Below are 55,698 nucleotides of genomic sequence, written 5' to 3'. Positions count from 1 at the left end.
GGCCTGACCGGCCACTTCCCGATGGCAGCCGGCGCCCCCGTCCAGCACCCGGGACGGCCGCCCGAGCAGGTGCACCAGCCCGGTGCCGACCCCGGAACCAGCCCTGGCGGCCCGCGTCCGCGCCCCGGCCACGGCCCCGTGGCCGTCCTGCTGATCGGCGCCGCGGGAGCCGGGAAGACCACCATCGCCCGCCACTGGGCCGACCACCGCGGTGTCCCCACCGCGCACATCAGCCTGGACGACGTGCGCGAATGGGTCCGCTCCGGCTTCGCCGACCCCCAGTCGGGCTGGAACGACCACTCCGAGGCGCAGTACCGCCTCGCCCGCCGCACCTGCGGCTTCGCCGCCCGCAACTTCCTGGCGAACGGCATCTCCTGCATCATCGACGACGCCGTCTTCCCCGACCGGCCGGTGGTCGGCCTCGGCGGCTGGAAGCGCCACGTCGGCCCCGGCCTGCTGCCCGTCGTACTGCTCCCCGGCCTCGACGTCGTGCTCGCCCGCAACGCGCAGCGCACCGGCAACCGGCGGCTGACCGACGAGGAGGTCGCCCGCATCCACGGCCGGATGGCCGGCTGGTACGGGTCCGGGCTGCCGATCATCGACAACTCGCACCTGGACGTGCCCGCGGCGGCCGCCGCCCTCGACAGCGTGGTCACCCGCAGCCTGCAGGGCCCGCCCGCCTGGTAGCCCGTCCGGCGGCCCGGCTCGACAGGCCGAGCGGCGGGACCCGACGTACGCTCACCACATGTCCGAGGTGCACGCTGCCCGCAGGGAACGGTTGCGGGACCGATGCGCGGCGTCCGGAGCGGCGGCGGCGCTGGTCTCCCGCCCCGCGAACGTCCGCTACCTGACCGGCTGCGCCCCGCCCGGCACGGTGCTGCTGATCACCCCGGGCCCCGAGGACGTCCTGGTGCACGGCCGCCACCCCTCCGGGGACCTCGCCGAGGGACGCCTTCCCGACGACGTGCGCGCGGTCGTGCTGCCGTCCCCCGACGCCGACCCCGCGGTCGCCGCCGCGGGCCTGGCCGCCGAGCGCAAGGCCGATGCAGTGGCCGTGGAGGAGCACCACCTCACCGTCGCCCGGCACCGCGCGATGGGCGCGGCCGCACCAGGCGTCCGCCTCACCGACCTCGGGACGGCCGTGGAACAGCTCCGGCTGGTCAAGGACGAGCAGGAGATCTCCGCCCTGCGCATCGCCGCAGAGATCGCCGACCAGGCCCTCAGCGAGCTCCTGGAGTCGATCCTGGTGGGGCGCACCGAGCGGCATCTGGCACTGGAGCTGGAACGGCGCCTCATCGACCACGGCGCCGACGGCCCCGCCTTCCCGACCTGCGTCGGCACCGGGCCGCATTCGGGTGCCTCGCGCCATCTGCCCACCGACCGGCGGGTCGAGGAGGGCGACTTCCTGACCGTGCGGCTGGGCGCCTGCTACCGCGGCTACCGCTGCGAGGTCGGCCGTACCTTCGTGATCGGCACGTCCCCCGCCGACTGGCAGATCGAGCTGTACGACCTCGTCTTCGCCGCCCAGCGGGCCGGCCGGGAGGCACTGCTGCCAGGCGCGGCGTGCCGCGACGTGGACCATGCCGCACGGCACGTCCTGGAGTCCGGCGGGTACGGCGACGCCCTGGGGGAGAGCACGGGACACGGGGTCGGTCTGGAGATCGGCGAGGACCCTCGGTTGTCGCCTGCTGCCATGGGTAAACTGGACGCTTGCGTGCCGGTCACCGTCGAACCGGGGGTCCACCTCCCGGGCCGCGGCGGTGTCCGGATCGACGACACACTCGTCGTGCGTCCCCCGACGGACGGCGGGCCCGAGCTACTCACCATCACGACCAAGGAGCTGCTCGCCCTGTAGCGGGCGGGCACCTGTTTGGTCCCCGAAGCAGCAGTGCAGGAGATTCCGCAACCGTGGCCACCACGAACGACCTCAAGAACGGCCTCGTGCTCAAGCTCGACGGCGGCCAGCTCTGGTCCGTAGTCGAGTTCCAGCACGTCAAGCCCGGCAAGGGCCCCGCCTTCGTCCGTACGAAGCTCAAGAACGTGCTCTCCGGCAAGGTCGTCGACAAGACCTTCAACGCCGGCGTGAAGGTCGAGACGGCCAACGTCGACAAGCGCGGGATGCAGTTCTCCTACAAGGACGGCGAGAGCTTCGTGTTCATGGACATGGACACGTACGACCAGATCTACATCACCCCCGAGGTCGTCGGCGACGCCGCCCACTTCCTCCTGGAGGGCTTCGAGGCCGTCGTCGCCATGTACGAGGGCGCGCCCCTGTACATCGAGCTGCCGGCCGCGGTCGAGCTGGTCATCGAGTACACCGAGCCGGGCGTCCAGGGCGACCGCTCCACCGGCGGCACCAAGCCGGCCAAGCTGGAGACCGGTTACGAGATCGGCGTGCCGCTCTTCATCACCACCGGTGAGAAGATCAAGGTCGACACCCGCACGGGTGACTATCTCGGCCGGGTGACCAGCTAACCGTGGCCGCTCGCAACAAGGCCCGTAAGCGCGCCTTCCAGATCCTCTTCGAGGCGGAGCAGCGGGGCGTCAACCCCAAGACCGCCATGGCGGACTGGATCAGGCTCGCCCGCACCGACGACCGGCAGCCGCCGGTCAGCGAATACACCATGAAACTCGTCGAGGGTTACGCCGAACGGGCGAAGCGGATCGACGAACTGCTCTCGAAGCACGCTGTGGGCTGGAGCCTCGACCGGATGCCGGTCGTCGACCGCAACATCCTGCGGCTCGGCGCCTACGAGCTGATCTGGGAGGACGACGTCCCCGACGCCGTCGCCCTGGACGAGGCCGTGCAGCTGGCCAAGGAGTTCTCCACGGACGACTCGCCGTCGTTCGTGAACGGCCTGCTGGCCCGCCTGAAGGAGCTCAAGCCGAGCCTGCGCGAGGATCTGCCGCAGAACGAGGACTGAGCCTCCCCGAGCGACCCACGGGCCCGGAACGCCATCGCGTTCCGGGCCCGTCGCGTGCCGCCGGCCGGGTTCTTCCGGGCCCGGGAACGCAAGCGCCCCCGTGCGGTGTCCGAAAGGCCACCGCACAGGGGCGTGAACGTTTCTGCTTCCCGAGGGTGTCAGCCCTCCTCGTGCTGCACCGCGCGCCGCGCGTCCGCGTCGAGGACGCCCCAGCCGATGAGCTGCTCGGTCAGGACCGAGGGCGACTGGTCGTAGATGACGGCGAGGGTGCGCAGGTCGTCCTGGCGGATCGACAGCACCTTGCCGTTGTAGTCACCTCGCTGGCTCTGGATCGTCGCGGCGTACCTCTGCAGCGGGCCGGCCTTGTCGGACGGCACCTGGCCGAGGCGCTCGAGATCGAGGACGAGCTTCGGCGGCGGCTCGGCGGCACCACCGGGCGCGGAACCGGGCAGGAGCTCCTGGACCGGCACGCCGTAGAAGTCGGCGAGCTCGGCAAGCCGCTGCACCGTGACCGCGCGGTCCCCACGCTCGTACGAGCCGACCACGACGGCCTTCCAGCGCCCCTGGGACTTCTCCTCGACGCCGTGGAGGGAGAGTCCCTGCTGTGTGCGGATGGCGCGGAGCTTCGCTCCGAGCTGTTTGGCGTAATCGCTGGACATAACGCTCCCCGGACGGAAACTCAGTAACTCACTGTGAGGTTACGCAGCGTAATTGGAATCCGTCAAGCCGAATGGTCCACACCGGTCCCCCGGACGAGCGAGGTCATCGGCGCGTCACCCGCGACGGAGCAGGTCAGCGGGGCTGGTACGGTGGTCCTGTACGTTTTGGCGTCCTTTAAGACCCGTCCCGTGAGGCGGGGAAGGGGGTCCATTTTTCATGGCCGCACACAATGAAGCCTCAACGGTGCCGTCCCGGCCCGTGCTGGAGGCGCAGGACATCGAGCGGGTGCTGACCCGCATCGCCCACGAGATCGTCGAACGCGCCAAGGGCGCCGACGACGTGGTGCTTCTCGGCATTCCGACCCGCGGCGTCCACCTGGCCCGCAGACTCGCCGACAAGCTCGACGGCATCACCGGCGGCAAGGTCCCGGTCGGCTCGCTCGACATCACCATGTACCGCGACGACCTGCGGCTCGGCCCGGCCCGCGCGCTCGCCCGCACCGAGATCCCGGCCGACGGCGTGGACCGCCGCCTGGTCGTCCTCGTGGACGACGTGCTCTTCTCCGGCCGCACCATCCGCGCCGCCCTCGACGCGCTGAACGACATCGGCCGCCCGCGCGCGGTGCAGCTGGCCGTCCTGGTCGACCGCGGCCACCGCGAGCTGCCCATCCGTGCCGACTACGTCGGCAAGAACATCCCCACCTCGCTGCGCGAGACCGTCAAGGTCCACCTGACCGAGGAGGACGGGCGCGACTGCGTCCTGCTCGGCGTACGCGACGGCTCCCCGGCGGACGAGTAGCGCGGTTCCGCCCCGTCTCCCGGGGCACAGCCATGCCCGCCCGTCCCCCGGCACGAGCCGTCCGGGAGACGCCGCGTGCCGCCCCTCTGCCCGCCCCCGCACGCATCCTCCGGAGTGACCGATGAAGCGCCACCTGATCTCGGCGGCCGACCTCACCCGCGACGACGCCCTCCTCGTGCTCGACACCGCCGAGGAGATGGCCCGCGTGGCCGACCGCCCCATCAAGAAGCTCCCCACCCTGCGCGGCCGCACGGTCGTGAACCTCTTCTTCGAGGACTCGACCCGCACCCGCATCTCCTTCGAGGCCGCCGCCAAGCGACTGTCGGCCGACGTCATCAACTTCTCCGCCAAGGGGTCCTCGGTCTCCAAGGGCGAGTCGCTGAAGGACACTGCCCTCACCCTGGAGGCGATGGGCGCCGACGCCGTCGTCATCCGCCACCACATGTCCGGCGCCCCGCACCGCCTCGCGTACTCCGACTGGATCGGCGGCAGCGTGGTCAACGCCGGCGACGGCACCCACGAGCACCCCACCCAGGCGCTGCTGGACGCCTTCACCATGCGCCGCCATCTGTCCGGCCCCGGCCGCGACCTGGCGGGCCGGCGCGTCACCGTGGTGGGCGATGTGCTGCACAGCCGTGTGGCCCGCTCCAATGTGCTGCTGCTGAACACCCTGGGCGCCGAGGTCACCCTCGTGGCGCCGCCCACCCTGCTGCCGATCGGCGTCGAGAACTGGCCCTGCGAGGTCTCGTACGACCTGGACGCGGTGCTCGCCAAGACCGACGCCGTGATGATGCTGCGCGTCCAGCGCGAGCGCATGAACGCGGCCTTCTTCCCGACCGAGCGCGAGTACTCCCGCCGCTACGGCCTCGACGGCATCCGGATGGCCGCCCTGCCGGAGCACGCCGTCGTCATGCACCCCGGCCCGATGAACCGCGGCATGGAGATCACCGCCGACGTCGCGGACTCGCCGCGCTGCACCGCCGTCGAGCAGGTCAGGAACGGCGTCAGCATCCGCATGGCCGTCCTGTACCTGCTGCTCGGCGGCGCCGAGCCCGCCGTCTCCGCCCCCGCCCGCACCGAGGAGAGCAAGTGACCATGAGCGCGACCCCGAAGACGCTGATCCGCGGCGCGAGGATCCTGGGCGGCGACCCGCAGGACGTCCTCATCGACGGCGAGACCATCGCCGAGATCGGCACCGGGCTGACCGCCCCCGCGGGTGCCGCCGTCGTCGAGGCCGAGAGCATGGTCCTGCTGCCGGGGCTGGTCGACCTCCACACCCATCTGCGCGAGCCCGGCCGCGAGGACTCCGAGACCGTCCTCACCGGCACCAAGGCGGCGGCCGTCGGCGGCTACACCGCCGTGCACGCGATGGCGAACACCTTCCCGGTGGCCGACACCGCCGGCGTCGTCGAGCAGGTCTGGCGGCTCGGCCGCGAGCACGGCTACTGCGACGTCCAGCCCGTCGGTGCCGTCACCGTGGGCCTGGAGGGGAAGAAGCTCGCCGAGCTCGGCGCGATGGCCGACTCCGTGGCCGGTGTCCGGGTGTTCTCCGACGACGGCAAGTGCGTGGACGACGCGGTCATGATGCGCCGCGCCCTGGAGTACGTGAAGGCCTTCGACGGCGTCGTCGCCCAGCACGCGCAGGAGCCGCGGCTGACCGAGGGCGCCCAGATGAACGAGGGCGTCGTCTCCGGCGAGCTGGGGCTGACCGGCTGGCCGGCCGTCGCCGAGGAGTCGATCATCGCCCGCGACGTGCTGCTCGCCGCCCACGTCGGTTCCCGCGTGCACATCTGCCACCTGTCCACGGCCGGCTCGGTGGAGATCGTCCGCTGGGCCAAGTCCAAGGGCTGGGACGTCACCGCCGAGGTCACCCCGCACCACCTGCTGCTCACCGACGAGCTGGTGCGCACCTACAACCCCGTCTACAAGGTCAACCCGCCGCTGCGCACCGAGGCCGACGTCATGGCCCTGCGCGAGGCGCTGGCCGACGGCACCATCGACTGCGTGGCCACCGACCACGCCCCCCACCCGCACGAGGACAAGGACTGCGAGTGGGGCGCGGCGGCCATGGGCATGATCGGCCTGGAGACCGCGCTGTCGGTCGTCCAGCACGCCATGGTCGACACCGGGCTGCTCGACTGGGCCGGCGTCGCCGACCGCATGTCCTTCCGCCCGGCAGCCATCGGGCGGCTGTCCGGCCACGGACGACCCGTCTCGGCAGGCGAGCCCGCCAACCTCACGCTGGTCGTTCCGGCATACCGTGGTGTGGTGAATCCCGCGGGCTTCGCCTCCCGCAGCCGGAACACGCCCTACGAGGGGCTGGAGCTGCCGGGCCAGGTGTTCGCCACTTTCCTGCGGGGCAAGGCGACGGTCATGGACGGGAAGCTCTCGTGACACCTCTGGTACTCATCGCGGCGGAGGGCAAGCACTCCGCCCAGGTCACCGACTGGTCCTCCCGTATCGGCTGGGTCGTCGGCCTGCTGCTGTTCATCGCGCTCGTCTACTGGCTGATGCGCCAGGGCTGGAAGTGGCGCGGCACGCTCCAGGGCGACGTCCCCGCCCTCCCCACCGCCCCCGAGGAGCAGGGCGAGCCGCGGCCGGTCCTGCTGACCATGGACGGCCGCTACCACGGCAGCACCACCGCGGGGCAGTGGCTGGACCGCATCGTCGCCCATGGGCTGGGCGTGCGCAGCCGCGCCGAGCTCACCCTGACCGACCGCGGCGTCGACGTCGTCCGCACCGGTGCGCCGGACTTCTTCATCCCGGCCGGTGCACTGCGCGGTGCCCGCCTCGACAAGGGCATCGCGGGCAAGGTCCTCACCGAGGGCGGCCTGCTGGTGATCACCTGGGCGCACGGCGACCGGGAGATCGACTCCGGCTTCCGCTCCGACCGCTCCGCCGAGCACATCGCGTGGGTCGAGGCACTGAACACCCTTACGCACGACCAGGAAGGCGCACGATGACGACCTCCGCCCAGCGGCCCGCCAGGGTCCCTGCCGTACTCGTCCTGGAGGACGGCCGCACCTTCCGCGGCCGTGCCTACGGGGCCGTGGGGGAGACCTTCGGCGAGGCCGTCTTCTCCACCGGCATGACCGGCTACCAGGAGACGCTGACCGACCCCTCGTACCACCGCCAGGTGGTCGTGATGACCGCCCCGCACGTGGGCAACACCGGGGTCAACGACGAGGACCCGGAGTCCTCCCGTATCTGGGTGGCCGGATATGTCGTCCGCGACCCCGCCCGGGTGTCCTCCAACTGGCGCTCGCGGCGCACCCTGGACGAGGAACTGACCCGCCAGGGAGTCGTCGGCATCAGCGGCATCGACACCCGCGCCCTCACCCGCCACCTGCGCGAGCGCGGCGCCATGCGCGTCGGCATCTTCTCCGGCGACAAGGCGCACGCCGACGAGGCCGCACTCCTGGCCGAGGTGCAGGCCGCCCCGCAGATGACGGGCGCCGACCTGTCCGCGGAGGTCGCCACCAAGGAGCCGTACGTCGTCCCGGCCGTCGGTGAGAAGAAGTTCACCGTCGTCGCCCTGGACCTCGGCATCAAGGGCATGACGCCGCAGCGCATGGCCGAGCGCGGCATCGAGGTGCACGTCCTGCCCGCGGGCGCCTCCCTGGAGGAGATCTACGCGGCCGGTCCCGACGGTGTCTTCCTCTCCAACGGCCCCGGTGACCCGGCCACCGCCGACCTGACCGTCATCCAGGGCGTCCTGGAGCGGAGGACCCCGCTGTTCGGCATCTGCTTCGGCAACCAACTGCTCGGCCGGGCCGTCGGGTTCGGCACGTACAAGCTCAAGTACGGCCACCGCGGCATCAACCAGCCGGTGCAGGACCGTTCCACCGGCAAGGTCGAGGTCACCGCGCACAACCACGGATTCGCCGTGGACGCGCCGCTCGACCAGGTCACCGACACCCCGTACGGGCGGGTCGAGGTCTCCCACGTCTGCCTCAACGACAACGTGGTCGAGGGCCTGCGGTTGCTCGACACCCCCGCCTTCAGCGTCCAGTACCACCCCGAGGCCGCCGCAGGTCCGCACGACGCCGCGTACCTGTTCGACCGCTTCGTGAAGCTCATGGAGGGCCAGCGTGCCTAAGCGCACCGATATCCAGTCCGTCCTGGTCATCGGCTCCGGCCCGATCGTCATCGGCCAGGCAGCCGAGTTCGACTACTCCGGCACCCAGGCGTGCCGCGTCCTGCGCGCCGAGGGCCTGCGGGTGATCCTGGTCAACTCCAACCCGGCCACGATCATGACCGACCCGGAGATCGCCGACGCCACCTATGTGGAGCCGATCACCCCGGAGTTCGTCGAGAAGATCATCGCCAAGGAGCGCCCGGACGCGCTGCTGCCCACCCTGGGCGGCCAGACCGCGCTCAACACCGCGATCTCGCTCCACACGGCGGGCGTCCTCGACAAGTACGGCGTCGAGCTGATCGGCGCCAATGTCGAGGCCATCAACAAGGGCGAGGACCGCGACCTGTTCAAGGACGTCGTCCGGGCCGTCAACGCCAAGATCGGCCACGGCGAGTCCGCCCGCTCGGTCATCTGCCACACCATGGACGAGGTGATCGCCGGCGTCGGCACCCTCGGCGGCTACCCGGTCGTCGTCCGCCCCTCCTTCACCATGGGCGGCGCCGGCTCCGGCTTCGCCCACGACGAGGAGGAGCTGCGCCGCATCGCCGGCCAGGGACTGACGCTCTCCCCGACGACCGAGGTGCTCCTGGAGGAGTCCATCCTCGGCTGGAAGGAGTACGAGCTGGAGCTGATGCGCGACAAGAACGACAACGTCGTGGTCGTCTGCTCCATCGAGAACTTCGACCCCATGGGCGTGCACACCGGCGACTCCATCACGGTCGCGCCCGCGATGACGCTGACCGACCGCGAGTACCAGACCCTGCGCGACATCGGCATCGCCGTGATCCGCGAGGTCGGCGTGGACACCGGCGGCTGCAACATCCAGTTCGCGGTCGATCCCGAGGACGGCCGGGTCATCGTCATCGAGATGAACCCCCGCGTCTCCCGCTCCTCCGCGCTCGCCTCCAAGGCGACCGGTTTCCCGATCGCCAAGATCGCCGCCAAGCTGGCCGTCGGCTACACCCTCGACGAGATCCCCAACGACATCACCGAGCAGACGCCGGCGTCCTTCGAGCCGACGCTCGACTACGTCGTCGTCAAGGTGCCGCGCTTCGCCTTCGAGAAGTTCCCGGCCGCCGACTCCACCCTCACCACCACCATGAAGTCGGTCGGCGAGGCGATGGCGATCGGCCGCAACTTCCCCGAGGCGCTGCAGAAGGCGCTGCGCTCGCTGGAGAAGACGGGCAGCCAGTTCGCCTTCACCGGCGAACCGGGCGACAAGGGCGAGCTGCTGCTCACCGCTGGGCGTCCCACCGACGGCCGGATCAACACCGTCATGCAGGCGATCCGGGCCGGCGCCACGCCGGAGGAGGTCTTCGACGCGACGAGGATCGACCCCTGGTTCGTCGACCAGCTCTTCCTGATCAAGGAGATCGCCGACGAGCTGGCCGCCGCGGGCAAGCTCGACCCCGAGCTGCTGGCCGAGGCCAAGCGCTACGGCTTCTCCGACGCCCAGATCGCCGCGGTCCGCGGACTGCGCGAGGACGTCGTCCGCGAGGTCCGGCACGCGCTCGGCGTCCGCCCGGTCTACAAGACGGTCGACACCTGCGCCGCCGAGTTCGCCGCCCGCACCCCGTACTTCTACTCGTCCTACGACGAGGAGACCGAGGTCGCGCCGCGCGAGAAGCCCGCCGTGATCATCCTCGGCTCCGGACCGAACCGCATCGGCCAGGGCATCGAGTTCGACTACTCCTGTGTGCACGCCTCCTTCGCGCTGCACGACGCGGGCTACGAGACCGTCATGGTCAACTGCAATCCCGAGACCGTCTCCACCGACTACGACACCTCCGACCGGCTCTACTTCGAGCCGCTCACGCTGGAGGACGTCCTGGAGATCGTCCACGCCGAGCAGCAGGCGGGCCCCGTGGCGGGCGTCGTCGTCCAGCTCGGCGGCCAGACCCCGCTCGGCCTCGCGCAGGCCCTGAAGGACAACGGCGTGCCCGTCGTCGGCACCTCGCCCGAGGCCATCCACCTCGCCGAGGACCGGGGCGCCTTCGGCCGCGTCCTGGCGAAGGCCGGCCTGCCCGCCCCCAAACACGGCACGGCCACCACCTTCGAGGAGGCCAAGGCCATCGCCGACGAGATCGGCTACCCGGTCCTGGTGCGCCCCTCGTACGTGCTCGGCGGCCGCGGCATGGAGATCGTCTACGACGAGACCCGCCTCGCCTCCTACATCGCCGAGTCCACCGAGATCGGCCCGGACCGCCCCGTCCTGGTCGACCGCTTCCTCGACGACGCCATCGAGATCGACGTCGACGCGCTCTACGACGGCCACGAGCTCTACCTCGGCGGCGTCATGGAGCACATCGAGGAGGCCGGCATCCACTCCGGCGACTCCGCCTGCGCCCTGCCCCCGATCACGCTGGGCGGCCACGACATCAAGCGGCTGCGCGCCTCCACCGAGGCCATCGCCAAGGGCGTCGGCGTCCAGGGCCTGATCAACATCCAGTTCGCCCTGGCCGGGGACATCCTGTACGTGCTGGAGGCCAACCCGCGCGCCTCGCGCACCGTGCCCTTCACCTCCAAGGCGACCGCGGTGCCGCTGGCCAAGGCCGCCGCCCGCATCTCGCTCGGCGCCACCGTCGCCGAACTGCGCGCGGAGGGCCTGCTGCCGGCCCACGGCGACGGCGGCACCCTGCCGCTCGACGCGCCGATCTCCGTCAAGGAGGCCGTGCTGCCATGGAGCCGCTTCCGTGACGTGCACGGCCGTGGTGTGGACACCGTCCTCGGCCCGGAGATGCGCTCCACCGGTGAGGTCATGGGCATCGACTCGGTCTTCGGCACGGCGTACGCCAAGTCGCAGGCCGGTGCCTACGGCGCGCTGCCGACCAAGGGCCGCGCCTTCGTCTCGGTGGCCAACCGCGACAAGCGCGCGCTGATCTTCCCGGCCCGGGCCCTGGTGGAGCACGGCTTCGAGCTGCTGGCCACCTCCGGTACCGCCGAGGTGCTCAAGCGCAACGGCATCGAGGCCACCGTCGTGCGCAAGAAGAGCGAGGGCACCGGCCCGAACGGCGAGCCGACCGTGGTCGACCTCATCCACGACGGCGCGATCGACCTCATCGTCAACACCCCGTTCGGCACCGGCGGCCGCCTCGACGGGTACGACATCCGTACCGCCGCCGTGGCCCGCGGCGTCCCGTGCCTGACCACCGTGCAGGCGCTCGCCGCCGCGGTGCAGGGGCTGGACGCCCTGGCCCGCGGCGACGTCGGGGTCCGTTCCCTTCAGGAGCACGCGGAACGCCTCATCGCCGCCCGCGAGGCGTAGGGGGCACGAGAGGGGGACACCGGCGCGGTGTCCCCCTCGTCACGAGCCCGCCCGCCCTTCGTCCGCCGTGGAGGCACCATGTACGCGCTCCTGTTCCGCCTGATCTTCAAACGCCTCGACCCCGAGCAGGCCCACCACCTCGCCTTCGGCTGGATCCGCCGCGCCGCCCGCGTCCCCGTGCTGCGCACCTTCGTCGCCGCGCTCCTCGCGCCCCGGTACCGGGAGCTGCGCACCGAGGCCCTCGGCCGCCGGATGCACGGTCCCTTCGGGCTGGCCGCCGGCTTCGACAAGAACGCGGTCGGCATCGACGGGCTGACCATGCTCGGCTTCGACCACGTCGAGATCGGCACCGTCACCGCCCAGCCGCAGCCCGGCAACCCGCGGCAGCGGTTGTTCCGGCTGATCGAGGACCGGGCGCTGATCAACCGCATGGGCTTCAACAACGAGGGCTCCGCGGCGGTGGCCGAGCGCCTGGCGGCCCGCACGGCGGTCTTCCCGACGACCGTCGGCGTCAACATCGGCAAGACCAAGGTCGTCCCCGAGGACGAGGCGGTCGCGGACTACGTGACCTCCACCGAGCGACTGGCCCGCCACGCCGACTACCTCGTCGTCAACGTCTCGTCGCCCAACACCCCCGGACTGCGGAACCTTCAGGCCGTCGACCACCTGCGGCCGCTGCTCACCGCCGTGCGGGAGGCCGCCGACCGCGCCGTGCCCGGCCGACGGGTGCCGCTGCTCGTGAAGATCGCGCCCGACCTCGCCGACGAGGACGTGGACGCCGTCGCCGACCTCGCCCTCGAGCTCGGCCTGGACGGCATCATCGCCACCAACACCACCATCGCCCGTGACGGCCTCGGCCTGCGCTCCGACCCCGCACTGGTCAAGGAGACCGGCGGGCTGTCCGGCGCCCCGCTGAAGGCGCGCTCCCTTGAAGTGCTGCGCCGCCTGTACGCCCGGGTCGGCGACCGGATCACGCTGGTGGGGGTCGGCGGCGTCGAGACCGCCGACGACGTCTGGCAGCGCATCCTCGCCGGGGCGACCCTGGTGCAGGGCTACAGCGCCTTCGTCTACCAGGGCCCCTTCTGGTGCCGCACGGTCCACCGCGGCCTGGCGACCCGCCTGAAGGACAGCCCGTACGCCACACTCGCCGACGCCGTCGGCGCCGACACCCGGAAGGCAGCCGCCCCGTGATGAGCCCCGAGCCCTTCGGCGCACGCCTGCGCCGCGCCATGGACACCCGCGGCCCGCTGTGCGTCGGGATCGACCCGCACTCCTCCCTGCTCACCGGCTGGGGTCTGGACGACGACATCGCGGGCCTGGAGCGCTTCACCCGCACCGTCGTGGAGGCCCTCGCCGACCGCGTGGCGGTACTGAAGCCGCAGAGCGCCTTCTTCGAGCGCTTCGGCTCGCGCGGCATCGCCGTCCTGGAGCGGGCGGTCGCCGACGCCCGCGCCGCGGGCGCCCTGGTGGTGATGGACGCCAAGCGCGGCGACATCGGCTCCACCATGGGCGCGTACGCCGCCACCTACCTCGACCCGGCGTCCCCGCTCTTCTCCGACGCCGTCACCGTCAGCCCCTACCTCGGCTTCGGCTCCCTGCGCCCGGCCCTGGACGCGGCGCGCGCGAGCGGCAGCGGCGTCTTCGTGCTGGCGCTGACCTCCAATCCGGAGGGCGCGGAGGTCCAGCGGTCAACCGCGCCGGACGGCAGGTCGCTCGCACAGGTGATGCTGGACCACATCGCCGCCGAGAACGCGGGTGCCGCGCCCCTCGGCTCGGTCGGCGCGGTCGTCGGGGCCACCTTGGAGCGGGCCGGCGTGGATCTGGCTGTGAACGGCCCCCTCCTCGCCCCCGGAATCGGCGCCCAGGGGGCCACGGCCAAGGACCTCCCAAGGGTGTTCGGGGACGCGGTACGCAACGTCGTACCCAGCGTGAGCCGGGGCGTTCTGCGGCACGGGCCGTCGGTCTCCGCACTGCGTGAAGCGGCCCGGCAGGAGGCCGTTCAGCTCGCCGAAGCCGTCAAGTAGGAGTCAAGACGTCCGGAAACCTGCTCAGATTTGTCCGGAAAGTCCTGGTCGATTGACGCTGACCAGGACTTTTCTTCTTGTTTGCGCTGACTGTGAGCGTTCGGGCCGCTAGTCTCCGACGAGAGCGCGCAAGGTGCGCGTTTCACGTTGCCCCTGCAGGTGGGGGGCAGCTAGGTTCCACACCGATCCGTATCCGACAGTTCTACTTCCGAGGTGACGTAGGCGTGGCTCTTCCGCCCCTTACCCCTGAACAGCGCGCTGCCGCGCTCGAGAAGGCCGCCGCGGCTCGCCGGGAGCGCGCCGAGGTCAAGAATCGGCTCAAGCACTCCGGCGCCTCGCTGCACGAGGTCATCAAGCAGGGCCAGGAGAACGACGTCATCGGCAAGATGAAGGTCTCCGCCCTCCTGGAGTCCCTGCCGGGCGTGGGCAAGGTCCGCGCCAAGCAGATCATGGAGCGGCTCGGCATCTCCGAGAGCCGCCGGGTCCGTGGGCTCGGCTCCAACCAGATCGCATCCCTGGAGCGCGAGTTCGGCAGTCCTGCTGTCTGACGTTCCCAGCACCCTCCGGGAACCGGGATAATCGCTCCATGAGTGAACGTCCGCGGCTGACCGTGCTCTCCGGCCCCTCGGGGGTCGGCAAGAGCACGGTCGTCGCTCATATGCGCACAGTCCACCCCGAGGTCTGGCTCTCGGTCTCGGCCACCACCCGCAGGCCGCGGCCCGGGGAGGAGCACGGGGTGCACTACTTCTTCGTCGACAGTGACGAGTTCGACAAGCTCGTCGCCAACGGCGAACTGCTGGAGTGGGCCGAATTCGCCGGCAACCGGTACGGCACCCCGCGTCAGGCCGTCCTGGAGCGGCTGGACGCCGGCGAGCCGGTCCTGCTGGAGATCGACCTGCAGGGCGCGCGCCAGGTCCGGGAGTCGATGTCCGACGCCCAGCTGATCTTCCTCGCGCCGCCGAGCTGGGACGAACTGGTCCGCCGGCTCACCGGCCGCGGCACCGAGCCGCCGGAGGTCATCGAGCGCCGTCTCGAGGCCGCCCGGGTCGAGCTGGCGGCCGAGACGGAGTTCGACACCACCCTGGTCAACACGTCCGTCGAGGACGTGGCGCGCGAGCTGCTAGCCTTGATGACAGTAGACTGATCTTTTGTGGCCTTTTCCGGACACGACCCGGGAGCCGAGCACACCACGGCCCGCGGACCCGCCCGGAGCACAGTTGGTCGTCGATGTTGATCCAGGTTCATCCAGTCCATCCAATCGGAAGGTAGAGCGTGTCCTCTTCCATCACCACGCCCGAGGGCATCATCAACCCGCCGATCGACGAGCTGCTCGAGGCCACTGACTCGAAGTACAGCCTCGTGATCTACGCGGCCAAGCGCGCGCGTCAGATCAACGCGTACTACTCGCAGCTGGGCGAAGGCCTGCTGGAGTACGTCGGCCCCCTCGTGGACACCCACGTGCACGAGAAGCCGCTGTCGATCGCACTGCGCGAGATCAACGCGGGTCTGCTGACCTCCGAGGCCATCGAGGGCCCGGCCCAGTAGCACGACCCACGCATGCATCAGGGGGCCCGGCGGCCGAGCTGCCGGGCCCGTGGTGTGTCATGGGCAGGTACGCACACGGTCCACACAGCGCGGGAGAGACGATGGGCAAGCCACAGGTCGTCCTGGGTGTGAGCGGCGGGATCGCCGCCTACAAGGCGTGTGAGGTGCTGCGCCGGTTCACCGAGTCCGGCCACGAGGTACGGGTCGTGCCCACCGCCTCCGCGCTGCACTTCGTCGGCGAGGCCACCTGGTCCGCGCTGTCCGGCAACCCCGTCTCGACGGAGGTCTGGGAGTCCGTCCACGAGGTGCCGCACGTGCGCATCGGGCAGGGCGCCGACCTGGTCGTGGTCGCCCCCGCCACCGCCGACGTACTGGCCAAGGCCGCCCACGGTCTCGCCGACGACCTGCTGACGAACACGCTGCTGACCGCGCGCTGCCCGGTGGTGTTCGTGCCCGCCATGCACACCGAGATGTGGGAGCACGCGGCCACCCAGGAGAACGTGGCCACGCTCCGCCGCCGCGGCGCGATCGTGATCGAGCCCGCGGTCGGCCGGCTCACCGGCGTCGACACCGGCAAGGGCCGGCTGCCCGACCCGGCCGAGATCTTCGAGGTCTGCCGCCGGGTGCTGCTGCGCGGCCCCCGGGCGACGGAGGCCGACCTGGCCGGACGTCACGTCGTGGTCAGCGCCGGTGGCACCCGTGAGCCGCTGGACCCCGTCCGCTACCTGGGCAACCGCTCCTCCGGCAAGCAGGGCTACGCCCTGGCCCGCACGGCCGTCGCGCGGGGGGCCCGGGTCACCCTGGTCGCCGCGAACACCGCGCTCGCCGACCCGGCCGGCGTCGACGTGGTCCGGGTGGGCACCGCCGTGCAGCTGCGCGAGGCGGTCCTGAAGGCCGCCGCCGATGCCGACGCGGTGGTGATGGCCGCGGCCGTCGCCGACTTCCGTCCGGCGCACTACGCCGAGGGCAAGATCAAGAAGAAGGACGGCGAGGAGCCCGCGCCCGTCGAGCTGGTGCGCAACCCCGACGTCCTCGCCGAGCTCTCCGCCGAACGGCCCAACGCCGCACAGGTCGTCGTGGGCTTCGCCGCCGAGACCGACGACGTGCTGGCCAACGGCCGCGCCAAGCTCGCCCGCAAGGGGTGCGACCTGCTGGTCGTCAACGAGGTCGGCGACCACAAGGCGTTCGGGACCGAGGAGAACGAGGCCGTGATCATCGGCGCCGACGGCAGTGAGACCCCGGTGCCGCACGGCCCCAAGGAGGCTCTGGCCGAGCAGGTCTGGGATCTGGTCGTCCGGCGTCTTGCCTGACCGGCGTGCCCGTCGGGGCACGACACTGCGTGTCGCGCGAGCGCGCTACTGGCGTTCGCGCCCGGGGTGATGGACAGTGATGCAGGTCACGGCGTTCCCAACGTTCGAGATGCCGTGTCCATCTGCGCGTCACCAACGATAAACTGACCCCTGGCCTGCCGGGCGCAGCCCCGCGCGAGCCACCAACGATCAGCCAGCAGCCGCTGCAACCCCAGGGAGCGATGTGTCCCGCCGCCTGTTCACTTCGGAGTCCGTGACCGAGGGTCACCCCGACAAGATCGCTGACCAGATCAGCGACACGATCCTCGACGCACTGCTCAAGGAGGACCCCACCTCCCGCGTCGCCGTCGAGACGTTGATCACCACCGGCCTGGTGCACGTCGCCGGAGAGGTCACCACCAAGGGTTACGCCGACATCGCGACCCTGGTGCGCAACAAGATCCTCGACATCGGCTACGACTCCTCGAAGAAGGGCTTCGACGGCGCCTCCTGCGGCGTCTCGGTGTCCATCGGCGCGCAGTCCCCGGACATCGCGCAGGGTGTCGACACGGCGTACGAGAGCCGGGTCGAGGGCGATGAGGACGAGCTGGACAAGCAGGGCGCGGGCGACCAGGGCCTGATGTTCGGCTACGCGTGCGACGAGACCCCCGAGCTGATGCCGCTCCCGATCACGCTCGCGCACCGGCTCTCCCGGCGGCTGACCGAGGTCCGCAAGAACGGGACCATCCCGTACCTGCGTCCCGACGGCAAGACCCAGGTCACCATCGAGTACAACGGCGACAAGGCCGTGCGCCTGGACACCGTCGTCGTCTCCTCGCAGCACGCGAGCGACATCGACCTGGACTCGCTGCTCGCGCCCGACATCCGCGAGTTCGTCGTGGAGCCGGAGCTCAAGGCGCTCCTGGACGACGGCATCAAGATCGACACCGAGGGCTACCGCCTGCTGGTCAACCCGACCGGGCGCTTCGAGATCGGCGGCCCGATGGGCGACGCCGGCCTCACCGGTCGCAAGATCATCATCGACACCTACGGCGGCATGGCCCGCCACGGCGGTGGCGCCTTCTCCGGCAAGGACCCGTCCAAGGTCGACCGTTCGGCCGCCTACGCGATGCGCTGGGTCGCCAAGAACGTCGTCGCCGCCGGGCTGGCCTCGCGCTGCGAGGTCCAGGTCGCGTACGCGATCGGCAAGGCCGAGCCGGTCGGCCTCTTCGTCGAGACCTTCGGCACCCACACCGTGGAGCCCGAGCGGATCGAGCAGGCCATCAGCCAGGTCTTCGACCTGCGCCCGGCCGCGATCATCCGCGACCTCGACCTGCTCCGCCCGATCTACGCCCAGACCGCGGCGTACGGGCACTTCGGCCGCGCCCTCCCCGACTTCACCTGGGAGCGCACCGACCGCGTCGAGGCGCTGCGCGAGACGGTCGGTCTGTAGGACCGCATCGCACAGGACATCGGGGACGGCCCTGGACCGCACGGTCCGGGGCCGTCCCCCGTTTTCGTCCTCGTCGCTCCTCCCGCCTGCCGCCCGACCGCCGCCCGGGCGGCAGGGGCGCCGCGCTGTCCGAGCCGTCTGGTAACACTGAGGCTGTGAGCAGCGAGGACCACGACGAGACACCCCCGGCGGACGGGCCGCAGGGGGGAGAGCAGCTCGCGCTCATCCGGGAGACGGTGCGCAAGGCCAAGGAGCCCCGGGCCAAGCCGCGTACCTGGCGGGGGGCCGCGCTCGCCGACGGGCTGCCGGTCGCCCGGGTCCTGGTCGACAAGGGGCTGCTCCACCTCGACCAGTACTTCGACTACGCCGTGCCCGCCGCGATGGACGCCGAGGCCCGGCCGGGCGTCCGGGTGCGGGTCCGCTTCGGCGCGCGCGTGGTGAAGGGCCGCCGTGAGGGCGGTGAGCTGCACGACGGCTTCATCGTGGACCGGCTGGCCGAGAGCGACTACCGGGGGCCGCTCGCGCCGCTCGCCCAGGTGCTGTCGCCGGAGGAGGTGCTGACCCCCGAGCTGCTGCGTCTGTGCCGGTCGGTCGCCGACCGCTACGCCGGAGCCCTCGCCGACGTCGTCCAGCTCGCGGTGCCGCCGCGGCGGGCGAAGGCCGAGGCCGAACCGGTCCGCGAGCCGCTGCCCGCCCCCGCCCCGGTGGACCCCGGGACGTGGCGGCGGTACGCCACCGGCCCCGCCTTCCTGCAGGCCCTCGCCCGCGGCGACACCCCGCGTGCGGTGTGGACGGCCCTGCCGGGACCGACCTGGCCCGAGGAGGTCGCCCGCGCCATGGCGGCGACACTGGCCTCCGGGCGCGGAGCGCTCGCGGTCGTCCCCGACGGCCGTGCCGCCGCCCGGATCGACAGCGCGCTGACCGCGCTGCTCGGGGACGGGCACCATGTGCTGCTCACCGCGGACGCCGGGCCCGAGGAGCGCTACCGCCGCTGGCTCGCGGTGAGCCGGGGGAGCGTCCGCGCCGTCGTGGGCACCCGGGCCGCCATGTTCGCCCCGGTGGCGGACCTCGGCCTGACCGTGCTGTGGGACGACGGCGACTCCAGCCACGCCGAACCGCACGCGCCGCAGCCGCACGCCCGCGACGTGCTGCTGCTGCGAGCCGCCGAGGAAGGGGCCGGATTCCTGCTGGGCGGCCTCACCTGCACCGTCGAGGGCGCCCAACTGGTCGACAGCCAGTGGGCGTTGCCCATCACGGCCCCTCGGGACCGGGTCCGGGCCGCCGCCCCGCTGGTGCGCACCGTCGTCGAGGGCGACGAGGCGCGGGACGCCGCGGCGCGCGCCGCCCGCCTGCCGAGCGTGGCGTGGCAGGTCACCCGCGAGGCCCTCCAGCGCGGGCCGGTGCTCGTCCAGGTGCCCCGGCGCGGCTATGTGCCCCGGCTGGCCTGCGAGCGCTGCCGGGAACCCGCGCGCTGCGCGCAGTGCGCCGGGCCGCTCCAGCTCGGCGACGGCGACAGCGCCCCGCACTGCGGCTGGTGCGGACGGCCCGAAGCGGCCTGGCACTGCAAGGAGTGCGGCGGCTTCCGGCTGCGCGCCCAGGTGGTCGGCGTCCGCCGCACCGCCGACGAACTCGGCCGTGCCTTCGCCAAGGTGCCCGTACGCACCTCGGGCCGTGACGGGGTGCTGGCCTCGGTACCGGAGACGCCCGCGCTGGTGATCTCCACGCCCGGCGCCGAGCCGGTCGCCGACGGCGGTTACGCGGCCGCGCTGCTCCTGGACGGCTGGGCCCTGCTCAACCGCCCTGACCTGCGCGCGGGGGAGGAGACCCTGCGCCGCTGGGCCCACGCCGCCGCCCTGGTGCGCCCGGCCGGCGAGGGCGGCACCGTCGTGGTCATGGCGGAGCCCACGCTCCGTCCGGTGCAGGCCCTCGTGCGCTGGGATCCGGTCGGGCATGCCGTGCGGGAGCTGTCGGAACGCGCCGAACTCGGCTTCCCGCCGGTCTCCCGGATGGCCTCGGTGAGCGGGCGCCCCGCTGCCGTGGCCGACCTGCTGGAGACCGTCCGCCTTCCGGAGGGCACCGACATCCTGGGGCCCGTGCCGTTGCCGGTCGTCGACCCCGCGCGTCCGCGCCGCAGCGGGGACACCCCACCCGGCGAGCGGTGGGATCGCGTGCTGCTGCGCGTACGTCCGGGGAACGGGGCGGCGCTCGCCGCCGCGCTCAAGGCCGCGCAGACCGCGCGCATCGCCCGCAAGGAGGCCGATCCGGTGCGGGTGCGCATCGACCCGCCCGACATCGGCTGAGGCCCGAGGTGTGAGCCCGCAGACGCGTCCGCCCCGGCGTCCGGCCTGTGGTGGCGCGGTGGGCGGCGGGGCGGGAGGGCGTCTGAGGGGTGGGTCGGGAGGGGTCAGCCGGTGCGGGGAGCGGGGACCGCGCCGGGAAGTCCCTCCTCGCGGGGCACGGCGGTGGGCATGGCCCGGGCCGCTGGGACGGTGGGCGCGGGGACCGCCGCGACGGCGGGTGCGGGGGAGGCGGGCGCGGGCTCGCCGTGTGCCTCCACCGAGGTGGCGGTGGCCGCACGACGGGTGCCGTAGCGACGGTGGACGGCCTGCTTGGTGACGCCCAGCGCGGAGCCGACGGCGTCCCAGGAGAAGCCCAGGGAGCGGTCGAACTCCACGGCCGCGGTCACCAGGGTCTCGACGCTGTCCCGCAGTTCCTGGGCGAGCCGTACGGTGGGGGCGGGCGCCCGGCCGTAGACGACGAATCCGGCGGACGGGCCGCTGCGCCGGGGACGGTAGACATTGCCCAGCTGGGTGGTGAGGGTGCGCAGCGCGTCGACCTGTCGGCGGACCCGCTCGATGTCCCGCACCAGCAGGTGAAGGCTCGCCCTGGCCTGGGCGTCGTGAGTTGCGTGTTCGGGCATCAACTGGCCTCTCGAGCCGGCTCGTGTCGGTCAATCTCCTTTGACATCAACGCGCCAGCCGCCCGGGGAGTCACGCAGCGGGGGCGCATCCCGCTCGCCAGGGGGCGCGTGAAGCCGTGCGCGCCCCCGCCTCGTCGGCCCATAGACTGGTGCGGTTGTCCACCCGTCGTCCACCACGGAGACCGCCGCGTGTCCATCCAGCCGATCCGCCTCTTCGGCGACCCCGTGCTGCGCATGAAGGCGCAGCCGGTGACCGTGTTCGACAAAGAACTGCGCACCCTCGTCAAGGACCTCGAGGAGACCATGCGCGACGCCCCGGGCGCGGGCCTGGCGGCCCCTCAGATCGGTGTGTCGCTGCGGGTGTTCACCTACCACGTCGACGGCGAGGTCGGCCACCTCGTCAACCCCGACCTGCGCCTGACCGACGAGGAACAGGACGGCCCCGAGGGCTGCCTCTCGCTGCCCGGCCTGCGTTTCGACACCAAGCGCGCGCACGGCGTCGTGGCCCGCGGATTCACCATGTACGGCGACCCCGTCACCATCGAGGGCACACAACTGCTCGCGCGCTGCATCCAGCACGAGACCGACCACCTCGACGGGATCATCTTCATCGACCGGCTCGATCCCGAGCAGCGCAAGGCCGCCATGAAGGCGATACGGGAGGCGGAGTGGGCCGGGCAGCCCGAGCCCCAGGTCCGCGTCTCGCCGCACAGCACCTTCGGCCGCGCTCTGTAGAGCCGCGTTCTGTAGAAAGGCACCGCACCCGCATGAGGCTCGTCTTCGCCGGCACCCCCGAGGTCGCCGTTCCCGCCCTCGACGCCCTGATCGCCTCCGGCCGGCACGAGGTCGTCGCCGTCGTCACGCGGCCCGACGCCGTCGCGGGCCGCGGGCGCAAGCTCGTCGCCAGCCCGGTGGCCCAGCGGGCCGAGGAGGCCGGGATCGAGGTGCTCAGGCCCGCGCGGCCCCGTGACGAGGACTTCCTGGCCCGGCTCCGCGAGATCGCGCCCGACTGCTGCCCGGTCGTCGCCTACGGCGCCCTGCTGCCCCGTGTCGCCCTCGACGTGCCCGCCCAGGGGTGGGTCAACCTGCACTTCTCCCTGCTGCCCGCCTGGCGCGGCGCGGCGCCCGTCCAGCACGCCGTGATGGCCGGCGACGACGTCACCGGCGCCTCCACCTTCCTCATCGAGGAGGGCCTGGACTCCGGTCCGGTCTACGGTGTGGTCACCGAGGACGTGCGGTCCGGGGACACCAGCGGCGACCTGCTCACCCGGCTCGCCCACAGTGGGGCGAAGCTGCTGACGGCCACCATGGACGGCATCGAGGACGGCTCGCTGGTCGCCCGCCCGCAGCCCGCGGAGGGGATCACGACGGCGCCCAAGATCACCGTCGAGGACGCCCGGATCGACTGGAAGGCCCCCGCGCTGCGTGTGGACCGCCTGGTCCGCGGCTGCACCCCCGCCCCGGGCGCCTGGACCCTCTTCGGCGGCGAGCGGCTGAAGATCGGCCCCGTGACCCTCCTGCCCGAGCACGCCGGCCTCGCGCCCGGCGAGCTGGAGGTCACCAAGCGGGCCGTGCTCGTCGGCACCGGCAGCCACGCCGTGGAGCTCGGCGAGGTGCGCCCGCAGGGCAAGAAGCCGATGGCCGCCGCCGACTGGGCGCGCGGCGTCCGCGTCCCCTCGGGGGAGCGGCTGGGCGCGTGACCGCGCGTCCCACGTACGCTCGGAACCGGGGCACGACGCCCCGCCGTACCACCGACCCTTCCGGAGCACCTTTCACGTGAGCGAACCGTCACGCCGCCGATCCCCGTCCGCCGCCCGCCCGGGCCGCGCGCAGGGCGGGCCGCCGCAAGGCGGCCGGCCGTACCGCAAGCCGCAGCGCGACCCCGTGCGCATCCTGGCCTTCGAGGCACTGCGGGCCGTCGACGAGCGGGACGCGTACGCCAACCTCGTCCTGCCCTCGCTGCTGCGCGAGGCCGAGGCCGAGGCGGTCCGCAAGGGCAGGGAGTTCGACCGGCGGGACGCCGCGCTGGCCACCGAACTGGTCTACGGAACGCTGCGCCGCCGGGGCACCTACGACGCCGTGATCGCGGCCTGCGTGGACCGCCCGCTGCGCGAGGTGGACCCGCCGGTGCTGGACGTGCTCTCCCTCGGTGCCCACCAGCTGCTGGGCACGCGCATCCCGACGCACGCCGCCGTCTCCGCCACCGTGGAGCTGGCCAGGGTCGTGCTGGGCGACGGACGGTCGAAGTTCGTCAATGCCGTCCTGCGCCGCATCGCCGCGCAGGACCTGGACGCGTGGCTGGACGAGGTCGCCCCGCCCTACGACGAGGACCCGGAGGACCACCTCGCCGTCGTCCACTCCCACCCGCGGTGGATCGTCTCCGCCCTGTGGGACGCCCTCGGCGGCGGCCGCGCCGGCATGGAGGAACTGCTCGCGGCCGACAACGAGCGCCCCGAGGTCACGCTGGTCGCCCGGCCGGGCCGCGTCACGCCGCAGGAGCTGGCCGACGCGCTGCCGCCGGAGGCCACCGAGCCCGGCCGCTGGTCGCCGTACGCCGTGCGTCTCGCCGAGGGCGGCGACCCGGCGGCCGTCGAGGCGGTGCGCGAGGGCCGGGCCGGCGTGCAGGACGAGGGCAGCCAGCTCGTCGCCGCCGCCCTGGCCGCGGCGCCGCTCGGCGACGGCCCGGACCGGGTGTGGCTGGACGGCTGCGCGGGTCCCGGCGGCAAGGCGGCGCTGCTCGCGGCGCTCGCGGCGCAGCGCGGGGCGGCCCTGGTGGCCTCGGAGAAGCAGCCGCACCGCGCACGCCTCGTCGCGCGCACGCTGGCCGGCAACCCGGGTCCTTACGAGGTCATCGTCGCCGACGGCACCCGACCCGCGTGGCGGGCGGGCTCCTTCGACCGTGTCCTGGTCGACGTGCCCTGCACGGGCCTCGGGGCCCTGCGCCGCAGGCCCGAGGCCCGCTGGCGGCGCCGTGCCGAGGACCTGGCGGGGTTCGCGCCGCTGCAGCGCGGGCTGCTGGAATCGGCGCTGCGCGCGGTGCGCGTCGGCGGCGTGGTCGGCTACGCCACCTGCTCGCCGCACCCGGCGGAGACCCGGGCGGTCGTCGAGGACGTGCTGGGCGCCTCCGGCGCCGTCGCCGTCGAGTGGGTCGACGCCCGGCCGCTGATGCCCGGCGTGGCGGACCTCGGGGACGGTCCCGACGTCCAGCTGTGGCCGCATCTGCACGGCACGGACGCGATGTACCTCGCGCTGCTGCGACGCACCGGCTGAGCACGGGGAACGTGCCTGGCGGGTGCTCCGCTCCTAGACTGGGGCTGGCCGAAATGTCCTTGATGAGAGAGTTGGGCACCATGTCCAAGCGAGGAAACAAGAGGCGCGCCCGGAAGAAGAAGGGCGCCAACCACGGCAAGCGTCCCAACACGTGAGGCCCGGGCGCATCGCCGCCCGGCCGACCGGGGACGTCCTGTCCCGTCCGTGACCGCCCGCATCCCTGCGCGGGCGGTCACTGCCGTTCCGGGCCCGGCGCGGCCCACCCGCGGCTCGAACTGCCGCTCGTGCCAGGCGTGTTGGTTCCAGGACGGCTGCGGCAGGCGCGAGGGCGCACGCTGCCGGACGGGCCCCGGGTTTTCCCGAGGCACCGTGCCCGGATGCGCGGCCGGCGGGTCCGCACCGCCATACTGGGGGCATGGCCGTGCAGATCAACCCCAGCATCCTCTCCGCCGACTTCGCCCGGCTCGCCGACGAAGCCCGCGCGGTCGAGGGAGCCGACTGGCTCCATGTCGACGTGATGGACAATCACTTCGTCCCCAACCTCACGCTCGGTGTGCCGGTCGTCGAGTCACTGCGCAAGGCGACCGAGACCCCGCTCGACTGCCACCTGATGATCGAGGACCCGGACCGCTGGGCGCCGGCCTACGTCGAGGCGGGCGCCGGCTCCGTCACCTTCCACGTCGAGGCCGCCGCCGCCCCCGTGCGCCTCGCCCGTGAGATCCGCGCCATGGGCGCCCGGGCGTCGATGGCGCTCAAGCCGGCCACCCCGGTCGAGCCCTACGAGGACCTGCTGCCCGAGCTCGACATGCTGCTGATCATGACGGTGGAGCCGGGCTTCGGCGGCCAGGCCTTCCTCGACATCATGCTCCCCAAGATCCGCCGGGCCCGGCAGCTGATCGAGCGGCACGGCCTGGAGCTGTGGCTCCAGGTGGACGGCGGCGTCTCCGCGTCCACGATCGAGCGCTGCGCCGAGGCCGGCGCCGACGTCTTCGTCGCCGGTTCCGCGGTCTACGGCGCGGAGGATCCCGCCGAGGCCGTACGCGCGCTGCGCAAGCAGGCCGCGGCCGCCTGCGCCCACTGACCACTCCTTGGGCGGCGTGCTCCGGTACCCGGTAGTACGTGCGAGGATGAGCGCGGAGCCGATCAGATGGGCAACTGGGGAGAGAACGTGACCACAGGCCGCACAGGGGTGCGCATGGGCCCCGGCGAGATGGTCCAGGCCGCGGCGATGGCACGCCGCTTCTACTTGGAGGGGAAGTCCAAGATCCAGATCGCCGAGGAGTTCGGTGTGAGCCGCTTCAAGGTGGCCCGGGTCCTGGAGACGGCCCTCGAACGCGATCTGGTGCGCATCGAGATCAGGGTCCCCGCCGAGCTCGACGCCGAACGCTCCGACGCCCTGCGCGCCCGCTACGGCCTGCGGCACGCGGTCGTCGTCGAATCCCCCGCCGACGAGACGGACGGCCCCGACCCGGAGAACCTGGGCGCGGTCGCCGCGCAGCTGCTCGGTGAACTGGTCAGCGAGGGCGACGTGCTCGGCCTCGCCTGGGGCCGCTCCATCATCACCATGGCCAACGCCCTCGACCGGCTCCCGCCCTGCACGGTCGTCCAGCTGACCGGCGTGTACGACGCGGGCACCGCCGACCGCGGATCGGTCGAGGCGGTGCGCACCGCCGCGGCCGTCTCCGGGGGTGAGGCCCACCCCATGTACGCCCCCATGGTGCTGGCCGACCCGGCCACGGCCGCCGCGCTGCGCGCCCAGAGCGGCATCGCGGCCGCCATGAGCTACTTCGACAAGGTCACCGTCGCGGTCGTCTCCATCGGCTCGTGGGCGGCCGGCATCTCCACGGTGCACGACGCGCTCACCGACGCCGAGCGCGAGCACTACGCGTCCCTGGGTGTGGCCGCCGAGATGTCCTCGCACCTGTTCGACACCGAGGGCCGCCTCGTCGGGCGGGACCTGGGGGAGCGCTGCATCACCATCGAGGCGGACCGGCTGCGCCGCATCCCGGAGGTGCTGGCGATCGCCGGCGGCCGGCGCAAGGCGATCGCGGTGGACGCGGTCCTCCGCTCCGGTCTGGTCACCAGCATCGTCACCGACACGTCGGCGGCCGACTACCTGCTGGAGTCGACCGAGCCCATGCCCCGCCCGGCGCTGGACCGCGCCGACCCCGCCGGGCTGTAGGCGCGCCGCGCTTCACGCCCCCGGCATACCCTCGGGCGCGTCGGCCAGGCGGTCGAGCCATTCGGTCAGCAGGGCGCGTTCACCCGCCGTCAGCGCGGAGCTCCCCGGATCGCGCAGCGCCTCGCGCAGCGCGCCGGCCCGGGCGGCCACGGTCGCGGGCCCCGCGGCCGGGCTCCCCTCGTCCCCGTCCGTCGTGATCGCCCGCATCACGCTGTCGCGGGCGAGTGCCGACAGACCCTGGTCGCGCTCCTCCGGGGGGTCGGCCAGCAGTGTGAAGACGACCCCGACCCCGTTGGCGTGCATGAGGCGGGTCGCCCGTTCCACACTCATGCGCAGCCGCCCGGCGGACGCGACCCGGGCGATCCGGTCGCGCAGCAGCTCCACGGAGCGGGCGGCGGAGCCCGTCGCGGCGCGGGCGTCCCCGTAGATCAGCCGGTAGTACGCCGGCATCGACAGTCCGAACTCGACGTGCAGATCCCAGGAGCGCCGCAGGTCGGCGACGGGATCGCCGGTCCTGGCGAGCGCCTGCTTGTCCGCCAGGTATCCCTGGAAGCCGTACTCGGCGACCGCGTCGAGCAGGCCCTCCTTGTCCCCGAACACCCGGTAGAGCGTGGGCGCCTGGACCCCGGCCGCCGCGCTCACGGCGCGGGTCGACACCGCGTCCCGGCCCCCCTGGGACAGCAGGTCCGCGGCGGCCAGCAGGAGCCGTTCCCGCGTTCCTGGCGTCGATGCCTGTGCTGTCGCCTCTCCCATGGTTTCAATGCTATCGAACCTATTTTAGCGTCGATAACGTAACAGTGTTACCTTTCAGATGATATCGGCGGAAATGTCAAAGAAAGGTGGCATCCGTCATGTGATCGGCAACCGGGACCTACGACGTTGTCGTGGTGGGCGGTGGCACCGGATCGCCCGCGCGATCGGCCGGTCCCCGGTCATGTCCGCGTGGCACGGGACGGAGGTGCTGGCCGGCCCCGGCGTCGAGGACGACGCGGCGCTGCGGGCGTACGTCCACCGGACCCTGGCCTCGTACGCCCACCCCGTCGGCACCTGCCGGATGGGGGACGGATCCGGGGCGGTCGTCGGCGGCGACCTGCGGGTGCACGGCATCGACGGGCTGCGGGTGGCCGACGCCTCCGTCATCCCGGCCATCCCGTCCGCCAACACCAACGCGACCGTCTGCGCCATCGCCGAGCGCGCGGCGGAACTGCTCGCGGCCTGACGGCCGGCGGCCGGGCCGAGCACCCCGGGGCGCCCGCGAAGGAGGCAGACGGAGCGTGCTGAACCCGTGCGGGGAGCGGCGGATCCCCGCCGGTGCCGCGGTCGGCACGGTGGTCCCACGGTGCCCGCCGTCCCCACGCATGTGGAGGAACCTCCAAAGGAACCTCCTGAGCACCGGACTTTCGTCCGTGGCCGTTGCCGCCCCTGCCGTGCAAAAATCAAGTACGTGCGTTTCCTCAATGATGCAAAGCCTCCGTACGATCTGACGTACGACGACGTGTTCATGGTCCCCAGCCGTTCCGCGGTGGGTTCGCGCCAGGGCGTCGACCTCTCAGCCCCCGACGGCACCGGCACCACCATCCCCCTGGTGGTCGCCAACATGACCGCGATCGCCGGCCGGCGTATGGCCGAGACCGTCGCCCGCCGGGGAGGCCTGGTCGTCATCCCGCAGGACATCCCGATCGACGTGGTCACCGAGGTGATCGGCTGGGTCAAGCAACGTCACCTCGTGCTCGACACGCCGATCTCCCTGGGAGGGCACGCCACCGTCGCCGACGCGCTGGCCCTGCTGCCCAAGCGGGCGCACGGTGCCGCCGTCGTCGTGGAGGACGGCCGCCCGGTCGGCGTGGTCACCGAGCACGACCTGACCGGCGTGGACCGCTTCACCCAGGTGTCCGTGGTCATGTCCAAGGACCTTCTGCTGCTGCCCGCGGACATCGACCCGCGCGAGGCCTTCAACCGTCTGGAGGAGGCCAACCGCAAGCTGGCCCCCGCCGTCGGCGCGGACGGCAGGCTCGCCGGCGTCATCACCCGCAAGGGCGCCCTGCGCGCCACCCTCTACACGCCCGCCACCGACGCGCGGGGCAGGCTGCGCATCGCCGCGGCCGTCGGCATCAACGGGGACGTGGCGGGCAAGGCCAAGCTGCTGCTCGACGCGGGCGCCGACACTCTCGTCGTGGACACCGCTCACGGCCACCAGGAGACGATGCTCCAGGCCGTCAGGGCCGTCCGCGCGCTGGACCCGCAGGTGCCGGTCGTGGCCGGCAACGTGGTCTCCGCCGAGGGTGTGCGCGACCTGATCGAGGCCGGCGCCGACATCATCAAGGTGGGTGTGGGGCCCGGCGCGATGTGCACCACGCGCATGATGACCGGCGTGGGCCGCCCGCAGTTCTCCGCGGTGATGGAGTGCGCCGCCGAGGCCGCGAAGCACGGCAAGCACGTCTGGGCCGACGGCGGAGTGCGCCACCCGCGCGACGTGGCGATGGCGCTGGCCGCCGGCGCGTCCAACGTCATGGTCGGCTCCTGGTTCGCGGGCACCTACGAGTCGCCCGGCGACCTTCAGCAGACCGCCGACGGGCGGGTCTACAAGGAGAGCTTCGGCATGGCCTCGGCCCGCGCCGTGGCCAACCGCACCAGCGAGGACTCCGCGTACGACCGGGCCCGCAAGGCGCTGTTCGAGGAGGGCATCTCCACCTCCCGGATGTTCCTCGACCCGGCCCGTCCCGGTGTCGAGGACCTGATCGACTCGATCATCGCGGGCGTCCGCAGCTCCTGCACCTACGCGGGCGCCGCCAGCCTCGCGGAGTTCGCCGAGAAGGCCGTCGTCGGCATCCAGAGCGCGGCCGGCTACGCCGAGGGCAAGCCCCTGCACGCCAGCTGGCAGTGACCGACTCCGTGCCCCCGGCTCCCCGTTCGCCCCGGCGTGCGGGGAGCGGGGGGCCGGTGAAGCCGTGGTCGTGCGGACAGGTCCCGCCCGATTCGGGACGATCACCTGGTAGGTCTTCGCGGGGTGGACGGCGATCGGGCTCGTAGTCTGTTGCGGTGCGGCATGCGCCGTTCCCAGCCCGCCCGCGAAGAGAAGTGATCCACCCCCCGTGCGCCTGAACGATCTCGACGAACGCATCGTCCACGCCCTCGCCGAGGACGCCCGCCGCTCGTACGCCGACATCGGCACGGTGGTCGGCCTCTCCGCCCCGGCCGTCAAGCGCCGGGTCGACCGCCTGCTGGCGGCGGGCGCCATCACGGGGTTCACCGTCCGGGTCGAGCCCTCGGCGCTGGGCTGGGAGACCGAGGCCTTCGTCGAGCTCTACTGCCGCCACAACACCTCGCCGGAGGACATCCGCCGCGGCCTGTCGCGGTACCCGGAGGTGGCCTCCGCCTCGACCGTCACCGGCGAGGCGGACGCCGTCGTCCAGATCTACGCCTCCGACGTGCGGCACTTCGAACGCGTCCTGGAGCGGATCGCGGGCGAGCCCTTCGTGGAGCGCACCAAGTCGGTCCTGGTCCTCTCACCGCTCCTGCGGCGCTACACCTCGGGCTCGCCGGCGTAGCTCGCACACCCGTACGCAACGAATCGCCGCGAGGGCGCCCAAGCACGCAACGAATCGACGGTCGGTGCGCAATGGACGCGTCTTGTCGCCGCGGTGGGCGGAATCGTACGGTCGAGACAGACCCCGAACCGGCATCCCACCAGGCGAAAGAGGCTCCATGGCGCCGCTGCGCACCGCGCTGTACCAAGGCCCGAGCGGCGTCCCCTCGTCCGTCGACGACAGCGTGGCCGCGCTCGCCGCGGCCGCGCGCCGGGCCGCCGCGGCGGGGGCGCGGCTGCTCGTCACCTCCGAGATGTTCGCGACCGGCTACGCCCTCGGTGACGCGGTCCCGTCCCTCGCCGAGACGGCCGACGGGCCCACGGCCGGCCGCGTCGCGCGCATCGCCGCCGAGCACGGCCTGGGCATCGTCTACGGATACCCCGAGCGCGACGGCGACGACGTCTTCAACGCCGCCCAGCTGATCGGCCCGGACGGCGAACGCCTCGCCAACTACCGCAAGACCCATCTCTTCGGCGACTTCGAGCGCACCTGGTTCACCCCAGGCGACGAGGCCGTCGTCCAGGCCGACCTCGACGGCACCCGGATCGGCATCCTGATCTGCTACGACGTCGAGTTCCCGGAGACCGTGCGGGCGCACGCCCTGGCCGGCACCGAACTGCTCGCCGTGCCGACCGCCCTCATGCGGCCGTACGAGTTCGTCCCGCAGACCCTCGTGCCGGCCCGCGCCTACGAGAGCCAGCTGCACGTGGCCTACGCCAACCGCTGCGGGCCCGAGGGCGAGTTCGACTTCGCCGGGCTCAGCTGCCTCGCCGGCCCCGACGGCGCGGTCCGCGCCCGGGCCGGCACCGGGGAGGAACTGGTCGTCGCCGACGCCGACCCCGCCGTCCTGCGCGCCGTCCGCGAGGAGACGCCCTACCTCGCCGACCGCCGCCCCGAGCTCTACCGCTCGCTGGGCTGAACCCCACCCCACACCCCTTTCGCCCCCGCCCCGCCCCCGTTCCACTGCCAGGAGAGTCACCCCATGACGTCCACGGTGCCCACCGCGGTCCACGACGAGCAGCACCCCGAGGTGCCGTCCGCCCCGCCCATCACCATGTTCGGCCCCGACTTCCCCTTCGCGTACGACGACTTCCTGGCCGACCCGGCGGGTCTCGGCTCCATACCGGCGACCGCCCACGGCACCGAGGTCGCGGTCATCGGCGGCGGCCTGTCCGGCATCGTCGCCGCGTACGAACTGATGAAGATGGGCCTCAAGCCCGTCGTCTACGAGGCCGACCGGATCGGCGGCCGGCTGCGCACCGTCGGCTTCGAGGGCTGCGACGAGAGCCTGACCGCGGAGATGGGCGCGATGCGCTTCCCGCCGTCGTCCACGGCGCTGCAGCACTACATCGACCTGGTGGGCCTGGAGACCACGCCCTTCCCCAACCCGCTCGCCCCCGAGACCCCGTCGACCGTCGTCGACCTCAAGGGCGAGTCGCACTACGCCGAGACCGTCGACGACCTGCCGCAGGTCTACCGCGACGTCGCGCACGCCTGGAACACCTGCCTGGAGGAGGGCGCGGACTTCGGCGACATGAACCGCGCCATGCGCGAGCGCGACGTCCCGCGCATCCGCGAGATCTGGTCGAAGCTGGTCGAGAAGCTCGACAACCAGACCTTCTACGGCTTCCTGTGCGACTCCGAGGCCTTCACCTCCTTCCGCCACCGCGAGATCTTCGGGCAGGTCGGCTTCGGCACCGGCGGCTGGGACACCGACTTCCCCAACTCCATCCTGGAGATCCTGCGCGTCGTCTACACCGAGGCCGACGACCACCACCGCGGCATCGTCGGCGGCAGCCAGCAGCTCCCGGTGCGGCTGTGGGAGCGCGAGCCCGAGAAGATCGTGCACTGGCCCTACGGCACCTCGCTGAAGTCGCTGCACGACGGCGCCCCGCGTCCGGCCGTGACCCGCCTGCACCGCACCGCCGGCAACCGGATCACGGTCACCGACGCCGGCGGCGCCATCCGCACCTACCAGGCGGCGATCTTCACCGCGCAGAGCTGGATGCTGCTCAGCAAGATCGACTGCGACGACTCGCTCTTCCCGATCGACCACTGGACGGCGATCGAGCGCACGCACTACATGGAGTCCAGCAAGCTGTTCGTCCCCGTGGACCGGCCGTTCTGGCTCGACAAGGACGAGGAAACCGGGCGCGACGTGATGAGCATGACGCTCACCGACCGCATGACCCGCGGCACCTACCTGCTGGACAACGGCCCGGACCAGCCGGCCGTGATCTGCCTGTCGTACACCTGGTGCGACGACAGCCTCAAGTGGCTGCCGCTGAGCGCGTCCGAACGCATGGAGGTCATGCTCAAGTCGCTCCGCGAGATCTACCCGAAGGTCGACATCCGCCGGCACATCATCGGCAACCCGGTGACCGTCTCCTGGGAGAACGAGCCCTACTTCATGGGTGCGTTCAAGGCCAACCTGCCCGGCCACTACCGCTACCAGCGGCGCCTGTTCACCCACTTCATGCAGGACACGCTGCCCGAGGACAAGCGCGGCATCTTCCTCGCCGGCGACGACATCTCCTGGACGGCGGGCTGGGCCGAGGGCGCCGTGCAGACCGCGCTCAACGCCGTGTGGGGCGTCATGCACCAGTTCGGCGGCGCCACCGACGAGACCAACCCGGGCCCCGGCGACCGCTACGACGAGATCGCGCCGGTGATGCTCGACGAGGACTGAGGGGCTGCCCTCAGCGGACGAGCGGGGTCAGCAGGAAGCGCCCGACGAGCCCGACGCCCGCGTCGAGCTTCTCGGTGAACTCCTCGTGCACCTCAGGCAGTCCGCGCAGCGACCACAGCACGCGGGACGCGGCCCACGCCGCGTCCCGCGCGCGGTCCAGGCTCCACGAACCGGCCAGATGCGTCAGCGGATCGGCGAGGTCCAGGAGGTCCGGGCCCGGCATCAGTTCCTCGCGGACCCGCTCCTCGACCGCCGTCAGCAGATCCCCGACCCGGTCGAAGTCCGCCTCCAGCGAGGCGGGCTCGCGCTCCAGCGCCGCGCAGGTGTCCACCACCGACAGCGCGAGATCGTGCCCCACATGGGCGTTGATGCCCGCGAGCGCGAACTGCACCGGGCGCACGCCCGGATGCCCGCGCAGCAGCAGCAACGGCCGCCAGCAGGCCGGCACGGTGCGGCCGTCCTGGCCGCCCTCGACCGCGGTCAGATAGCGGCCGGCGAAGCGGGCGCCCAGCTCGGCGGCGGCCGGGGGATCGCCGAACGCGCCGGCGGCCAGCCGCCGGGCCAGTTCCTCGGTGACCGACAGATAGACGCGGTTGAACACCGCCACGCCGTCGCGGGGCGGCAGCGCCGCGCCCAGCGCCCGCATCCGCGCCACCACCTGCTCCACGCCTGCGGGCACGGCCCGCTGTGCCGTCGTCATGCGGTCAGCGTTGCAGGGGGGTGGGGCGGGGGCGCGGCGCGGCGCGGATGCGGTCCCCGGAACGGGTGCGTTTTTTCCCCGCCCACCCTCCCTCCCCCAACCTTCGGCCGGGGGTGCCCCCAGCCCGGCGAGGTCAGGTGCCCCGGCGCGCGTTTCGTGGGGTGCCGGGTTCGGGGCCTCCGGGCTGGCCATTCTGGACAGCACATTTAGGTGCCTCCGGTGCTCTCCACTGGTCACTCCGGGTCGTGCACCCAAATATGCTCCACAGTCCAGAACGCCCACCCTGCGACCCCGCCCCCTCGGTTTCGTCGTGCGCCTGATCCCCGGTGGGGGGTAGAGGCGGCACCGTGCTCGGGCCATCCGTTGGCGCGGCGCTGTCCAGGTGCCCAGCCGTCACCGTCAACAACACCCCTCCGGGGATCAGGCGCTTGGAACTACGGAGGGGGCGGGGGAGGTGGGGGCACCCCCGGCCGGAGGCTGGGGGAGGGAGGGTGGGTGGGGGAGAAGAACCTACGGGGCAGACCAGTCCGACCGGAGGAGGGCGTACTCGACCTCGCCGTGCTCGGCACCCGGCAGGGGGTCCTCCCACTGCTCGTGAAAGACCCGCACGAAGGAGAGCCCCGCGTTCTCCATGACGCGCCGCGACCGCGCGTTGACGAACATGGTCTCCGCGTACACGCGCCGCGCCCCCAGGTCCGTGAAGGCCTTGGCGACCAGCGCGCGAGCGCCCTCCGTGGCGTAGCCGCGACCCCACGCGGTGCGCCGCAGCCGGTAGCCGAGTTCGAGGTCGTCCGCTGGGCCGCCGTCGCGCGGGGTGAGGGCGAACCAGCCGACGAAGTGCCCGGTGGGACGCTCCTCGGCGGCCCAGACCTGGGAGCGCGCGAAGCGCGGGAGGACGTCGTGCCGGATGACGTCGGCGGGCGTGGGGCGCCCGAGGTAGCGCATGACCTCGGGGTCGCTGTCGAGGCCGATGAGGTGGTCGGCGTCCGCGTCGCTGTCGGTGAAGTGCCGCAGGCGCAGCCGCTCCGTCTCCAGGAAGATCCGCATGCGGGGCAGGCTAGACGCGCGGTGCGGTCGTCGCGACGGGATTGTCGGTGTGTTCGGCCACCGACGTGCCGGCGGCCCGCAGGACGCCCGCTCCGAGGGTGAGCCCGACGGCCAGCAGGGTGACCAGGCCGAAGGAGGCCTGGAGGGAGCTGGCCTGCGCGATGGAGCCGATGGCGGCGGGGGCGACGAGCCCGGAGGTGTACGTGACGGTGGCGACGCCCGCGATGGCCTGGCTCGGGTTGGGCCCGCTGCGCCCGGCCGCGGCGAAGCACAGCGGCACGACGACGGCGATGCCGACGCCGAGGAGGGCGAAGCCGGCGATGGCCGCGACCTGGTTGGCGGCGGTGGCCACCAGGACACCGCCCGCGGTGGCGAGGACGCCGCCGACACGGACCGTGCGGACCGGCCCGAAGCGCCGCACGACGAGGTCGCCCAGGAGCCGGGAGACGGCCATGGTGCAGGCAAAGGCGGTGTAGGAGGCGGCGGCGACGCCCGGCGAGGCGTCGGTGATGTCGCGCAGGTAGACCGCGCTCCAGTCCATGCTGGCGCCCTCGGCGAAGACCGCGCAGAAGCCGATCGCGCCGATGACCAGGGCGGAGCGCGGAGGCAGCGCGAAGCGGGCGGGGGCCTCGTCGTGCTGGGCGGGCCGCAGGTCCAGGACGCCGCCGCAGACGACCAGCCCGATCACGACCAGTACGGCGGCGGTGATCGCGAGGTGGACGCGTGCGTCGAGTTCCGCGTGGGCCGCGGCGACGCCGACGAGGGAGCCGAGCAGCGCGCCGGCGCTCCACATGCCGTGCAGGCCGGACATGATCGACCGGCCGAGGCGTTCCTCGACCTCGACCCCCTGGGCGTTCATGACGACGTCCGCCATGCCCGCCGAGGCCCCGTAGACGAACATCGCCCCGCACAGCCAGGGCAGCCCGGGCGAGAGCGCCGGCAGGGCCAGCGAGGCGCACCACAGGGTGACCAGGACGCGCAGCGCGGCGCGCATGCCGAGGACGTGTGCGATGCGGGCCGCGAGCGGCATGGCCGCGGACGCGCCGAGGGCGGCGAAGACGAGGGCGAAGCCGAGTTGGCCGGCGCTGAGGTCCGCGTGCTCCTGGATCCAGGGGATCCGGGTGGCGAAGCTGCCGGTGACCGCTCCGTGCACGGCGAAAACGGCGGCGACGGCCAGGTGGGCACGTCGCAGCCGCGGCTCGGTCTTCCTCGTCGTGGTCGTCGCCATGGGTGATCCCTCCCAGTGTCCCGCCCCAAGGTTCGTCCCTGTAAATTAACAGGCAGGCTTCCTGAAAGATAGCCGGAATGCAGCCGCTCCCGGCCACCGGGCCGGGGCTTCTGGAAGGATCCCCGTCATGAGTGCCCTCCGCCCGCCCGCAGGCCGTACCGCGTCCCCCCGTACGGCCCGTGCGATCAACGACCGGCTGGCGCTCGAACTGCTGCAGGCGCAGGGCCCGTTGACCGCGTCCCAGCTGAAGGAGCTGACGGGCCTGTCCCGCCCGAGCGTCGCCGACCTCGTCGAACGGCTGCAGGAGTCGGGCCTGGTGACGGTCGTGGGGGAGTCCGGCGCCGACCGCCGCGGCCCCAACGCGCGGTTGTACGGCATCGTGGCCGACCGGGCCCACCTGGCCGCGTTCGACGTGCGCACGCACAGCGTGGCCATCGAGGTCGCCGACCTGCTGGGCGTCACGATCGGCAGCACCGTGCTGCCCGTCGACCCGCTGGGCGACCCCAAGCGGACGGTCTCCCGTTCGGTCGCCCTCCTGGAACGCACCGCGCGGCGCGCGGGGGCGGCGGCGCTGCACACGATCGCGGTCGGTGCCCCGGGCCTGGTCGACCCGGCCACCGGCGAGCTGCGCGCCACCGGTCAGCTGCCGGCCTGGCACTCCGCCCTGGTGGCCGAATTGCGCAGGCGGCTCGATGTGCCGGTGCTGCTGGAGAACGAGGTCAATCTCGCCGCCGTGGCCGAGCAGCGCCTCGGCTCGGTCCGCGACCGGGAGACGTTCGTGCTGCTGTGGCTCGGCCACGGCGTCGGCGCCGCGGTGGTGCTGGGCGGTGTGCTGCGCCGCGGTGCCTCGGGCGGTACCGGCGAGATCGGCTTCCTGCCGGTCCCGGGGACGTTCCAGCTGCCCACGGCGAGCGGGTGCGGGGGCGGGTTCCACTCGCTCGCGGGGAGCGCCGCCGTGTGCGCGCTGGCCCGTGCGCACGGTCTGCCGGTCCCCGGGGACGAGGACGACGCCCTGGCGGCGGAGGCGGTGGTCACGCGGGCGCGGGCGGGCGGCAAGCGGGGCGAGCTGTTTCTCGACGCGCTGGCGGACCGGGTGGCCATAGGGGTGGCGGCGGTGTGCGCCGTGCTCGACCCGGGCTGCGTCGTGCTGGGCGGGGAGGTCGGCCGGGCCGGCGCCGGGGAGCTGGCCACCCGGGTCGCCGAGCGGCTCGCGCGAATGTCCCCGCTGCCGACGGAGGTGCGGGCGGGGACGGTCGCGGGCAGTGCCGTGCTCCGCGGCGCCCTGCTGTCCGCGATGGACGCCGCGCAGGACGCGCTGTTCACGCCGGACGTCTGACGTACGGCCCGACGGCGGGGGAGGCGTTCTTCCGCCGCCGGGCGTTTGTGGGGGGATGTGTCAGTGGTGGGGCGGAGTTGGCGTGCGGGGAAGGGATCGCCCTGGTGCCGGGTGGTGGCGGCGCGGGTGCGTGGGGGCACGTCGGACCTCCGAAAGGGCCTGCCGGGCAGGGGCGTTGGCGGCAGACTAAGAGGACTAGACCAGTGGCGTCAATGGGTGTGGCCCGCACGCCTGTGAGGGACCCCACAGGAAGCGATTGCATGCGCATCGATCGTTCGTGGCAGACTGAGTGCAGTACCAGTGACGTTCAGCGCACTCCGGGGTCGGTGAAACTCCGAACCGGCGGTTACAGTCCGCGACCCGTCCGCATCCAGCGGCCGGTTGACCAGGTGAGATTCCTGGACCGACGGTTAAAGTCCGGATGGGAGGCAGTGCGCGGCGGGCAGGAACCGGTACGCCGCCGTCGGCGGCAGCGCGAGTGCGTATCCCCGGATACGACGATACGGACTGGCGCGGCCACCCCTCCGACTCCGGCGTTTCCCGGATCCGTACGTCCGCTCTGATTCCCGCGCAGCCCCGGAGTCCGTGCCCGATGAGGCAGGAGGACCCGGTGGCCACACCAGGTGAAGTCGACGCGATGCGCCGGGCCGTGGAGCTCGCCGCCCGCGGTCTGGGCTCCACCAGCCCCAACCCCGTCGTCGGCGCCGTGATCCTCGACGCCCGCGGACAGGTGGTGGGAGAGGGCTGGCACCAGCGGGCCGGAGGCCCGCACGCGGAGGTCCACGCGCTCCGCGCGGCCGGGGAGGCCGCCCGCGGAGGCACCGCCGTCGTCACCCTGGAACCGTGCAACCACACCGGTCGTACCGGCCCCTGCGCCCAGGCGCTCATCGCCGCCGGGGTCTCCCGCGTCGTCTACGCCGTCGGCGACCCCACCCCCGCGGCCACCGGGGGAGGCGTCACCCTGACCGCCGCCGGGATCGACGTGGAGTGCGGCCTGCTGGCCGCCGAGGCCGCCCGGGGCAACGAGGTCTGGCTCACCGCCGCCCGTGAACGGCGCCCCTTCGTGGTGTGGAAGTACGCCAGTACCCTCGACGGCCGCATCGCCGCCGCCGACGGCACCAGCCGCTGGATCAGCTCCGCGGCCTCCCGTGCCGACGTCCACCGGCTGCGCGCCGAGTCCGACGCCGTCGTCGTCGGTTCCGGCACCCTGCGCGCCGACGACCCCCATCTGGCCGTACGCGGCGTCGCGGGCTCCTTCACGCAGCCGCTGCGCGTCGTGGTCGACACCAACGCCAAGATCCGGCCCGGCGCCCGCGTCCTGGACGACGTCGCGCCCACCCTCGTCGCCGTCGCCGAGGACGCCGACACCGACCACCTGCCCGGCGTCGACATCGCGCGGCTCCCGCGCACCGGCAACGGCATCGCCGTGCACGCGCTGCTCGGCGAGCTCTACGGCCGCGGCGTGCGTTCCGTACTCCTCGAGGGCGGCCCCACGATGGCCGGCGCCTTCCTCGCCGCGGGGGCGATCGACAAGGTCGTCGGCTACCTCGCCCCCGTCCTGCTCGGCGCCGGAGCGGCCGCTCTCGGCGACGCGGGAATCACGACCATCTCGCAGGCGTTGCGGCTCGACGTCGCCGAGACCGAACACATCGGCCCCGACCTGCGTATTACCGCATACCCGAGCCGAATTGAGGAGAACTGAGTGTTCACCGGAATCGTCGAAGAGCTGGGCGACGTCGTCGCCATCGAGGACCTGGGCGACGCCTCCCGTTTCCGTCTGCGAGGCCCGCTCGTCACCGAAGGCGCCAAGCACGGCGACTCCATCGCGGTCAACGGCGTGTGCCTCACCGTCGTCGAGACCGGCGAGGGCGAGTTCACCGCCGACGTGATGGCCGAGACCCTCAAGCGGTCCAGCCTCGGCGCACTGCGCGGAGGCAGCAAGGTCAACCTGGAGCGCCCCATGGCCCTCGGCGGCCGCCTCGGCGGTCACCTCGTCCAGGGCCACGTGGACGGCACCGGCGCGATCGTGGAGCGCACCCCCGCCGAGCACTGGGAGATCGTCCGGATCTCGCTGCCCGCGGAGCTGTCCCGCTACGTGGTCGAGAAGGGCTCCATCACGGTCGACGGCATCAGCCTGACCGTCGTCGAGGCCGGCGCCGACTCCTTCACGGTCAGCCTCATCCCCACCACCCTCGGCCTCACCACGTTGGGCTTCAAGCAGTCCGGCGACCCGGTGAACCTCGAGGTCGACGTCATCGCCAAGTACGTCGAGCGGCTCTACGGGGACCGGGTCACGGCACCGAGGGCGGCGGCGCAATGAGCGCCCTGGACACCCTGAACGGGTCCGCGTTCTCCGCGTTCGGCCAGCAGTTCCTGTGGACCGACGTGGTGGGCAACGGCCTGGGCCTGGCCGGACTCGCGTTCGGCTGGCGCCGCTCGGTGTGGGCCTGGCCCGTGCAACTGCTGTCCGGCGTCGTCCTGGTGGCGGCCAACTGGTCCGCGCACCTCACCGGTGGCGTCGGCAAGCAGCTCCTGGTGATCGGTGTCGCCGTGTGGGGCTGGGCCCAGTGGCGGCGCGGCGCCAGGACGTCCGGCGGGATCGCGATCCGCTTCGCCACGTGGCGGGAGCGCGGTCTGCTCGTCGGCGGAACCGTCGTCGGACTGTTCGCGGTCGTGGGGCTGTTCAGCCTCTACCCCTCGCTGTCCTGGAACCCCTGGCCCGACGCCTACATCTTCGTCGGCACCGTCGCCGCGATGGTCGCCATGGCCCGCGGCTGGGTGGAGTTCTGGTTCGCCTGGCTCGCGGTCGACGTCGTCGGCGTCCCGCTGGCCTGGAACAGCGGCCTGAAGTTCTCCGCCTTCGTCTACGTCCTCTACTTCGTCCTGGTGATCGCCGGCATGCACGCCTGGTGGCAGCAGACCCGCGTCCCGCGCCCCAAGGCGCCCGCCCTGGAAGGAGCGGCAGCAGCATGAGCACCGCACTGCACGGCCTGTACGAGGTGAAGGACGAGCCGATCGTCCTCGACACCGTCGAGCGCGCCATCGCCGACATCGCGGCCGGCCGCCCGGTCGTCGTCGTCGACGACGAGGACCGCGAGAACGAGGGCGACCTCGTCATCGCGGCCGAGAAGGCCACGCCCGAGATCGTCGCCTTCATGATGTCCGAGTGCCGCGGACTGATCTGCGTGCCGATGGAGGAGTCCGACCTGGACCGGCTGGACCTGCCGCAGATGGTGGCGTCCAACACCGAGTCCATGAAGACGGCCTTCACCGTCTCGGTCGACGCGAGCCCCGCCCACGGCGTCACCACCGGCATCTCGGCGGCCGACCGGGCGACCACCATCCGGCTGCTCGCCACCGGGGGCACCGGGCCCGGGGACTTCGTCCGGCCCGGCCATGTCTTCCCGCTGCGCGCCCGGGCCGGTGGTGTGCTCACCCGCAACGGCCACACCGAGGCCGGTGTCGACCTGGCCCGGCTGGCCGGTCTGCGCCCCGCCGCGGCGATCGTGGAGATCGCCAACGAGGACGGCACCATGGCCCGTCTTCCCGACCTGATGACGTTCGCCCGCAAGCACGGTCTTGCCATCATCTCGATCGAGGATCTCATCGACCACCGACGCTCCGCCGAGCCCACCGTCCGCCGCGAGGCGGAGACCCGCCTGCCCACCGCCCACGGTGACTTCCGGGCCTACGGCTACCGCGACACCGCCGACGGCATCGAGCACATCGCCCTCGTGGCGGGCGAGATCGGCGACGGGGAGGACGTGCTGGCCCGCGTCCACTCCGAGTGCCTGACCGGCGACGTGTTCAGCTCCCAGCGGTGCGACTGCGGCCCGCAGCTCCAGGCCTCACTCGAACGAGTGGCGTCCGAGGGCCGTGGCGTCGTGGTCTACCTCCGCGGGCACGAGGGCCGCGGCATCGGACTGCTGTCCAAGCTGCGCGCGTACGAACTCCAGGAGCGCGGCCGCGACACCCTCGACGCCAACCTGGAGCTCGGCCTGCCCGCCGACGCCCGCGACTACGGCGCCGCCGCCGAGATGCTCGCCGACCTCGGCGTGGTCTCCGTGCGCCTGATGACCAACAACCCCGACAAGACCGACGCGCTGACCCGCCACGGCCTCAAGGTCACCGAACGGGTGGCCATGCCGATCGCGGCCGGCGAGCACAACCTGCGCTACCTGCGCACCAAGCGGGACCGGATGGGCCACGACCTTCCCTGGCTCGACCCGGCCCCGAGCACCGCCTACCACAACCAGTAGTCCGGGTCGCGGTAGAGCGACACCCGGCACTGCACCACCGAACCACCGAACCACCGAACCACCGACCAACAAGGAGAAGAAGCACGTGAGCGGTAAGGGCGCCCCCGAACTGTCCGTGAAGAACTGCGGCGACCTGCGAGTGGCCGTGATCGCGGCCCAGTGGCACGAGCAGGTGATGGACGGGCTGGTCGACGGCGCCGTGCGCGCGCTGAGCGACCTGGGCATCGACGAGCCCACCCTGCTGCGGGTGCCCGGCAGTTTCGAACTGCCGGTCGCCGCCAAGGCGATGGCCGACCGCGGCTACGACGCGATCGTCGCGCTCGGCGTCGTGATCCGCGGCGGCACTCCGCACTTCGAGTACGTGTGCCAGGGCGTCACCCAGGGCCTGACGCAGGTCTCGGTCGACACCGGCGTGCCGATCGGCTTCGGCGTACTGACGTGCGACACCGAGGAGCAGGCGCTGGACCGGGCGGGTCTGCCCGGCTCCAACGAGGACAAGGGGCACGAGGCGGTCACCGCCGCGGTCGCGACCGCGACCATCCTGCGTTCGGTGTCCGAGCCGTGGCGGTGAGGTAGGGGCTCTTCCGCGTAGGGTGGGACCACCATGGCCAAGAAGACATTCGAGGAGCTCTTCACCGAGCTCCAGCAGAAGGCCGCCACTGGCGACCCCAGCACGTCCCGCACCGCCGAACTGGTCGGCAAGGGCGTGCATGCGATCGGCAAGAAGGTGGTCGAGGAAGCCGCCGAGGTGTGGATGGCCGCCGAGTACGAGGGCGCCGACCGCACCGCGGAGGAGATCTCCCAGCTGCTGTACCACCTGCAGGTGATGATGGTCGCGCGGGGCATCGGCCTCGACGACGTATACGCTCATCTGTGAGCAGCGCCACCCTGCGCACGCCCCGTTGCTGTTCCTGACATCCCGACATCCCGAGATTCCGAAACCTCCGGCATCCCCTCCCGCCGTACGACCGAGCCGCAAAGGATCGCTCCCATGCTTCGCATCGCCGTTCCCAACAAGGGTTCACTGTCCGGACCTGCGTCGGCGATGCTGCATGAAGCCGGCTACCGCCAGCGCAAGGACACCAAGGAACTCGTCCTCGTCGACGGCGAGAACGACGTCGAGTTCTTCTACCTGCGCCCGCGCGACATCGCCGTCTACGTCGGCTCCGGCCGCCTCGACATCGGCATCACCGGCCGCGACCTGCTGCTGGACTCCGCCGCCAACGCCGAGGAGATCCTGCAGCTCGGCTTCGCCCGTTCCACCTTCCGCTACGCCACCGTGCCGGGCACGGTGACGGACGTGAAGGAGTTCGGGGGCCTGACGATCGCCACCTCCTACCCGACGGTCGTCCAGCGGCACCTGGCCGACCACTCGGTCGACGCCTCCGTCGTCCGGCTGGACGGCGCCGTCGAGACCGCCATCCAGCTCGGTGTCGCGCAGGTCATCGCCGACGTCGTGGAGACCGGCACCTCGCTGCGGAACGCGGGCCTGGAGGTCATCGGCGAGCCGATCCTCGACTCCGAGGCCGTCGTCATCCGCCGCACCGGGGAGACCGACGAGACCGCCGAACCGAAGGTGCGCCAGTTCCTGCGCCGCCTCCAGGGCGTCCTGGTGGCCCGTCGCTACGTGATGATGGACTACGACATCCGGGTCGAGCACGTCGAGCGGGCCATCGCCCTGACGCCCGGCCTGGAGTCGCCCACCGTCTCCCCGCTGCACCACGAGGGCTGGGTCGCCGTGCGCGCCATGGTCCCCAGCAAGGACGCCCAGCGGATCATGGACGAGCTCTACGACCTGGGTGCCCGGGCGATCCTCACCACCGGCATCCACGCCTGCCGCCTGTGACCCCCGCCCATCCGGCCACGCCGACCGCGCCCGCCGTGTCCACGGACCTCCCCGAGCTGCCCGTCACCTTCCGGCCCACGCGTACCCGCGCGGTGCTGCTGACCCTGGCGGGCGGCCTGCTCGCGGCCTTCGTCGCGATCGCCGTCATGCTGCCCGCCGACGGGGCCCGGCCCTGGCACACCACGGACCGCCTCTGGATGGTCCTCACCGGCGCGCTCATCGCCGCGGTGCTCGTGCTGCTCAGCCGTCCCAAGGTCGTCGCCGACCGGGACGGCGTCACCGTGGTCAATCTCACCACCCGGCGGCGCCTGGAATGGGCGCAGGTGATCCGGGTGAATCTGCGCCCCGGCGATCCCTGGGTCCTCCTCGACCTGGCGGACGGAACAAGCCTGGCCGCCATGGGCATTCAGCCTGGTATCGGCCGCGCCCGCGCACTGCGCGACGCGCGGGGACTGCGCGCTCTCGCCGAGGTCCACGGCTCGGGCGGGCCCGCGGGACAGTAGACCTGCCGCCGAGCCCCGTTTCTTCATTACTCTGGAACCTTCGCAACGACCCGAGGAGTGACACCCAAGCCACGATGGACGGACCGTCCGGTAGTACCTGCGCCGCCCCTCCGCACCGACATCCCGGAGCGGCGGCATGAACACCTCGTTGCTGCTCCTCGGGGCGGCCTTTGTCCTGATCCTCGCGAACGGCTTCTTCGTCGCCGCCGAATTCGGCCTGGTGACCGTGGAGCGACCGGCCGCCGAACGTGCGGCCGCCGCGGGTGATCGACGGGCACGCAGCGTCGTCGAGTCGCTGCGCAAGCTCTCCTTCCAGCTCTCCGGCACCCAGCTCGGCATCACGATCACCTCGCTGGTCGTGGGCATGCTCGCCGAGCCCGCTCTCGCCGACCTGCTGTCCGGACCGCTCACCGCGATAGGCGTCCCCTCCGGGGTCTCGCCCGCCATCGCCGTGGTCATCGGCATGATCCTCGCCTCGGCCGTCCAGATGGTCGTCGGCGAACTGGTCCCCAAGAACTGGGCGGTCTCCCGCCCGCTGCAGGTGGCACGTTTCGTGGCCGGACCGCAGCGGGTCTTCTCGGCCGCCTTCCGCCCGGTGATCGAACTGCTCAACACCGCCGCCAACCGCCTGGTGCGCGCCCTCGGCGTCGAACCGGCGGAGGAGCTCGCCTCCGCCCGCACCCCGACCGAGCTGGTCTCGCTCGCCCGGCACTCCGCGCAGGCCGGCGTGATCGAGCAGGACACCGCGGACCTGTTCGTCCGCACGATCTCGCTCGGCGACCTGACGACGGAGAACGTGATGACCCCGCGCGTGCGGGTCAGCGCCCTGCAGGACACGGCCACCGCCGCCGACGTGCTCAACCTGACCCGGGCCACCGGGCTGTCCCGCTTCCCGGTCTACCGGGAGCGGCTGGACGACATCGTCGGCATGGCGAGCCTGAAGGACGCCCTCGCCGTCCCCGCCCACGAGCGCGACCGCACCCCGGTCGGGCGGATCACGGTGGCCCCGCTGCTCGTCCCCGAGACGCTGCCCGTCCAGCCGCTGCTGGAGCGGCTGCGGCGCGAGCAGCCGATCGCCGTCGTGGTCGACGAGTACGGCGGCACGGCCGGCGTGGTGACCCTGGAGGACATCGTCGAGGAGCTCGTCGGCGAGGTCCGCGACGAGCACGACTCGGCCGACCTGCCCGAGCTGGCCCAGGTCCCCGCCGAGGGCGGCAGGCCCGCCTGGGACGCCGACGGCGGCTGCCGCATCGACCTGCTGGAGCGCATAGGACTCGAGGCGCCCGAGGGCCCCTACGAGACCGTGGCCGGCCTCGTCGCCGACCTGCTGGAACGCATCCCCGAACCGGGCGACACGGCACTGCTGCCCGGCTGGGAGCTGCGGGTGCGCGAAGTGGCGCACCACCGTGCGGAAAGGGTTCGCCTGGTGCGCGTCGGGTTCGACGAGCCGCAGGCAGGGCAGGAGCGCGACCGATGAGCTTCCTGCAACTGTTCCTCGCCGCCCTGCTGGTGCTGGGCAACGGCTTCTTCGTCGGTGCCGAGTTCGCGCTGGTCTCCGTACGGCGCAGTCAGATCGAGCCCCTGGCCGGAACCCACCGGCGGGCCAGAACCGTGCTGCACGGCCTGGAGAACCTGCCGCAGATGATGGCGGCCGCCCAGTTCGGCATCACGGTGTGCTCCCTGACGCTGGGCGCGGTCGCCGAGCCGACCGTGGCCCATCTGCTGGAACCGCTGTTCGTGGCCGTCCACCTCCCGGAGGGGCTGGTCCACCCGGCGGGCTACGTCATCGCGCTGGCCGTGGTGGTCTTCCTCCACCTGGTCATCGGCGAGATGGTCCCGAAGAACCTGGCCATGGCCGCGCCCGAGAAGACCGCGCTCTGGCTGAGCCCGGGACTGGTCGGCTTCGCCCGGCTGTTCAGGCCGGTCATCGCGGTGCTCGGCTGGAGCGCGAAGGTCATCCTGCGGCTGTTCCGGGTCGAGCCCAAGGACGAGATCGACGCGGTCTTCACCAGCGAGGAGCTCACCGCGCTCGTCGAGGACGCCCGGCAGGCCGGTCTCCTGGACGACGACGCGCAGGAACGCCTCGAGGACGCGCTCGAACTGGGCAGCCGCCCGGTCACCGACGTCCTGCTCGCGCCGGAGGAGCTGGTCACGGTCGACGCGACCGTCACCTCCGCGGAGATCGAGGAACTGACCGTCCGTACCGGTTACTCCCGCTACCCGGTGGCCGGACCGGACGGTGTCTACCTCGGCTACCTGCACGTCAAGGACGTCCTCGACCTGGACGACCCGGACCGTCCGGTGCCCTCCCGGCTCTGGCGGCCCATGGCCACCCTGCGGGCCGAGCTGCCGCTGGACGACGCGCTCACGCAGATGCGGCGCGCCGCGTCGCACCTCGCGGCGGTCGCGGACGCCGGCGGGCGGGTGCTGGGGCTGGTCGCCCTGGAGGACGTGCTGGAGATGCTGGTCGGCGAGGTCCGCGACCCGGCCCACCGGGAGACGGCCCCCGAGCCGGAGCCGGCACCCGAGCGGGAGAGCGTCCACGCGCCGCAGGCGCTGGCGAGCTGAACGAAGAAGGGCCCGGGCGACCGCCCGGGCCCTTCCGCCGTACGCGGTGCGTGTGTGCCCCGGGGCCGGTCCGGTCCCGGGGTCCCCCTCAGTCGAGGGGCTCCGGCGGTGACAGCCCGGGCCCGCGGCCCGACAGGACCTCGCCGTACGCCTGCATCAGATCGGGCAGCCGCAATGTCGACAAGTCGTCGCGTGACGGCGGGCCCGCGTAGCCGGACAGCCGCAGGTCCCGGTAGGCGCAGCTCTTCTCGTAGAGCGTGCGCAGGAAGCGCCCGTTGCCGAGTTCGTCGATCCAGCCCTGGTCGACGACGTGGCCGCTGATCGCCAGCAGTTCCTCCAGCGCCTCCTCGTCCCAGTGGTCGCCGTTGTCGGCGGCCAGGACCTCGCCGATGTCCGTGAGCTCCTGAGGGCGGTAGCTCGGGAAGTCGACGCGGGTGGTGAAGCGCGACCCGAGCCCGGGGTTGGCGGCCAGCAGGCGGTCCATGCCCTCGGGGTAGCCGGCCAGGATCACGACGAGCCGGTCGCGGTTGTCCTCGGCGCGCTTGAGGAGCACCTGCAGGGCCTCGTCGCCGTAGGCGTCGCCCTTGCTGTAGCCGGAGTTGGACAGGGCGTACGCCTCGTCCACGAACAGCACCCCGCCGAGGGCCGAGTCGATCAGCTCGTTGGCCTTCACCGCGGTCTGGCCGAGGAACTCCCCGACAAGATCGGATCGTTGGGCCTCCACCAGATGATCGCCGCCGAGCAGCCCCAGGGCGTAGAAGACCCGGCCGAGGATGCGCGCGACGGTGGTCTTCCCGGTGCCCGACGGGCCGGAGAAGACGAAGTGCCGCTTCGGGGGCTGCACCGGCAGTCCCTGGACGGCCCGCAGCCGGGCCATGCGCAGTTGCGCCGACAGCGCGCGGACCTGGCGCTTCACCGGTTCGAGGCCCACCATGCGGTCCAGCTCGGCCAGCGCCTGGGCGAGCAGTACCGGGTCCGGCGCGATGACCGGCACCTGCGGCGCGATGGGGGAGACGGGCAGGATCGCCTTCTCCCGGATGTCGTCGTCGATCGGGCCGGCGCCGCCGAGCGGGTCGTCCAGCACGGAGCCGCCGGCGCCGCCGCCCGCGACGCCCATACCGCTCCCGCGTACGTCGAGGGGATCGGGGTCGGGCAACAGGCCCTCGGGAGCGGTCTGCCCGAAGCCCGGCATGGCGACAGAGGCGTAGTCGACGGCCTCGTCGCCGAGGCCGTCCGACTCGTCTATGGCGGTGAGGCGGGCGGAGGTGTCCATGAAACCGGGGTCGACGCGGTGCACGGCCCGGTACAGCGGCAGCGCGGCGGCGGTGCGGCCGGTGCCCTCGTAGGCGCGCGCCAGCCAGTAGCGCAGCTCCTTGCGCTGCGGCTGCTCGCTGCGGCACCGCATCAGGGCGGTGACCAGCAGCGGTTCGGCCTGCCCGTACAGCTCCAGACGCACCCGGGCCATGCCGCCGAACAGGCCCGCCTCGATGCCGAGGGCCGGGTCGCCGAGCAACGGCTCGGTGTGCCGCACCAGTTGGTCCCAGTCCTTGACCAGGTAGGCCCGGCAGGCGTGCAGGAAACGGACGTGCGGGTCGGTGTCGACCGGCGGGCACTCGGCCAACGCCCGGTCCAGTTCGGCGATATGGCGTCCGTCGAGCCAGTGCGAGGCGTGCGCCAGCAGCAGGTCGCGGCGGGTCTCCAGGACCGGCTGCACCCACCAGCCCAGCCAGTACCAGGAGTTCATGGAGCGACGACGGGCCCGCCGCTGCTCGCCGAAGCGGTCGCGGTGCCGGTACATCTGCAGCAGCGCGGTGGCGGTGTCCGCGCGCAGGGCGTGCAGTCCGAGCCAGGCGTCGGCCATGCCGGGGTCGAGCCGCACCGCGACCCGGAACTCCTCCTCGGCCTGGGAGTACGCGCCCATGGTGTAGGCGTCCACCGCCCGCACCCAGGCGAGATCGGCAGGGGAGCCGGGGTGTTCCGTGCCGAAATCCATCAGGTCCCCACCAACCGTTCCCCCCGGTGTCGCCCGCCACCCCAACCACACGTCCCGGAGCGGGAGTTGATACGGGGTGCGCACCGCGAACGCATCTCCTCGCACCCCGTTCGCATGGTACCCGTGCAGGCGGGGTGCGCCGTAGAGCCACGCGGGCCGTGACGTTGGGTGAGCAATTCGCTGCCGTACGGGGCCGGATCACCCGTCCAGGGCAGAACGAAGCCCCCGGTCACGGGGGAACAACCGGGGGCTTCGCGTCTCAGGGGCGGTCGTACAGGACCGCGCATTCAGAACGTAATTCCTGTACGGCCCCTTGGTCAAGCCACCCCCGAGCCCCGTCCGGGGGCCCGCCGGAGGGTGCGGGCGCACCGGCGACGGGCGGTCACGCTGGGTGACTGACCGTGTGCGCCAGGGCCGTCCCGGTGGGCATTTCGCGTATCTCGTACCCATCCGGTACCTGCCGCACCAGCAGTTCGGCGAAGCGACGCGAGGGGTCGGCGGCGAAATGGGCGTCCTGCGCGCGCATCCACCCGGTCCAGAACGCGGCGAGCTGCGGGCCGTCGCGCCGTTCGCCGCGCTCCCGGGCCGTGTCGCGGGGAACGTCCAGCCACAGGGTGCGCGCCAGCCACGGCCGTACCGCCCGCCGTCCAGCGCCCACGCCCTCGATCAGGACCACCGGTGCCGGGGGCACTTCCAGCAGCGGGCCGAAGCGCCGGGCCACCCAGTCGTACTTCGCGGGCCGTGCCGTCCCGCCCCGGCTCAGCGGTTCCAGCACCTGCTCGCGGAGCCGGCCGGTCCAGGCGAACAACTCGTCGTGGGTGGCCAGATCGTCCAGGTGCACCACGGGCGCCCCGCCGAGGGCCCGGGCCAGCGCGCCGGCGAAGGTCGTCTTCCCGGCACCGGCGTGCCCGTCGACCGCGACCAGGCGCACCGGTCCGCACGAGGGGGGCAGCGAGCGCAGCAGGGCGGCGAGTGCCGGGAGGGGATCGGGGGCGGTGAGGTCGTCCATCGGTGCAAGCCTACGACCTGCGCCGACGCGGGAGGCCTGCGGCGGGCGCCAGGGGCGTCTACGGTGAGAGTCGTGACCGACACCCCCCTTGCTCCCGGCCGCGGTGCCCTCTCGGCACCCCTCTATCCGGCCGAACGCCTCGCACTGGCCCGCAAGGCCGCAGCCGACGCCGGACTCGACGCGCTCCTCGTGTCCCCCGGGCCCGATCTGCGCTACCTGACCGGCTACCACGCCCACCTCACCGAGCGCCTGGTCTGCCTCGTGCTGCCGGTGCTCGGCGAGCCCTTCCTCGTCGTGCCCGAACTGGAGAAGCCGGGCGCCGAGATCTCGCCGCTCGGCGGGCTCGGCGTCGAGATCGTCGGCTGGGCCGAGACCGAGGACCCTTACGCACTCGTCGCCCGACGTCTGCCCCGCACGGCGGGCGGCGGCCGCGTCGCCGTCGACAACCACATGTGGGCGGAGAAGGTGCTCGCCCTGCGCGCCGCGCTGCCCGACGCCGAGCAGAGCCTGGCCGGCGAGGTGCTGCGCGAGCTGCGCATGCGCAAGACCCCCGCCGAGATCGACGCGCTGCGCCGGGCCGCCGCCGCCATCGACCGGGTGCACCGGCGCATCGGCGAGTGGGTCACGGCCGGGCGCACCGAGCGGGAGGCCGCCCGCGACATCGCCGAGGCGGTGCTCGAAGCGGGCCACACCACGGTCGACTTCGTCATCGTGGCCTCCGGACCGAACGGGGCGAGCCCGCACCACGAGGTCTCCGACCGCGTCATCCGCACCGGCGACCCCGTCGTGGTCGACATCGGCGGCACCACGCAGGAGGGCTACTGCTCCGACTCCACCCGTACCTACGCCGTGGGCGAGCCGCCCGCGGAGTTCCGGGAGATGTACGAGGTGCTGCTCAGTGCCCAGCACGCCCAGACGCAGGCCGTGCGCCCGGGCGTCACGGCGGAGCAACTGGACGCGGTGGGACGGGACATCATCGCCGCGGCCGGGTACGGGGAGCACTTCATCCACCGCACCGGGCACGGCATCGGCCTGGAGACCCACGAGGAGCCGTACATCGTGGCGGGCAGCGCCCGGCCGCTGGAGCCCGGCATGGCCTTCTCCATCGAGCCCGGGATCTACCTGCCCGGCCGCTTCGGTGCCCGCATCGAGGACATCGCGGTGTGCACCGCCGAGGGCGGGGAGCGGCTCAACCAGACCGCCCGCGAACTGGTCGTCCTGCCGGGTTAGTCCTCATGTGTTGACTCCGGGTACCGCTGGGGGGTATCCCGGAGCCACGGGGGTGTGCGCGGCGCGCTGAAATGCGCGCGGCGTACGCCGGAGCGTCAGGGGCCCAGCAGGGTGCGGGAGTCGGGGGGCCGGCTTTGTTCGACAACGAGCACGACTTCGGGGTGCGGCAGTGGGTGGTGGGCGGGACCACCGTGGTGGAGCTGTCGGGGGAGCTCGATCTGTACGCCGGTGAGAGCGCCGGCGCACGACTGGACGAGGCATGCGCCGGACCGCGGCCCGACGTGGTGGTGGACCTGCGCGGGCTCAGCTTTCTCGACTGCAGCGGCCTGTCGGTGCTGATCCGTGCACGGCGGCGCACCCTGGAGCGCGGCGGGCGGTTCGGCCTCGTCGCCGACAACCCTCCCGTGCTGCGGCTGTTACGGCTGACCCGCACCACGGGAGTCTTCGCCGTGCACGGCGACCTCGCCTCGGCTCTCGCTGCGCGCGGCGCCCCGGGGCCGCCGGCGGCAACCGACGGCGCGATCGCCTGAGGCCTACGAGGGACGCGGCGCCAGCACGATCCACACCTGGCCGGGTGCGAAGGTCATCGGATCGCCCTGCCCGGTGGTGAACCGCGTTCCCCTGTCCGCATCCGGGCGCGACCAGTGCGCCCGGTACGCGGCGCCGTCGCGCAGCACCTCCGCCTCGCCCGACCCGACGGTCTCGCTGTACGGCGAGACGCTGCCCCATCGGTCGTGGTACCGCGAGGCACGCACGGTCACGTACTGGATGACCACCGTCGGGGCGCCGAGCCGTCCGGAGCCCGTCGCGGTGGCGGGCCCGCCGTCGAACGAGACCAGCCAGCGACGCTGTTCGGCCGACCAGCGCAGGCCGACCGAGGCGGACGGGAAGCGCACGGTGCGTGTGGTCGCGGCGGTGCCGCCGGAAGGTGCGGGGCCGAAGCGGAAGCCGATGTCACGGCTCGCGGAGGCGTCCGGGGCGGCGGCCAGCAGCCGTGCCGGCGAGGCGTACAGATTGTGCGGCGCGGGACGGGAACCGTCCCGCGTGTACGCCCGGCCCGCGTGCCCGGGGGAGACGTCGTGCAAGGGCGCGGCCGCGATCACCGGCAGCAGCCTGGTCTGCGCGCCCGAGAAGGCGAGCGCGGGCCGGCCGAACTGGCGCAGCAGCTCCAGGTCCGACTCGCGGGCGCTGCGCACCGGGCCGACGCGGTCCGGCAGATGGGAGGGGGACGAGGAGAACACAGCGAGGATCCGGGTGAGCCCCGCCTCGACCTGCTCCACGTAGACCAGGTCGGCCCGGTCGATCCCGGTCTGCGGCCGGGCCGGGCCGACGTTGTCGATCTTCACGGCGAGCACCGGGCGCGGCCGGTCCTGGGGCAGCCCGGTGAACGGTGAGCGCTCACCCAAGGGTGTCGCGGACGGCACGGGCGACGCGGACGGCGTGGCCGCCGGGGGAGTGCTGCGGCCCGGCGCGTTCGACGTGCGGTCCGTACCGCCGTGCCGCGCGAAGAGCAGGCCCGCGACCAGCACGGCCAGTACGGCCAGCACGGCCACGACGGCCGTGTTCGTGGCGCGTCTTCCTCCACGGTCCACCACAGCCACCTCTCGGACTGCATAGATATACCGCTACAGGAAAATCAATTGTCGAAGCACCTGACTTCTTCCTATTATCCGTCACATGGAGCCGGTACCCCAGAGCGCCACGTCGGCCGAGTACCTGGCGGCTGACGAGGTGATCGACCACGACCACCCGTTGGTGCGCGAGACCGCCGCCCGGCTGCGAGCGGCGGCGCCGACTCCGCATGACTATGCCCGGGCCGCGTACGCCTTCGTACGGGACACCGTCCCGCACTCCGCCGACTCCGGGGATCCGCGCGTCACCTGGCGCGCCTCCGACGTCCTGGGCCTGCGCACCGGCATCTGCCACGCCAAGTCCCATGCCCTCGTCGCCTTGTTGCGGGCCGAGGGCATCCCGGCGGGCCTGTGCTACCAGCGGCTCTCCGACGACGACGGGACCAACCCGCTCGTGCACGGCCTCATCGCGCTCCGGCTCCCCGGCCACGACCACTGGGCCCGCCAGGACCCGCGCGGCAACAAGCCCGGGGTCGACGCCCGCTTCTCGCTCGCGGAGGAGCGGCTCGCCTGGGTACCGCGGCCGGAACGGGGCGAGTGCGACTACCCGGGGCTCCACGCCGCGCCGCCGCCGGCAGTGCTCCGCGCCCTGCGTACCGCGACCGACCGGGCCCACCTCTGGCGGCTGCTGCCCACCGAACTGTGAGCGGACGTCAGGGCGACGCGGACGCGCGGGTCCCGGGGTGCGTGCCGTCAGTCCTCCGTGGCGGACCGCTCCTGGGCGGCCACGTCCTCCGGGGTCGGCGCCGAACCGCCGAGGTGCGCGGGCAGCCACCAGTGGTCGTCCGGACCGGACGGGCGTCCGGTGTAGGCGCGCTGCGCGTCCTCCAGCAACTCCTGTACGCGCAGGCGCAGACGGCGGGTCAGCGCGCCCGGCTTCTCGTTCTCGCCCGCCTGCATCTGCTCGCCGACGCGGATCGAGATCGGGAAGCGGTTGCGGCCGAGCTGGCGCGGCTGCCCCTTGGTCCACATGCGCTGGGTGCCCCACAGGGCGACCGGCAGCAGCGGCACGCCGGCCTCCATCGCCAGGCGCGCCGCTCCCGACTTGAAGGACTTGAGGGTGAAGGACTGCGAGATCGTCGCCTCGGGGAAGACACCGATGATCTCGCCGGAGCGCAGCGCGGACAGGGCGTGCTTGTACGCGTGCATGCCTTCCGAGCGGTCCACCGGGATGTGCTTCATCGCCCGCATCAGTGGCCCGGACACCTTGTGCCGGAACACCGACTCCTTGGCCATGAAGCGCACCAGGCGCTTGGCCGGGAGCGCCGTGAGACCCGCGAAGACGAAGTCCAGGTAGCCGATGTGGTTGCTGACGAGCAGCGCGCCGCCGTTGCGCGGCACGTGCTCCGTGCCGGAGATGTCGAAGCGCAGACCCTGCACCCTGAACATCGTGCGGGCGAAGCCGATGACGGGTGGGTAGACGAGTTCGGCCATGCGTGGGGCCCCTTCTTCGTAGGGGGTGGCCCCCGGTGGAAGTTACGCGGCCGTAGGTTTGCGACCGCGGGCTGATCGTGCACCGTAAACGGGTGCCGTGTCATCCCGCGTGCCCGTGCCCGGGCGAGATTCTCATCACGTCACCCGGTCGTACGACGCACCAGCAGGTACATTTCGCAGCCGAGGCAGTAGGCGAAGACCGCGTTGAGGAACGCCGCCGCCAATGCGCAGCCGGTCGCCGCCAGCCCCAGCCACTGCGGGCCCGCGAACCAGCCGACCAGTCCGATCAGCGCGAACACCAGCCCCACCGCCTGCGCGAAGCGCGGGGGCGCCGGGTCCTCGGTCTCGGCCGGCGGGCCCAGCCGGGGGCGCACCACCGTGCGGAACAGCAGCCCATAAGGTGAATGCTGGACCCCCACCGCGGCGCCCACCGCGAACACGAGCGCCTGGACGGCGAGCAGCCAGCCGCTGCCGGTGATGAGGACGACGGCCAGCACGACCGTCGTCAGGCTTGCGGCGAAGCGCGGTCCTCGGGCATCAATGGCGTGAGTGCTCATGGCAGTCATGATTCCGGACACCGGCCCCGCCGGACCCCCGGGAATCATGGCAGTCCTGTGAACGCTGCAATCGCCGGGAGGGCGGACATGACCGGAGTGGTGGTATGCGTCGCGGTGCTCGCCGTGGCGGCGGTCCTCGGACTGGTGCACCGGCGGCGCGACGGAAGGATACGTGTGCGGGACAAGGACGCGGCCGAACTGCTGACGGCCGGTGAGATCGGCGCGGAGCTCGGGGAGCGGGCCACGCTCGTCCAGTTCTCCAGCGCGTTCTGCGCCCCCTGCCGGGCGACGCGGCGCACCCTGGAGGACGTCGTCCGGATGGTCGACGGCGTCGCGCACGTCGAGATCGACGCGGAGGCGCACCTCGACCTCGTCCGGCGGCTCGGCATCCTCAAGACCCCCACCGTCCTGGTGCTCGACGCGCACGGCGCGATCGTGCGGCGCGCGGCGGGGCAGCCCCGCAAGGCCGACGTCATCGCGGCCCTCGGCGCGGCGGTATGAGGCCGGTCGCATCCGGCCATGCGCCCTTGACGGCGCGGCGTCCTGATCGTCAGTCTGACGTTATGTCGCGAGACCTGCTTCTTTTCGCCCGCTTCGACGTCGACCTCGGTCGGCACGCGAGCGCACGCTGTCACTGCCGTTGAGCGTCCAGAAGTCCGCACGCCTCCGGCTCGACAGCACCAAGAGGGCAACTCCATGACCGCGTCCCCCGACTTCGGCTCCCCGGCGAGCCCCGCTGGCACCCAGCTGCCCGCGACGCCGTACCCGGCCGCGGCCTCCCCAGGATCCGCGGCGGACGCCGGATCCCCGTCGACCGCCTCCTCCGCGGCTCCGGTGTCCGACGCCTTCGACACCACCGCCTTCCGCTCGGTCTTCCGCCGCCACGCGGCCGGCGTCGCCGTCATCACCGCACCGGGCGCGCGCCCCGTCGGCTTCACCGCCACCTCGCTCACCTCCGTCTCCGCCGAGCCCCCGCTGGTGTCGTTCGGCATCAGCACCGAGGGTTCGACCTGGCCGACGGTCGCCGACGTCGCGTACGTCGGCATCCACATCCTCGGCGAGCACCAGGAGGACCTCGCGGCCACCTTCGCCCGCACGGGCGCCGACCGCTTCGCCCCGCCCACGGCCTGGGGCCCGGGCCCCTACGGCGTACCCCTGTTGGAGGACGTCTCGGCCTGGCTCGTCGCCCGCGTGGTGGCCCGCATACCCGCCGGCGACCACCGTGTCGTCATCGCGCAGGCCGTCGCCGGGGCCCCGGATGGCCCCGCCCGTCCGCTCCTCTATCACCAGGGCCGATTCAACGCACTGCGCCACTGAACTCCGGTGCGGAGCCGACCGGCCGCGTCGGGAACGTCACAGTTCACCGCCCTTGCGAACGGGGAAGGAGCGGACTGTACTGGCGAGTAATATTTCTGCCGGAGCGCCGCAGCGTCCCGGCGGGGAGCGGTCGTCCAAGGCGCCTATGCTGCCTTTTACTGGGCAGTTGACGTACCCCGACGCAGTAGTAGGAGAGCACACGTGAGCTTGAGGATCGTTGTAGCGGTGAAGTACGTGCCTGACGCCACGGGTGATCGTCACTTTGCGGGGGATCTGACGACGGATCGTGGTGCGGT

At 72.6% G+C, this 55,698-nt stretch carries 56 protein-coding genes, 1 pseudogene and 1 riboswitch (1 of these 58 only partly in view); of the genes and pseudogenes, 46 read left to right on the top strand and 11 right to left on the bottom strand.

Going from position 1 to position 55,698, the window contains the following annotated elements:
* The 4 genes in view from ACFYXS_RS36425 to nusB are tightly spaced (at most 58 nt apart) and all read left to right on the top strand, a layout consistent with a single transcriptional unit that may run on beyond the window.
* Positions 1 to 687 carry the 3' portion of an AAA family ATPase gene (locus tag ACFYXS_RS36425; protein WP_389256077.1) on the top strand. 93 nt of this gene lie to the left of the window's left edge, so 687 of the gene's 780 nt are visible here — the last part of the coding sequence; its start codon lies off the left edge, out of view; the stop codon is at positions 685 to 687.
* 58 nt (positions 688 to 745) lie between these two features.
* Positions 746 to 1,855: an aminopeptidase P family protein gene (locus ACFYXS_RS36420; RefSeq protein WP_389256076.1), complete on the top strand. Its 1,110-nt coding sequence runs from the start codon at positions 746 to 748 to the stop codon at positions 1,853 to 1,855.
* Between the two features lie 53 nt (positions 1,856 to 1,908).
* A complete protein-coding gene (gene efp / locus ACFYXS_RS36415; RefSeq protein WP_319664338.1) occupies positions 1,909 to 2,475 on the top strand; it encodes an elongation factor P in 567 nt (188 codons plus the stop codon).
* Between the two features lie 2 nt (positions 2,476 to 2,477).
* Positions 2,478 to 2,924, top strand: coding sequence for a transcription antitermination factor NusB (gene nusB, locus ACFYXS_RS36410; protein ID WP_389256075.1), 447 nt, complete (start codon positions 2,478 to 2,480; stop codon positions 2,922 to 2,924).
* Between the two features lie 158 nt (positions 2,925 to 3,082).
* On the opposite strand, the gene ACFYXS_RS36405 is transcribed toward nusB, so the two are convergent.
* Positions 3,083 to 3,583 carry a transcriptional regulator gene (locus tag ACFYXS_RS36405; RefSeq protein ID WP_360914905.1) on the bottom strand — a complete coding sequence of 167 codons (501 nt, stop codon included), beginning with the start codon at positions 3,581 to 3,583 and terminating at the stop codon, positions 3,083 to 3,085.
* A gap of 217 nt (positions 3,584 to 3,800) precedes the next feature.
* Between ACFYXS_RS36405 and pyrR the strand changes: the two genes are divergently transcribed.
* From pyrR to ACFYXS_RS36335, 14 genes are all read left to right on the top strand, one after another.
* Positions 3,801 to 4,382: a bifunctional pyr operon transcriptional regulator/uracil phosphoribosyltransferase PyrR gene (gene pyrR / locus ACFYXS_RS36400; RefSeq protein WP_389256074.1), complete on the top strand. Its 582-nt coding sequence runs from the start codon at positions 3,801 to 3,803 to the stop codon at positions 4,380 to 4,382.
* 121 nt (positions 4,383 to 4,503) lie between these two features.
* The gene (locus ACFYXS_RS36395) at positions 4,504 to 5,475 is read left to right on the top strand and encodes an aspartate carbamoyltransferase catalytic subunit (protein WP_389256073.1); all 972 of its coding nucleotides are present in this window, start codon (positions 4,504 to 4,506) and stop codon (positions 5,473 to 5,475) included.
* Positions 5,476 to 5,477: 2 nt separating this feature from the next.
* Positions 5,478 to 6,776, top strand: coding sequence for a dihydroorotase (locus ACFYXS_RS36390; RefSeq protein WP_389256072.1), 1,299 nt, complete (start codon positions 5,478 to 5,480; stop codon positions 6,774 to 6,776).
* Positions 6,773 to 7,345: a hypothetical protein gene (locus tag ACFYXS_RS36385; protein WP_389256071.1), complete on the top strand. Its 573-nt coding sequence runs from the start codon at positions 6,773 to 6,775 to the stop codon at positions 7,343 to 7,345. Before ACFYXS_RS36390 ends, ACFYXS_RS36385 begins: the two co-directional genes overlap by 4 nt.
* Complete coding sequence (carA, locus tag ACFYXS_RS36380) at positions 7,342 to 8,481, top strand: glutamine-hydrolyzing carbamoyl-phosphate synthase small subunit (protein ID WP_389256070.1); 1,140 nt, start codon at positions 7,342 to 7,344, stop codon at positions 8,479 to 8,481. Before ACFYXS_RS36385 ends, carA begins: the two co-directional genes overlap by 4 nt.
* On the top strand, positions 8,474 to 11,785 hold the full coding sequence (gene carB, locus ACFYXS_RS36375) for a carbamoyl-phosphate synthase large subunit (RefSeq protein ID WP_389256069.1): 3,312 nt from the start codon (positions 8,474 to 8,476) through the stop codon (positions 11,783 to 11,785). The genes carA and carB overlap by 8 nt, the downstream gene beginning before the upstream one ends.
* Before the next feature lie 78 nt (positions 11,786 to 11,863).
* Positions 11,864 to 12,976 carry a quinone-dependent dihydroorotate dehydrogenase gene (locus tag ACFYXS_RS36370; protein WP_389256068.1) on the top strand — a complete coding sequence of 371 codons (1,113 nt, stop codon included), beginning with the start codon at positions 11,864 to 11,866 and terminating at the stop codon, positions 12,974 to 12,976.
* Positions 12,976 to 13,809, top strand: a complete 834-nt coding sequence (pyrF, locus tag ACFYXS_RS36365) for an orotidine-5'-phosphate decarboxylase (RefSeq protein ID WP_389256067.1) — start codon at positions 12,976 to 12,978, stop codon at positions 13,807 to 13,809. The genes ACFYXS_RS36370 and pyrF overlap by 1 nt, the downstream gene beginning before the upstream one ends.
* A 224-nt stretch (positions 13,810 to 14,033) precedes the next feature.
* The gene (locus tag ACFYXS_RS36360) at positions 14,034 to 14,357 is read left to right on the top strand and encodes an integration host factor (RefSeq protein ID WP_089227789.1); all 324 of its coding nucleotides are present in this window, start codon (positions 14,034 to 14,036) and stop codon (positions 14,355 to 14,357) included.
* Between the two features lie 38 nt (positions 14,358 to 14,395).
* Complete coding sequence (gene gmk, locus ACFYXS_RS36355; protein WP_389256066.1) at positions 14,396 to 14,953, top strand: guanylate kinase; 558 nt, start codon at positions 14,396 to 14,398, stop codon at positions 14,951 to 14,953.
* A gap of 128 nt (positions 14,954 to 15,081) precedes the next feature.
* Positions 15,082 to 15,354 (top strand): DNA-directed RNA polymerase subunit omega, encoded by a 273-nt coding sequence (gene rpoZ / locus ACFYXS_RS36350; RefSeq protein ID WP_003970369.1) that lies wholly within the window; start codon positions 15,082 to 15,084, stop codon positions 15,352 to 15,354.
* A 101-nt stretch (positions 15,355 to 15,455) separates the two neighbouring features.
* Positions 15,456 to 16,664, top strand: a complete 1,209-nt coding sequence (gene coaBC / locus ACFYXS_RS36345) for a bifunctional phosphopantothenoylcysteine decarboxylase/phosphopantothenate--cysteine ligase CoaBC (RefSeq protein WP_389256065.1) — start codon at positions 15,456 to 15,458, stop codon at positions 16,662 to 16,664.
* A gap of 223 nt (positions 16,665 to 16,887) precedes the next feature.
* A complete protein-coding gene (gene metK, locus ACFYXS_RS36340; protein WP_389256064.1) occupies positions 16,888 to 18,096 on the top strand; it encodes a methionine adenosyltransferase in 1,209 nt (402 codons plus the stop codon).
* 155 nt (positions 18,097 to 18,251) lie between these two features.
* A complete protein-coding gene (locus ACFYXS_RS36335; protein ID WP_389256063.1) occupies positions 18,252 to 20,396 on the top strand; it encodes a primosomal protein N' in 2,145 nt (714 codons plus the stop codon).
* A gap of 104 nt (positions 20,397 to 20,500) precedes the next feature.
* On the opposite strand, the gene ACFYXS_RS36330 is transcribed toward ACFYXS_RS36335, so the two are convergent.
* The gene (locus tag ACFYXS_RS36330; RefSeq protein ID WP_389256062.1) at positions 20,501 to 21,016 is read right to left on the bottom strand and encodes a hypothetical protein; all 516 of its coding nucleotides are present in this window, start codon (positions 21,014 to 21,016) and stop codon (positions 20,501 to 20,503) included.
* 189 nt (positions 21,017 to 21,205) lie between these two features.
* On the opposite strand from ACFYXS_RS36330, the gene def reads away from it, so the two are divergent.
* The 6 genes from def (at position 21,206) to ACFYXS_RS36300 (ending at position 26,468) form a co-directional block, all read left to right on the top strand.
* Positions 21,206 to 21,751 carry a peptide deformylase gene (gene def / locus ACFYXS_RS36325; protein ID WP_389256061.1) on the top strand — a complete coding sequence of 182 codons (546 nt, stop codon included), beginning with the start codon at positions 21,206 to 21,208 and terminating at the stop codon, positions 21,749 to 21,751.
* Between the two features lie 32 nt (positions 21,752 to 21,783).
* The gene (gene fmt, locus ACFYXS_RS36320) at positions 21,784 to 22,716 is read left to right on the top strand and encodes a methionyl-tRNA formyltransferase (RefSeq protein WP_389256060.1); all 933 of its coding nucleotides are present in this window, start codon (positions 21,784 to 21,786) and stop codon (positions 22,714 to 22,716) included.
* 76 nt (positions 22,717 to 22,792) lie between these two features.
* Entirely contained in the window at positions 22,793 to 24,286 is a 1,494-nt protein-coding gene (locus ACFYXS_RS36315; protein WP_389256059.1) for an RsmB/NOP family class I SAM-dependent RNA methyltransferase, read from the top strand.
* A gap of 80 nt (positions 24,287 to 24,366) precedes the next feature.
* A complete protein-coding gene (locus ACFYXS_RS36310; RefSeq protein ID WP_372460710.1) occupies positions 24,367 to 24,441 on the top strand; it encodes a 50S ribosomal protein bL37 in 75 nt (24 codons plus the stop codon).
* A gap of 260 nt (positions 24,442 to 24,701) precedes the next feature.
* Entirely contained in the window at positions 24,702 to 25,367 is a 666-nt protein-coding gene (gene rpe / locus ACFYXS_RS36305; RefSeq protein WP_389256058.1) for a ribulose-phosphate 3-epimerase, read from the top strand.
* Between the two features lie 66 nt (positions 25,368 to 25,433).
* Positions 25,434 to 26,468, top strand: coding sequence for a sugar-binding transcriptional regulator (locus tag ACFYXS_RS36300; protein WP_389256057.1), 1,035 nt, complete (start codon positions 25,434 to 25,436; stop codon positions 26,466 to 26,468).
* Between the two features lie 12 nt (positions 26,469 to 26,480).
* On the opposite strand, the gene ACFYXS_RS36295 is transcribed toward ACFYXS_RS36300, so the two are convergent.
* On the bottom strand, positions 26,481 to 27,221 hold the full coding sequence (locus ACFYXS_RS36295; protein WP_389256056.1) for a TetR/AcrR family transcriptional regulator: 741 nt from the start codon (positions 27,219 to 27,221) through the stop codon (positions 26,481 to 26,483).
* A gap of 58 nt (positions 27,222 to 27,279) precedes the next feature.
* Between ACFYXS_RS36295 and ACFYXS_RS36290 the strand changes: the two genes are divergently transcribed.
* From ACFYXS_RS36290 to ACFYXS_RS36270, 5 genes are all read left to right on the top strand, one after another.
* Positions 27,280 to 27,687: a GMC oxidoreductase gene (locus ACFYXS_RS36290; protein WP_389256055.1), complete on the top strand. Its 408-nt coding sequence runs from the start codon at positions 27,280 to 27,282 to the stop codon at positions 27,685 to 27,687.
* 216 nt (positions 27,688 to 27,903) lie between these two features.
* On the top strand, positions 27,904 to 29,352 hold the full coding sequence (locus tag ACFYXS_RS36285) for a GuaB1 family IMP dehydrogenase-related protein (protein ID WP_389256139.1): 1,449 nt from the start codon (positions 27,904 to 27,906) through the stop codon (positions 29,350 to 29,352).
* A 208-nt stretch (positions 29,353 to 29,560) separates the two neighbouring features.
* A complete protein-coding gene (locus ACFYXS_RS36280; RefSeq protein ID WP_389256054.1) occupies positions 29,561 to 30,016 on the top strand; it encodes an Lrp/AsnC family transcriptional regulator in 456 nt (151 codons plus the stop codon).
* 157 nt (positions 30,017 to 30,173) lie between these two features.
* Positions 30,174 to 30,974: a carbon-nitrogen hydrolase family protein gene (locus tag ACFYXS_RS36275; protein WP_389256053.1), complete on the top strand. Its 801-nt coding sequence runs from the start codon at positions 30,174 to 30,176 to the stop codon at positions 30,972 to 30,974.
* A gap of 63 nt (positions 30,975 to 31,037) precedes the next feature.
* Entirely contained in the window at positions 31,038 to 32,744 is a 1,707-nt protein-coding gene (locus ACFYXS_RS36270; RefSeq protein ID WP_389256052.1) for a flavin monoamine oxidase family protein, read from the top strand.
* A gap of 10 nt (positions 32,745 to 32,754) precedes the next feature.
* Here the strand turns inward: ACFYXS_RS36270 and ACFYXS_RS36265 are convergent, their stop codons facing one another.
* From ACFYXS_RS36265 to ACFYXS_RS36255, 3 genes are all read right to left on the bottom strand, one after another.
* Positions 32,755 to 33,444 (bottom strand): DUF5995 family protein, encoded by a 690-nt coding sequence (locus ACFYXS_RS36265; protein ID WP_389256051.1) that lies wholly within the window; start codon positions 33,442 to 33,444, stop codon positions 32,755 to 32,757.
* 510 nt (positions 33,445 to 33,954) lie between these two features.
* The gene (locus ACFYXS_RS36260) at positions 33,955 to 34,491 is read right to left on the bottom strand and encodes a GNAT family N-acetyltransferase (protein ID WP_389256050.1); all 537 of its coding nucleotides are present in this window, start codon (positions 34,489 to 34,491) and stop codon (positions 33,955 to 33,957) included.
* 10 nt (positions 34,492 to 34,501) lie between these two features.
* Positions 34,502 to 35,719, bottom strand: coding sequence for an MFS transporter (locus ACFYXS_RS36255; RefSeq protein WP_389256049.1), 1,218 nt, complete (start codon positions 35,717 to 35,719; stop codon positions 34,502 to 34,504).
* A 127-nt stretch (positions 35,720 to 35,846) separates the two neighbouring features.
* Here ACFYXS_RS36255 and ACFYXS_RS36250 point away from each other — a divergent pair, with 127 nt between their 5' ends.
* From ACFYXS_RS36250 to ACFYXS_RS36200, 11 genes are all read left to right on the top strand, one after another.
* Entirely contained in the window at positions 35,847 to 37,055 is a 1,209-nt protein-coding gene (locus ACFYXS_RS36250) for an ROK family protein (RefSeq protein WP_389256048.1), read from the top strand.
* A gap of 308 nt (positions 37,056 to 37,363) precedes the next feature.
* A riboswitch (FMN riboswitch) is annotated at positions 37,364 to 37,494 on the top strand.
* Between the two features lie 198 nt (positions 37,495 to 37,692).
* Positions 37,693 to 38,757 (top strand): bifunctional diaminohydroxyphosphoribosylaminopyrimidine deaminase/5-amino-6-(5-phosphoribosylamino)uracil reductase RibD, encoded by a 1,065-nt coding sequence (gene ribD / locus ACFYXS_RS36245; protein ID WP_389256138.1) that lies wholly within the window; start codon positions 37,693 to 37,695, stop codon positions 38,755 to 38,757.
* On the top strand, positions 38,758 to 39,375 hold the full coding sequence (locus ACFYXS_RS36240; RefSeq protein ID WP_389256047.1) for a riboflavin synthase: 618 nt from the start codon (positions 38,758 to 38,760) through the stop codon (positions 39,373 to 39,375).
* Positions 39,372 to 40,028 (top strand): nicotinamide riboside transporter PnuC, encoded by a 657-nt coding sequence (locus ACFYXS_RS36235; protein ID WP_389256046.1) that lies wholly within the window; start codon positions 39,372 to 39,374, stop codon positions 40,026 to 40,028. Before ACFYXS_RS36240 ends, ACFYXS_RS36235 begins: the two co-directional genes overlap by 4 nt.
* A complete protein-coding gene (locus tag ACFYXS_RS36230; RefSeq protein WP_389256045.1) occupies positions 40,025 to 41,314 on the top strand; it encodes a bifunctional 3,4-dihydroxy-2-butanone-4-phosphate synthase/GTP cyclohydrolase II in 1,290 nt (429 codons plus the stop codon). Before ACFYXS_RS36235 ends, ACFYXS_RS36230 begins: the two co-directional genes overlap by 4 nt.
* An 85-nt stretch (positions 41,315 to 41,399) precedes the next feature.
* A complete protein-coding gene (gene ribH / locus ACFYXS_RS36225; protein ID WP_389256044.1) occupies positions 41,400 to 41,885 on the top strand; it encodes a 6,7-dimethyl-8-ribityllumazine synthase in 486 nt (161 codons plus the stop codon).
* A 33-nt stretch (positions 41,886 to 41,918) separates the two neighbouring features.
* Positions 41,919 to 42,191, top strand: coding sequence for a phosphoribosyl-ATP diphosphatase (locus ACFYXS_RS36220; RefSeq protein WP_319664288.1), 273 nt, complete (start codon positions 41,919 to 41,921; stop codon positions 42,189 to 42,191).
* A 114-nt stretch (positions 42,192 to 42,305) separates the two neighbouring features.
* Positions 42,306 to 43,160 carry an ATP phosphoribosyltransferase gene (gene hisG, locus ACFYXS_RS36215; RefSeq protein ID WP_389256043.1) on the top strand — a complete coding sequence of 285 codons (855 nt, stop codon included), beginning with the start codon at positions 42,306 to 42,308 and terminating at the stop codon, positions 43,158 to 43,160.
* A gap of 35 nt (positions 43,161 to 43,195) precedes the next feature.
* Positions 43,196 to 43,663, top strand: a complete 468-nt coding sequence (locus ACFYXS_RS36210) for a PH domain-containing protein (protein ID WP_389256042.1) — start codon at positions 43,196 to 43,198, stop codon at positions 43,661 to 43,663.
* A 136-nt stretch (positions 43,664 to 43,799) separates the two neighbouring features.
* Positions 43,800 to 45,140 (top strand): hemolysin family protein, encoded by a 1,341-nt coding sequence (locus ACFYXS_RS36205; RefSeq protein WP_389256041.1) that lies wholly within the window; start codon positions 43,800 to 43,802, stop codon positions 45,138 to 45,140.
* Entirely contained in the window at positions 45,137 to 46,231 is a 1,095-nt protein-coding gene (locus ACFYXS_RS36200; protein ID WP_389256040.1) for a hemolysin family protein, read from the top strand. Before ACFYXS_RS36205 ends, ACFYXS_RS36200 begins: the two co-directional genes overlap by 4 nt.
* A gap of 88 nt (positions 46,232 to 46,319) precedes the next feature.
* On the opposite strand, the gene ACFYXS_RS36195 is transcribed toward ACFYXS_RS36200, so the two are convergent.
* Entirely contained in the window at positions 46,320 to 48,224 is a 1,905-nt protein-coding gene (locus ACFYXS_RS36195; RefSeq protein WP_389256039.1) for an AAA family ATPase, read from the bottom strand.
* 382 nt (positions 48,225 to 48,606) lie between these two features.
* Positions 48,607 to 49,233, bottom strand: a complete 627-nt coding sequence (locus tag ACFYXS_RS36190) for a uridine kinase (RefSeq protein WP_389256038.1) — start codon at positions 49,231 to 49,233, stop codon at positions 48,607 to 48,609.
* Between the two features lie 63 nt (positions 49,234 to 49,296).
* Here ACFYXS_RS36190 and ACFYXS_RS36185 point away from each other — a divergent pair, with 63 nt between their 5' ends.
* Both ACFYXS_RS36185 and ACFYXS_RS36180 read left to right on the top strand, forming a co-directional pair.
* Entirely contained in the window at positions 49,297 to 50,463 is a 1,167-nt protein-coding gene (locus ACFYXS_RS36185) for a M24 family metallopeptidase (protein WP_389256037.1), read from the top strand.
* Between the two features lie 134 nt (positions 50,464 to 50,597).
* Entirely contained in the window at positions 50,598 to 50,993 is a 396-nt protein-coding gene (locus tag ACFYXS_RS36180; protein ID WP_389256036.1) for an STAS domain-containing protein, read from the top strand.
* Positions 50,994 to 50,996: 3 nt separating this feature from the next.
* On the opposite strand, the gene ACFYXS_RS36175 is transcribed toward ACFYXS_RS36180, so the two are convergent.
* Complete coding sequence (locus ACFYXS_RS36175; RefSeq protein ID WP_389256035.1) at positions 50,997 to 52,064, bottom strand: DUF3048 domain-containing protein; 1,068 nt, start codon at positions 52,062 to 52,064, stop codon at positions 50,997 to 50,999.
* A 76-nt stretch (positions 52,065 to 52,140) separates the two neighbouring features.
* On the opposite strand from ACFYXS_RS36175, the gene ACFYXS_RS36170 reads away from it, so the two are divergent.
* On the top strand, positions 52,141 to 52,740 hold the full coding sequence (locus ACFYXS_RS36170) for a transglutaminase family protein (RefSeq protein WP_389256034.1): 600 nt from the start codon (positions 52,141 to 52,143) through the stop codon (positions 52,738 to 52,740).
* Between the two features lie 47 nt (positions 52,741 to 52,787).
* On the opposite strand, the gene ACFYXS_RS36165 is transcribed toward ACFYXS_RS36170, so the two are convergent.
* Together ACFYXS_RS36165 and ACFYXS_RS36160 are read right to left on the bottom strand one after the other, a co-directional pair.
* Positions 52,788 to 53,528, bottom strand: a complete 741-nt coding sequence (locus ACFYXS_RS36165) for a lysophospholipid acyltransferase family protein (protein ID WP_389256033.1) — start codon at positions 53,526 to 53,528, stop codon at positions 52,788 to 52,790.
* Positions 53,529 to 53,668: 140 nt separating this feature from the next.
* Positions 53,669 to 54,085, bottom strand: a complete 417-nt coding sequence (locus tag ACFYXS_RS36160) for a DUF4395 domain-containing protein (RefSeq protein WP_389256032.1) — start codon at positions 54,083 to 54,085, stop codon at positions 53,669 to 53,671.
* Positions 54,086 to 54,172: 87 nt separating this feature from the next.
* On the opposite strand from ACFYXS_RS36160, the gene ACFYXS_RS36155 reads away from it, so the two are divergent.
* The 3 genes and pseudogenes from ACFYXS_RS36155 to ACFYXS_RS36145 all read left to right on the top strand — a co-directional run.
* A complete protein-coding gene (locus ACFYXS_RS36155; protein WP_389256031.1) occupies positions 54,173 to 54,586 on the top strand; it encodes a TlpA family protein disulfide reductase in 414 nt (137 codons plus the stop codon).
* A 195-nt stretch (positions 54,587 to 54,781) separates the two neighbouring features.
* Positions 54,782 to 55,402 (top strand): flavin reductase family protein, encoded by a 621-nt coding sequence (locus ACFYXS_RS36150; RefSeq protein ID WP_389256030.1) that lies wholly within the window; start codon positions 54,782 to 54,784, stop codon positions 55,400 to 55,402.
* Positions 55,403 to 55,603: 201 nt separating this feature from the next.
* Positions 55,604 to 55,698, top strand: a pseudogene (locus ACFYXS_RS36145) (electron transfer flavoprotein subunit beta); the annotation flags it as partial.

This window comes from Streptomyces sp. NPDC002574 (assembly GCF_042889545.1).
Taxonomy (GTDB): Bacteria; Actinomycetota; Actinomycetes; order Streptomycetales; family Streptomycetaceae; genus Actinacidiphila.
Note: the sequence above shows the minus strand (reverse complement) of the source record. Positions and strands in the feature narration are given on the sequence as shown.

Bases quoted from the DNA above. Each gene is read 5' to 3' on its own strand.
- ACFYXS_RS36420 (WP_389256076.1), top strand. From the start codon at position 746: ATGTCCGAGGTGCACGCTGCCCGCAGGGAACGGTTGCGGGACCGATGC.
- ACFYXS_RS36405 (WP_360914905.1), bottom strand. From the start codon at position 3,583: ATGTCCAGCGATTACGCCAAACAGCTCGGAGCGAAGCTCCGCGCCATC.
- pyrR (WP_389256074.1), top strand. From the start codon at position 3,801: ATGGCCGCACACAATGAAGCCTCAACGGTGCCGTCCCGGCCCGTGCTG.
- ACFYXS_RS36395 (WP_389256073.1), top strand. From the start codon at position 4,504: ATGAAGCGCCACCTGATCTCGGCGGCCGACCTCACCCGCGACGACGCC.
- ACFYXS_RS36390 (WP_389256072.1), top strand. From the start codon at position 5,478: ATGAGCGCGACCCCGAAGACGCTGATCCGCGGCGCGAGGATCCTGGGC.
- carA (WP_389256070.1), top strand. From the start codon at position 7,342: ATGACGACCTCCGCCCAGCGGCCCGCCAGGGTCCCTGCCGTACTCGTC.
- ACFYXS_RS36370 (WP_389256068.1), top strand. From the start codon at position 11,864: ATGTACGCGCTCCTGTTCCGCCTGATCTTCAAACGCCTCGACCCCGAG.
- pyrF (WP_389256067.1), top strand. From the start codon at position 12,976: ATGAGCCCCGAGCCCTTCGGCGCACGCCTGCGCCGCGCCATGGACACC.
- gmk (WP_389256066.1), top strand. From the start codon at position 14,396: ATGAGTGAACGTCCGCGGCTGACCGTGCTCTCCGGCCCCTCGGGGGTC.
- coaBC (WP_389256065.1), top strand. From the start codon at position 15,456: ATGGGCAAGCCACAGGTCGTCCTGGGTGTGAGCGGCGGGATCGCCGCC.
- ACFYXS_RS36330 (WP_389256062.1), bottom strand. From the start codon at position 21,016: ATGCCCGAACACGCAACTCACGACGCCCAGGCCAGGGCGAGCCTTCAC.
- fmt (WP_389256060.1), top strand. From the start codon at position 21,784: ATGAGGCTCGTCTTCGCCGGCACCCCCGAGGTCGCCGTTCCCGCCCTC.
- rpe (WP_389256058.1), top strand. From the start codon at position 24,702: ATGGCCGTGCAGATCAACCCCAGCATCCTCTCCGCCGACTTCGCCCGG.
- ACFYXS_RS36300 (WP_389256057.1), top strand. From the start codon at position 25,434: ATGGGCAACTGGGGAGAGAACGTGACCACAGGCCGCACAGGGGTGCGC.
- ACFYXS_RS36295 (WP_389256056.1), bottom strand. From the start codon at position 27,221: ATGGGAGAGGCGACAGCACAGGCATCGACGCCAGGAACGCGGGAACGG.
- ACFYXS_RS36290 (WP_389256055.1), top strand. From the start codon at position 27,280: ATGATATCGGCGGAAATGTCAAAGAAAGGTGGCATCCGTCATGTGATC.
- ACFYXS_RS36275 (WP_389256053.1), top strand. From the start codon at position 30,174: ATGGCGCCGCTGCGCACCGCGCTGTACCAAGGCCCGAGCGGCGTCCCC.
- ACFYXS_RS36270 (WP_389256052.1), top strand. From the start codon at position 31,038: ATGACGTCCACGGTGCCCACCGCGGTCCACGACGAGCAGCACCCCGAG.
- ACFYXS_RS36265 (WP_389256051.1), bottom strand. From the start codon at position 33,444: ATGACGACGGCACAGCGGGCCGTGCCCGCAGGCGTGGAGCAGGTGGTG.
- ACFYXS_RS36260 (WP_389256050.1), bottom strand. From the start codon at position 34,491: ATGCGGATCTTCCTGGAGACGGAGCGGCTGCGCCTGCGGCACTTCACC.
- ACFYXS_RS36255 (WP_389256049.1), bottom strand. From the start codon at position 35,719: ATGGCGACGACCACGACGAGGAAGACCGAGCCGCGGCTGCGACGTGCC.
- ACFYXS_RS36250 (WP_389256048.1), top strand. From the start codon at position 35,847: ATGAGTGCCCTCCGCCCGCCCGCAGGCCGTACCGCGTCCCCCCGTACG.
- ribD (WP_389256138.1), top strand. From the start codon at position 37,693: ATGCGCCGGGCCGTGGAGCTCGCCGCCCGCGGTCTGGGCTCCACCAGC.
- ACFYXS_RS36235 (WP_389256046.1), top strand. From the start codon at position 39,372: ATGAGCGCCCTGGACACCCTGAACGGGTCCGCGTTCTCCGCGTTCGGC.
- ACFYXS_RS36230 (WP_389256045.1), top strand. From the start codon at position 40,025: ATGAGCACCGCACTGCACGGCCTGTACGAGGTGAAGGACGAGCCGATC.
- ACFYXS_RS36220 (WP_319664288.1), top strand. From the start codon at position 41,919: ATGGCCAAGAAGACATTCGAGGAGCTCTTCACCGAGCTCCAGCAGAAG.
- hisG (WP_389256043.1), top strand. From the start codon at position 42,306: ATGCTTCGCATCGCCGTTCCCAACAAGGGTTCACTGTCCGGACCTGCG.
- ACFYXS_RS36205 (WP_389256041.1), top strand. From the start codon at position 43,800: ATGAACACCTCGTTGCTGCTCCTCGGGGCGGCCTTTGTCCTGATCCTC.
- ACFYXS_RS36200 (WP_389256040.1), top strand. From the start codon at position 45,137: ATGAGCTTCCTGCAACTGTTCCTCGCCGCCCTGCTGGTGCTGGGCAAC.
- ACFYXS_RS36195 (WP_389256039.1), bottom strand. From the start codon at position 48,224: ATGGATTTCGGCACGGAACACCCCGGCTCCCCTGCCGATCTCGCCTGG.
- ACFYXS_RS36190 (WP_389256038.1), bottom strand. From the start codon at position 49,233: ATGGACGACCTCACCGCCCCCGATCCCCTCCCGGCACTCGCCGCCCTG.
- ACFYXS_RS36170 (WP_389256034.1), top strand. From the start codon at position 52,141: ATGGAGCCGGTACCCCAGAGCGCCACGTCGGCCGAGTACCTGGCGGCT.
- ACFYXS_RS36165 (WP_389256033.1), bottom strand. From the start codon at position 53,528: ATGGCCGAACTCGTCTACCCACCCGTCATCGGCTTCGCCCGCACGATG.
- ACFYXS_RS36160 (WP_389256032.1), bottom strand. From the start codon at position 54,085: ATGAGCACTCACGCCATTGATGCCCGAGGACCGCGCTTCGCCGCAAGC.
- ACFYXS_RS36155 (WP_389256031.1), top strand. From the start codon at position 54,173: ATGACCGGAGTGGTGGTATGCGTCGCGGTGCTCGCCGTGGCGGCGGTC.
- ACFYXS_RS36150 (WP_389256030.1), top strand. From the start codon at position 54,782: ATGACCGCGTCCCCCGACTTCGGCTCCCCGGCGAGCCCCGCTGGCACC.